Below are 57,085 nucleotides of genomic sequence, written 5' to 3' on the forward strand. Positions count from 1 at the left end.
CGGATATCGGCCTGTCGCGGACTCCGCCGACAGCATCACTGCGTCTGCGCCGTCATAGATGGCGGTCGCAACGTCGGAGACTTCCGCACGTGTCGGCGTAGGGGCGGCGACCATCGAGTCGAGCATTTGCGTGGCGACGATCACCGGCTTCACCGCGAGACGGCAGGCCCGCACCAGCTCCTTCTGGCGCCCCGGCACGTCCTCATGCGGGATTTCGACGCCGAGATCGCCCCGCGCAACCATGATGGCGTCGCACAACTGGATGATATCGTCGATCCGTTCGAGCGCTGCCGGTTTCTCGATCTTGGCCATCAGACCGGCGCGGTCCCCAATGAGGCCTCTCGCCTCGATGATGTCCGAGGGCTTCTGCACGAACGACAGAGCAACCCAATCCACGCCAAGTTTCAGGCCGAACTCCAGATCGAGGCGATCCTTCGCGGTCAGCGGTGAAAGATCGAGGACCGTCCCCGGCAGATTGACGCCCTTGTGATTCGAGATCGTGCCGCCGACGATCACCTTGGCTTCGATGAAATCGTCACCGAGCCCGGTAACGCGAACGCGGACCCTGCCGTCGTCGATCAGAAGGTCATGGCCAGGGGCAACGGCGGCAAAGATCTCCCGATGCGGGAGGGGGATTGCGGTTCGGTCGCCATCCGATCCGGACAGAACGAACCGAATGGTCTCTCCGGCCACTGCGGCGATCTTTCCATCGCGCAAGGTGCCGACGCGGATCTTCGGACCCTGGAGGTCCATCAGGATGCCGATCGGCCGGCCGACTTCCTGTTCCAGCTTTCGGATCGCCGCGTGAATGCGTGCGTGATCGCTCTGCGTTCCGTGACTGAAGTTCAGGCGGAATGTATCGACGCCAGCCAGCAGCAGCGCCTCGAGCATCTCGGGGGAACTGCTGGCGGGACCGACGGTTGCGACGATCTTGGCGCGTCGATGACGGCGCATGGGTCACCTCATTGCTGGTTTGATTTCCGGCTTGCCGGCTGCAATCAGCACGGCGCGGATATCGTTGACATTGGTAAGCGTTGGCCCGGTGCGCACGAGGTCTCCAAGGCGGTCGAAGAACGTATAGCTGTCATGGGCAGCCAGATACGCCCGTGCGTCAAGCAGATTCGCGGCGGCGCGCCGCAGCGTATCCGGACCGATCAAAGCGCCAGCCGCATCTTCCGTTCCATCAATTCCATCGCTGTCCCCCGCAATGGCCCAGATATCGGACGCGCCGGACAGGGCGACGGCAAGCCCCAGCAGGAATTCGGTGTTGCGGCCGCCACGTCCCGCCGGCCCGCGCCCGATCGTAACCGTCGTTTCTCCTCCGGACAGCAGCACCGTGGGGGCGGGGCCTGGCTGCGCGTGCCTCGCGACTGATAGGGCGACGCCGGCCATCACGGTTCCGAGTTCCCGAGCCTCGCCCTCGATCGCGTCTCCGAGGATGATCGGCGTCAGGCCTTCGTCCCGGGCGGCGTTGGCCGCAGCGTCAAGCGCATGGAATGGAGCGGCAAGGATGCGGACATCAGCATCGATCTCGCCGGGTTTGGGCGTCTCGTCAGCCTGTTCAAGCACAAGCCGCGCCGCTTCCGGCAGGTCGATGGCAAACCGGCCAACGATCTCCAGCGCATCGGCTTTTGTGCTGCTGTCCGGCAGCGAGGGACCGGAGGCAATCGCGGCGGGATCGTCGCCGGGAATGTCTGAGATCACGAGGGTCGTGACGCGGGCGGGGCGGGCGGCCAGCGCCAGCCGCCCGCCCTTGATCGCGGACAGATGTTTGCGGACAACGTTCATCTCGGCAATTGTCGCGCCGCTTGCAAGGAGTGCCCGGTTGACCGCCTGCTTGTCGGCGAGTGTCATCGGAGGTGCCGGAAGGGTCATCAGCGCCGAGCCACCGCCCGACATCAGGGCGATGACGAGATCGTCTGCCGAAAGCCCCTCGACGGCGCGCAGCATGCGAAGGGCAGCGGCCTTGCTCGTGTCATCCGGCACGGGGTGAGACGCTTCGAGCACTTCGATGCGGCCGGCCGGAACCGAATGGCCGTGGCGCGTGACGACGACACCCGAAAGCTCGACGTCAGGCCATGCCGCGTCGAGGCCCGCCGCCATGGCCGCCGACGCCTTACCCGCGCCGACGACGATGCATCTGCCCTTCGGCTTTGCCGGCAGGGCGCTGGCGATCGTGATCCTCGGATCGGCGCTCGCGATGGCGGCGCCGAAGATTCGCCGCAGGGCGGCCCGAGCCCGCACATCCGTCCATTTGTCGTTCAATCGCTTGCGCTCCGACCGATAGGTCTCTTGTTATGGCGCCTTCTCGAGACGGTCGTAAGACACGGGTGCCTCCAGTCGGCCGCCTTCACCGGGAAAGACCTTTGCGCGAGCGACTGCGGCGCTTGCCGTCGCTTCACTGCCGAGAATGAACGCGCGCCGCATCGGCTTGATCAACAACAAGGCAATGAGGGCCGCGGTGGCATTGAGTGCAACCGCGACGATGAACACGGCCTGCCAGCCGAGCTGGGAAGAGATGATGCTCGCGAGCGGCACGAGCAGCGCCGCCGTGCCCTTCGCCGTGTAGAGCATGCCGTTGTTGGTGGTTGCGTATTTGGCGCCGAACGTGTCGCCCGACGTCGCGGGAAACAGGCTGTAGATTTCGCCGAAGACGCCGAAATAGATCGCCGTGGCCAGCACGAAGACAACCGGAATGTGACCGTAGGTGGACAGCGTCAGCAACATCAACGCCGCAGTCGCGAACGCGATGAACATCGTGTGCTCGCGGCCGATATTGTCGGAGACCCAGCCGAAGAGCGGACGGCCGAAACCATCGAAGACGCGATCGAGCGAGATGGCAAAGGTCAGTGCCGCCATCTGGAAGCCCGCCAGGGTGACCGGCGTGTCCGCGATCTTGAAGTCATGGGCGATGGGCCCGATTTGCGCGGCGGTCATCAACCCGCCGGAAGCCACCATGACGAACACCAGGTACATGACCCAGAAGATCGGGGTGCGCAGCACTTGGGGCGGGGTGTAGTCGATCGCGCTCTGCGGCAGATTGAGCCGCTTCCTCCTGGGCGCCTCGACGCCATCCGGCGGGCGGACGAACCAGGCCAGCAGGATGACGATGAGGCCTTGCCCGATCCCGAAGGTCAGGAAGGTGCTCTGGTAGCCGCTGGCGGCAATCATGTTGGCAATCGGTACGACGGTGAGGGCCGCACCGGCGCCAAACCCGGCGGCGGTTGCTCCTGCGGCCAGGCCGCGGCGGTCCGGAAACCATTTCAGCGCATTGCCGACGCAGGTGCCGTAGACGGCGCCGGCGCCAATGCCCGCGACGATTGCTGCCGCATAAAGCGTGACGAGAGATGAGGCGTATGAGTTCATGACCCAGGCCAACCCGATCATCAGCCCGCCGAACGTGATGACGATGCGGGGGCCGTATTTGTCCACGAACCAGGCCTCAACCGGCACGAGCCATGTCTCCGTCATCACGAAAATCGTGAAGGCGAGCTGGATGGCTGGACGACCCCAGTGAAACTTCGCGTCGATCGGGTCAACGAACAGCGTCCACCCATATTGCAGGTTGGCGATCATCGCCATGCAGACGATGCCGATCGCCAGCTGCAGCCAACGGAAGCCGCCGGGCGATGATGCCGGTTTCGTGGAGATCATGTGCGCTCCTGAGGCAGATAATCGTCGTTTGGGCCGGCTGCGTCGGGCTGTCGCCCGCCGCCGCCTACTGACGGAATTCGTTGGTCAGCTCGCCGATTCCGTCGATCGCGACGGTGACCGTGTTGACGGGCTCCTTCATCACCCCGACGCCTATCGATGTCCCGCAGCAGATCAGGTCGCCCGGCAACAGCGTCATGTCGTGCGAGATCTTGCTGACCAGCGTCTGTGCGCTGAAGATCATGTCCGCGATCGGGTAGTTCTGGCGCTCGACGCCGTTCAGGATGGTGCGCACCACAAGGCGTGCGGGGTCGAGACCTGAGGCAATGACGGGACCGAAGGGTCCATATCCATCGAAGCCCTTGGCCCGTGCCCATTGCGGGAAGGTCGGGTCGCGATTGAGGATGTCTGCCGCGGTGACGTCGTTGGTGCAGGTGTAGCCGAAGATGAAGGCGTCGGCCTGCTCGGGCGCGACCGCGGTGCAGCTTTTGCCGATGACGATGCCAAGCTCGCCTTCGTAGGTCGTCTTGCCATCATAGCCCAAGGGGCGCCTGATGACGGCGCCAGGCGTGGTGACGCTGGTTGGCGCCTTCAACAGGTACAACGGTTCGGCAGGCTCAGGTGATTTCAGCTTCTCCGCAAGCGCGTGAAAATTGTTCCAGAGCGCGATGATCTTGCTCGGTTGCGTCGGGGCGAGCAGCTCGACGTCTTCCAGCGCCAGCGTTTGTCCAGTCGGTCGCGGGTCGCCGAACATGTCCCCTTCGTGCACGGAGATGCCGGACGGGGTGAGTTGCCCGAAGCCGATTTTGGCATGGCGGCGGAAGCGGACCCAGCGCGTAACATTGGCCATCGGGATCACGCCACCGCCAGCGTTTCTGCTGCTGCGGCGCCGGCCGCCCCGTCATAGAGGCCGGCCAACCTGGTGCGCTGTGCGACCAGGGCCAGCACCGCATCGAGGGCGGGCGTCGCGATATCAGTCATCCGGCCCATCTCCTGCACCACGGTGATCAGCGGATCGATCTCGACCGGACGTCCACGTTCGAGATCCTGCAGCATCGAGGTCTTGTGCGCGCCGACCTTGCGCGCACCTTCGATGCGGCGTTCGACATCGACCCGAAACTTGACGCCGAGGCTTTCCGCGATCGCCTGGGCCTCCAGCATGATCGCCCGGGACAGCGCGCGCGTGCCGGGATTGCTGCAGATCACGTCGAGGGTCGCGTGGGTGAGGGCGCTGATCGGGTTGAAACAGACGTTGCCCCACAGCTTGAGCCAGATCTCGTCACGGATACGGTCGAGGACCGGCGCTTTCATGCCCGCGGCCACGAACAGCTCGGAAAGTTTCTGGACGTCGGACGTGATCTCGCCGGAGGGCTCGCCCAGCGGAAAGTTGTTGCCGTAGACGTGGCGGATCACGCCGGGCGCCTCGATTTCGGTGGCGGGGTACACCACGCAGCCGATGGCGCGTTCGGGGCCCAACTCGTTCCACTGCCGACCGCCAGGATCGATGCTCTCGAGCGTCGATCCTTCGTGCCGACCACCGTGCTTGTGGAAATACCAATAGGGAATGCCGTTGACGGCAGTGACGATGCGTGTGCGCTGACCCAGCAGGGGCTGCATGGGTTCGATGACGCCGGTGATCGAATGCGCCTTGAGGCAAATGATGACGTAATCCTGCTCGCCGAGTTCGGCGGGGTTATCGGTACAGCGAGGATGCACGACGCGCTCCTCGCCGCCGATCAGGAGCTTGAGGCCGTTCTGCCGCATTGCGGCGAGATGCGCGCCCCGCGCGACCAGGCTGACATCGGCACCAGCGCGCATCAATTCGACACCGAGATAGCCGCCGATCGCACCGGCGCCGTAGATGCAGATTCTCATGAGATCCTCGCAAGCAGAATGGGGACACAGCAGGAGCCGCAGCGGCTCGAACCGAGTAGCGTGGCAATGGACTTGGGTAACCTGTCAGGCCGCGCAGGCGGCTTCCTCGTAAGCAAGGGTGATGTCCCGCATGCTCACGACGCCGACGAGCCGGCCGTTGTCGATGACGGGGATATGGCGGATCCCGTGACGGGCCATGAGGCGCTCGACATCCGTGAGCGCATCTTGCGAGTTGCAGGACACCAGCGGTCGCGGCGAAATGAACTGCGCGACTTTCATGGCAAGACCATTGGTGCCGCGCTCGGCGATCACAGCAACGACGTCGCGCTCGCTGAACATTCCGACCACCGCGGCGTCCTTGCTGCGCGAGGCGCTTCTGACCACGAGGGCGCCGACATTGCTCGCGTACATCAGGTTCGCCGCAATGCTCACGGTTTCGTTCGAGCCGATCGCCACCAGGTGCGGACTGTTGTTGCGAAGGATGTCCCCGACGTACATGGCAGCGTGCTCCCGGTTGCGTGATTAGGTCGTTTCGAAATAATCGTGGTATACATTATCCCAGAAGTCAAACAAAAGAATCGGCGAGTTTTGTAATAGAAATGGCAAAAATACTGACCTATTCGAGAGTTCGATCAGCTTGACTCTTGGGTATTTTGGCATGCCATATGCCAATCCAAGCACTCGTTCTGCATGGGCAATTTCGTTCTGAACCGCAACCGGTTAGGGTCAGGTCGTGATGAAAAGAGAGCCGATCCGGCGCAAGCCGTCCGATCCCGATCTTCGCGCGCAGCCGGAGCAGGACGTACGCGACGGTGGTGTTCAGTCCGTCGATCGCGCCATGCAAATCCTGGAGACACTTGCGGAGGATGATGAAGGCTATCGGCTGACCGACCTGGCGATCCGTACCGGCCTGTCGCCCTCGACCGTTCATCGTCTGCTGACCACGCTCGAGAACCGCAGGTTCGTGCAATTCGACCGCGAGGAGTCCAAGTGGCACATCGGCGCGCAAAGCTTCGTGGTCGGCTCTACCTTCGTGCGCCGGCGGAATTTTGCCGCGCAGGCGCTGCCTTATCTGCGCAAGCTGCGCGACCAGACCAGGGAAACGGCCAATCTTGCGGTGGTCGATGACGAATCCATCATCGTCGTGTCCCGCATCGAGAGCCGCGAGATCATGCGCTCGCTGACCAAGGTCGGCGGGCGCGTCGCGATGATCGCTTCCGGAGTGGGCAAGGCGGTGCTGGCTACTTATTCCGATGCCGACGTCAACGCGATCATTCGCCGTCAGGGCATGCCGCGGCTGACGGAAAAATCGATCGTACGGCCCGGCGAGTTGTTCAAGGAATTGGAGAGCGTGCGGCGTCAGGGTTATGCGGTGGATGATGAAGAGGCGCGCCTCGGCCTGCGCTGCGTGGCTGCGGTCGTCTTCAACGACTGCAACGAGCCATATGCCGCGATCTCGGTATCGGGCATGGCGGACAGGCTGACGAACGAACGCTTGCCGGAGATCGGTACGATCGTGCACCAGATCGCGGCCGAACTCACAGCCGAACTTCGCGGGAACCGCACGCAGCAAGCGCAGGCGTAAGGCGGGCCGCAATTTCGTCCTTAACGATTTCCACTTCTTCGCTGGCGCTAATCGATTGAAGAGGCGCAAGAAATCGCGAGCCTTGCCACAGCGCGGAAATTCCAATCGATTGCGTTGAGATCGATGCTCGCGGGCCTGATGATCCTGCTCAGGCCAACTCATAGCGAAGCGGGATCATCACATGAAGATGCGAGCGGTGGATGCAGCGGTCCGCATACTGGAACGCGAGGGGATCACTTGCGCTTTTGGCGTTCCCGGCGCGGCGATCAATCCGCTTTACTCCGCACTGAAGCGCAACGGCTCGATCAGTCATATTCTGGCGCGGCACGTCGAAGGCGCCTCGCATATGGCGGAAGGCTATACCAGGGCGCAGGCGGGTAATATCGGCGTTTGCATCGGCACATCGGGCCCCGCCGGCACCGACATGATCACCGGGCTCTATTCGGCGATAGCGGATTCGATTCCGATCCTCTGCATCACGGGTCAGGCGCCGCGGGCGCGGCTCTACAAAGAGGATTTCCAGGCCGTCGACATCGAGTCGATCGCAAAGCCGGTGACGAAATGGGCCGTCACCGTGCGCGAGCCGGCGCTGGTGCCCCGCGTGTTCAGCCAGGCTTTCCATGTCATGCGGTCGGGGCGGCCGGGACCGGTGCTGATCGATCTTCCGCTCGATGTGCAATTGGCCGAGATCGAGTTCGACGACGAGACCTATTCACCGCTGCCGGTCTACAAGCCGACGGCGACGCGCAAGCAGATCGAGAAGGCGCTCGACATGCTGAACGCCGCGGAGCGGCCGCTGATCGTGGCGGGCGGCGGCGTGATCAACGCCGATGCTTCCGAGCTGCTGGTCGCCTTCGCCGAAGCTGTCAACGTTCCCGTGGTTCCGACGCTGATGGCGTGGGGCGCCATTCCTGACGATCACGCGCTGATGGCAGGCATGGTCGGCTTGCAGACCAGCCATCGCTATGCCAACGCCACGATGCTCGAATCCGACTTCGTGCTCGGCATCGGAAATCGCTGGGCCAACCGCCATACCGGTTCGATCGAGACCTACACGAAGGGTCGCAAATTCGTCCATGTCGACATCGAGCCGACGCAGATCGGACGGGTCTTCAATCCGGATCTCGGTATCGTCTCGGACGCCAAGGCCGCGCTGGAAATGTTCGTGAGCGTCGCCAGGGAGTGGCGGAAGTCCGGGAGGCTGCGCGATCGGCAGGCCTGGCCCGCCGCCTGCCGCGACCGCAAGCGTTCGATGCTGCGCAGGAGCCACTTCGACAACATCCCGATCAAGCCGCAGCGCGTGTACGAGGAAATGAACAAGGCCTTCGGCCGCGACACCTGCTACGTGACCGTGATTGGATTGTCGCAGATCGCCGGCGCCCAGTTCCTCAACGTCTACAATCCACGCAACTGGATCAACGCTGGCCAAGCCGGCCCTCTCGGCTGGACGCTGCCGGCCGCGCTTGGCGTGCGCGCCGCCGATCGCGATCGCGACATTGTCGCGCTGTCGGGTGACTACGACTTCCAGTTCCTGATTGAGGAGCTCGCCGTCGGGGCGCAATTCAATCTGCCCTACATCCACGTCGTCGTGAACAATTCATATCTCGGCCTGATCCGGCAGGCGCAGCGCGGCTTCGACATGGACTATCACGTCCAGCTCTCGTTCGAGAACATCAACGCGCCCGAGATCGGCGGTTACGGCGTCGACCATGTGGCCGTTGCGGAAGGGTTGGGCTGCAAGGCGATCCGGGTCACCGATCCGAACGACGCGCAGGCGGCGTTCGCGACCGCGCGCGAGCTGATGGCGAAGCATCGCGTGCCCGTGGTGGTGGAGTTCATTCTCGAGCGGGTGACCAATATCGCGATGGGAACGGAGATCGACAACATCGTCGAATTCGAGGAGGTGCTCGATCTCCCGCTCGATGACGTGCCGAGCGCGTCACGATCCGGCACGCTGTTGCCGGCCTGACGACATCTTTCAACGCTACAAGCGGAGATACGACCCGTGCCTCAATTTGCCGCCAACCTCACCATGCTCTTCAACGAGCTGCCGTTCCTCGATCGGTTCGCGGCCGCCAAGGCCGCCGGCTTCAACGCAGTCGAGTATCTTTTTCCTTATGACTTCGAAAAGGGCGCGTTGCGGGAGGAATTGGCGCGCTGTGGGCTGACCCAGGTGCTGCACAATCTTCCGGCCGGCAACTGGGCCGCCGGCGAGCGGGGCATCGCGATCCTGCGCAATCGGGTCGATGAATTTCGCGACGGCGTGGTGCGTGCAATCGACTATGCCAAGGCGCTGGATTGCCGGCAGCTGAACTGCCTGGTGGGCATCGCTCCGGCCGATACGGATAGGGCAGAACTGCAGGACGTCCTCGTGTCCAACCTGCGCTTCGCTGCCGGCGCGCTCGGCCAGCACGGCATCAAGCTCCTGGTCGAACCGATCAACACGCTCGATATTCCCGGCTTCTTCCTGAACCGTACGGAACAGGCGGTGCAGCTCATTTCCGAGGTGGGCTCGTCCAATCTGTTCATCCAGTACGATATCTATCACATGCAGATCATGGAGGGTGATATCGCGCGGACCCTGCAGAAGCATCTCGGCCGGATCGCGCATGTCCAGCTCGCCGACAATCCGGGGCGTTATGAGCCGGGAACCGGCGAGATCAACTACTCCTATCTGTTCAAGCATCTCGACAGCATCGGGTATCGGGGCTGGATCGGATGCGAATACAAGCCGCGGACGACCACGCTCGAGAGCCTCGGCTGGCACGCCGCGCAGACTTTCGTGACCTAGAGCTTGTTCCGTTCCGATTGAATCGGGACGGAGCTCTGGAATTTTGTTTTGACGCGTTTTCTTCACGCGAGCCGAGATTAGCTCGCCGGAAAACGCCTTCATCCGCCTGACAGGAGCAACGACAATGAAAGACATCGGATTCATCGGACTTGGCACCATGGGACGTCCGATGGCAGGCCACCTCCTGGCTGCCGGCTATCGCCTGTTCCTGCACGACGTCGTCCCCCTTGCGCCCGAGCTGATTGCAGCCGGCGGCATCGCTTGCGAGTCCGCCAAGCAGGTGGCCCAGGAAGCCGACGCCGTGATCATCATGGTGCCGGACACTCCGCATGTCGAAGCCGTGCTGTTCGGTCAAGGCGGCGTCGCGGAGGGCATCTCCAAAGGCATGATCGTGGCGGATATGAGCTCGATCTCTCCGCTGGCGACGAAGGAGTTTGCACGCAAGATCGATGCGCTCGGGGCCGACTATCTCGACGCGCCGGTCTCCGGCGGCGAAGTTGGCGCAAAGGCGGCCAGCCTGACCATCATGGTTGGCGGGCGCGAGCGGGCGTTCAATGCGATGAAGCCCCTGTTTGAAACGATGGGGAAGAATGTCACGCATGTCGGCGGCAACGGCGACGGCCAGACCACCAAGGTTGCGAACCAGATCATCGTGGCGCTGACCATCGAGGCAGTGAGCGAGGCGTTGCTGTTCGCCTCCAAGGCGGGGGCCGACCCCGCGCTGGTGCGCCAGGCGTTGATGGGTGGCTTCGCGTCGTCGCGAATCCTCGAAGTACACGGCGATCGCATGCTGAAGCGCAATTTCGATCCGGGATTCCGCATTGAGCTGCATCAGAAGGATCTCAACCTCGCGTTGGAAGGTGCGCGCGCGCTTGGCTTGTCGCTGCCAGGCACTGCCGCAGCCCAGCAGCTGTTCAACGCCTGTACGGCCCTCGGCGGCAAAAGCTGGGACCATTCCGCTATTCTGAGAGCGCTGGAAGTCATGGCTGGCCACGAGGTCGCGGCTGCCTGAGCGCCGCGGAGGGGAATGGACGAAAATATCGCGGGCTCGGTCGGTGCGCGGGAGGCGGTAGCGCTTACCCGCCACGGATCAGGCGCCTGGCGCCCAAGTCGGTCGTTCGGGGTTCGGATCGCTTGCTGGGCATTTTCCGGTGTCCCTAGAGCGCCCCGTGAGGACGAACAAGGTTGTCCGTCCACACCTCGGCAATGTGAGACAGTGCCAGATCCGGCTTGCGCTCGAGCAGAAGTTCGAGCACGCGCGGCGGCGTCAGGGGTAATTCCTGCACCCGCTTTCCTGTCGCGTTGGCAACGGCGCAGGCGACGGCGGCGCCAACATTGAGGATCGGCACCTCGCCGGCGCCCTTGGTGCCGAGCGGCCCCATCGACGGCGCGCCCTCATAGAGGCTGATCTCCACCGGTACGACGTCGAGCGCAAGCGGTACGCGGTAGGTCTCAAAGCCGCTTTGACTGACACGGCCATTGCTGCCGATCGTCACCTCCTCGTGCAGGGCGTAGCCCAGACCCTGCACGACGCCACCCTGGATTTGGCCATGGATTGCGCGTGGATTCAGCGCACGCCCGACGTCCTGGACCACGCGATAGCTTAGCACCTCGACATGCCCGGTCTCGGGATCGACGGCGACCTCGCAGTCGTGGACGGCGAAGACGGGGATGTCGATCGCGTCGATGAAATGACCGGCAACGCAACCGGGCATCGCCGGCACCCCGGCGCCGGTGAAGGCGCCGGTGCCGGCGACCGGTCCGCCCAGCGCTTGAGCCCGGGTCGCGACCTCAGCGACGGTGCGGCCGGAGCCCGGCGCGCCCGCGATCTCGATCCGACCATCGCGCATGACGAGATCGCCGGGTGCGGCTTCGATCATCTCGGAGGCGATCCTCAAGAGCTTCGTGCGGACCTCCTGTGCCGCCGACAGGCTGGCTGCGCCGAGCGAGACGGTGGTGCGGCCGCCACCGACGCCGACATCGTAACCGGCCGCATCGGTATCGGCGGCGCGGACGATCACTTGCTCGGGCGCGATGCCGAGCGTGCTGGCAACGATCTGCGGCAGGCTCTGCATCATCGAGCCGGATCCGATCTCGACACCCGACGTGACCAGGGTCGCCGTGCCGTCGGCGTTCATGTTCACCGTCGCGGCCGACGGGCCGACGAAGACGAACCAGGTGCCGACGGTGGTCGCACGTCCAAGGAGCTTGCCGTCGGTGCGCGCCGGCAGCGGCGCTGCCGCATCGCGCAACGTATCCATCCGGTCGAGCATCGGGCCGAGCACATCGCCCTCGAATACCTGGCCGGTGGCGCCGAGATCCTTGTCGCCGAGCACATTGCGACGCCGGAAGAGAAGTGGATCCATTCCGATCCGCGCTGCGATCTCGTCGGTGTGCCGCTCGAGCGCAAAGGTGTTGTAGACCCCGTTGCAGCAGCGGAACGCACCGTTCGGCGCCGTGTTGGTATAGACCGCGCGCGAGACCATGCGCACGCTGCCAAGCCTGTAGTTTCCGCCGAGCGTGTGGGCGGTCATGGTGGTCAGGAAGATCTGTTCGCCGCCATAGGCGCCGCAGTCCATCAGTACGACCGCCTCGCGGCCCACGATTTCTCCCTCGCGCGTCACCGCCGAGCGGATGCGGATATCGGCGTTCTCGCGGAACAGGCAGGTCAGCATCTCGTCCTCGCGGAAATTGACGAGGCGCACCGGCCGGCCGCTGGCGCGGGCGAGGAGGGCGGCGAAGGGCTCAACCGCCAGATCGAACTTGAGACCGAAGCCGCCGCCGACCGGCGGCACGGTGACGCGCACCTGCGACGCCGGCACGCCCAACACGCGCGCGGTTGCATTGCGGACGCTCCAGGGAACCTGCGTCGACGTCTCGATATGGAAGCGCCCGTCCTCATAGCTTGCGACGACCGCGCGCGGCTCGAAGGCCACGTGGTTCTGCCGGCCGACGCGATAGAGACTCTCGACGATCTCGACGTCAGGCCGCGCAAAGGCGGCGTCGACGTCGCCGCGAACGACGGTCGCCTCCCAGGCGACATTGCCGGCACGCGCGCCGCCTTCGAGCAGCACCTCATAGCTGCACCAGTCCGGATGAACCAGCCGCGCATCTGGTGCCAGCGCATCCGCCATGGTCAATATTGCGGGGAGTTGCTCGATCTCCACGTCGATCGCCGCGAGCGCGGCCTGCGCCTGCGCCAACGTGACGGCTGCGACCGTGGCAAGCGGTTCGCCGCCGTAGCGAATGGCATCGCGGGCGAACAGCGGGTGATCGGCGATGCCGATGCCGATCATGCCGGGCGCGTCCGCCGCCGTCACGATCGCACGTACGCCCGGCATGCGGGCAGCCCTCGACGTGTCGAGGCGAATGATCCGGCCCGAGGGCACGCCGGCACGCAGCACCGCGGCGTGCAGCATGCCCGGCAGATATCGATCGATGGTGTAGCGCGTACGGCCACGCAGCTTGTCGGCGGCGTCCCGCCGGCGCAAATCCATCGTCGCGGAAACGTCGGACATGCTTGCGCCTCCCGATTATGCGTTGGCCAAGGCGAGCAGCGTCGCCTCGACGATGCGTTCGTATCCCGTGCAGCGGCAGATGTTCCCGGTCAGTGCCGCCCGGATATCGTCACGGGTGGCGTCAGGCCGGGTCGTCAAGAGATGCGTCAGGCTCACCACCATGCCGGGAAAGCACATGCCGCATTGGACCGCATCGCTGGCCTCGAGGGCCGCCTGGATGCGGTTCAGTTCGCCGTGAGGCGCGAGGCCTTCGACGGTGCGGATCTCGCGGCCATCGGCGAGCGCGGCGGGCAACAGGCACGATGGCGTCGGCTCGCCGTCGACCAGCACCATGCAGGCTCCGCAAAAGCCCTCGCGACAGACCGGTTTCGCGCCGGTCAGATGCATCTCCTCGCGCAGAATGTCGATCAGCGGCGTGGCTGGATCGGTCGCGGAGGAAAGATGATCGCCGTTCACGGTCAAGTTGAATCCCATGTCGATCCCCACCAATTCAGGAGCCAAGCGCTGCGATCGCAGCGCGGCGGACGAGACCGGGTAGCACGCTGACCCGATACCAGGCCGGGGCATCAACGCTGTCGCGGCCGACGAACTCGTCCGCCAACGCGGCCGCGGTCTGCGCGGCCTCCGCCGCATCGAGCGGACGTCCGATGAGCGCGGCCTCGAGCCGCTCCCAGCGGCGCGCCACCGGCTCGACTGAACCGACCGCGACGCATGCCGCCTGGATACGGCCCGCTGCATCGATGCTGACCGACAGGCTGACAATGGCGACCGGGTAGTCACCCGATTTGCGCAGCGGCAGGCGAGCATGGGCGCTTTTGCGCGCCGCCCGCGGCAAGATGATCCGCGTCACCAGATGACCGGGGGGAAGGGACGATCGGATCTTCAGGAAATGCGCCAGGCCGATGCGCTCGCGGCTGCCGCGTGCGGACATTTCGACTTGGGCATCGAGGCAGAGCAGCGCCGGCACGCAATCCGCTGCGGCGAATTCCGCCGTCGCAAGGTTGCCGCCGATCGTCGCCATCGCGCGGATCGCGGGATTGGCGGAGCGGCCGGCGGCGTCGACCAGGACCGCGAATTCCGGAAGATCGGCCAGGGCCGCCGCGAGTGCCGCATGCGTAACCGCCGCGCCGATCTCGATTGCATCGCTGTCGATACGGACCGTGGTCAGCTCGGCGATCTTGCCGATCGCGACATAGTGTGGCTTCAACCGTTCGTGGCGGATCGGCGACCGCATGATCCATGTGCCGCCCGCAAAGGCAGCGCCGGCCGCGCCGAATTCGCTCAGTGCGTCGAGTGCGGAAGCGAGCGAGGGCGCGACGTAGATCGACGCAGGTGCCTCGTGCGTCTCGCTAGCGACGCTCTGCATGGGAGAACCCGTCGTCATTGGCGCCGCTCCAGTCGCAGGCGATCGAGCAGAACGCCGACGATGACGATCGCGCCGAGCACGACCATCTGGACGTATCCGTCGATCCGGGTGAGGTTCATGCCGTTGGACAGAATGGTGATGAACAGGGCGCCGAGCACTGCGGTGCCGACTCCACCGCGCCCGCCCGCCAGGCTCGTTCCGCCGACCACGGCGCCGGCAATCGCCTGCAGTGAAAGCGCTCCGCCGAGGTTCGGCTCGCCCGATCCGGTCCGCGCCGTCATCATGATCGCGCCGAGCGCCGCAAGCCCGGAGCACAGGATATAGGTCGCGATCAGGGTGCGCTTGACCGGCAGGCCGGCGACCGCCGCTGCGCGCGGGTTGGTGCCGATGAGGTAAAGCGAACGGCCGAACACCGTCCGCGTCAGGGTCCAATGGAGCACGGCGCCGACCCCGACCGTGATCGCGATGGCCGCCGGGATACCGAAGACGCTGCCGCCGTAGAATATCTGCGAGAACGGCGCCGGCACGCCTTGCACGGGCCGTCCGGACGACAGCGTGGTCGCAACTCCGATCGCGATATTGTAGCTGCCGAGCGTTGCGACGAAGGGGTTGACCCCGAGCAGCGCAATAACCACGCCGTTGAAGAGGCCGCACGCGGTGCCGAGCAGGAAACCGGCAGCGAGCCCGGCGAGCAGCACGGCGCCTGTACCATGGCCCGACGCCGTGGCGCCGGCCATCGCCAGCGCGGTGCCGACGCTCACCATCGATACGGTCGGGCCGAGGGCGAGGTCGAAGCCGCGCGTCAGGATCACCACGGTCTGGGCCATCGCGAACAAGGCCAGATAGCTGGTCTGCTGCGCGATGTTGAGCAGGTTGGCCGGCGACAACACGCCGCGGTCGACCGCCGCGAAGCCGAGCAACAGGGCCACCAATGCGACCGGCAGCACGGCGCTCCAGAGCCATCGACCCGGCGCCAATTTCGGGCGATCCGCGTTCTTGGAGGCGACGGACAATTCGAGGTCAGACACGAGCCTTGCTCCGTCGGCTGAGTTCGTCCAGTGCCACGGCTGCGACCATGATGACGCCGAGGAAGACCGGCTGCAGCCGGGAGTCGACGTGCAGGAGGTTGAGCGCATTGCCCAGGATGGTCAGGAACAGGGCGCTGATGGCGACGATTTCGATGCGCCCGACGCCGCCGCGCAAGCTGACGCCGCCGATCACGGCGGCCGCGATTGATTGCAGCATCATCCGGTCGCCGCCGAAGCTGGCCTGGCCGGAGCCGACCTGCGCGGTCAGCAGGATGCCGGTCAGTGCCGCGAGCATGCTCGAGACAACGTAGGTGCCGACGACGTGGCGCTGGATCGATACGCCCGACACGATGGCCGCATCGACATTGCCGCCGATTGCGTAGACGTAACGGCCGAACAGTGTGCGCCGCTGCGCAAACACCATCACGATGATGATGACCAGCGCGACGTGGACGGCGGTCGGCAGGCCGAGCGCCTGGGCGCGCCCAAAGCCCTTCACGAAGATGTCGGGCATGCCGTAAACCGGGATTCCGTTGGTGATCATCAGGCCGACGCCCGCAGTCGCCGACATCGTGCCCAGGGTCACCACGAAGCCGGATACCTTGAGCTTCGCCACGCAGAAGCCGTTGACGAGCCCGACCACGGCCCCGGAGCCGAGTCCGGCCGCTATCCCACTGGCAATGATGAGGGCGTTGTTGCCGGGAAACGCGGTGGCTGCGGCGGCCATGGTCTTGGCGGTGACGACGCTCGCAAGCGCCACGACGGCGCCGACTGAAAGATCGAAGCCGCCCGCGATGATGACCAGCGCCTGACCGCAGGCGACGATCGCGAGCAGCGACGCGTTGCGCAGGATGTTGAGGATGTTGATGATGCCGTAGAACTGCGGATCGACCGCCGACATGCCGGCGACGAGCAGGACCAGCAGGGCCGGCAGGAACCCGACACGGCCTGCGATCGATCGCAGACCGATCGCGCCTTGCGGGTTTGCGGTGACCAGCGCGGTGTTCACGCGACCTCCGCGGCGAGATGGTCGCGGAAGAAGCTCGACAGCACGTTCTGCTCGGTCTTCTCGGCGCCCTTCAGTTCGGCGGCGATGCGGCCGTGATGCATGACGTAGAGCCGGTTCGACAGCGCCAGAACCTCCGGCAATTCCGACGACACCACGATCACGGCGGCGCCGGCCTCGACCAGGCGCTTCATGAACTGGTAGACCTCGAGCTTGGCGCCGACGTCGATCCCGACGCTCGGCTCGTCGAACAGGAACACGGTCAGCTCACGCGTGAGCGCGCGTGCCAGCATCACTTTTTGACGGTTGCCGCCGGACAGCGCGCCGGCGCTCTTTTCGATGTTCGGCGGCCTCAGCTGCAACCGCTCCATGATGTCCGCGATCGTGGCGCGTTCGACGGCCTGCCGCAGCATGCCGAAGCGCGCGAACGCGGGCAGGTCGAGCACCGTCATCGATGCGTTCTCGCGGATCGGACGGGACAGCGCGAGCCCTTCGGCAACCCGGTTGGCAGGAAAATAGGCGATGCCGCGCTTGAGGCTTTGCTTGGGGGTCGGGAATTCGTAAGGCAGACCGTCGATACGGATCACGCCTGATGCCTTGGGCTCGATGCCGTAGACCGCGCGGATCAGCTCCGATTTGCCGCAGCCGACGAGACCTGCGATGCCGGTGATCTCGCCGGCGCGGGCATGGAAATTCACCTCCTGAACGCTGCCGTCCGCGAGCGTCAGGTTTTCGATGTCGACCATCATTTTGTCAGGCCGGTGGGCGATGGCCGGGAACAGCAGGTCGATCCTGCGGCCGGTCATCAGTTCCACCAGCTCGCCGTCGGTCGAGCCGGCGGCGTCGAGGGTTTGGATGTGGCGTCCGTCGCGCAGCACCGTCACACGGTCGGCAAGGGCGCGGATTTCGCGCATGCGATGCGAGACATAGATCAGCCCGACATTCTGGCTCTTCAGGCGCGCGATCAGCTCGAACAGCCGTCCGGTCTCGCGCTCCGTCAACGAGGCGGTCGGCTCGTCAAGGATCAAAAGGCGCACGCGGCCGAGCAGCGCCTTGGCGATTTCGGCCATCTGCTGGTGCGCGCGGGAAAGGTTGTCGATCCGTTGCGCCGGATCGAGATCGAAGCCGAGCTCGTCGATCAGCGCCCCGGCGCGCTTGCGCATCTCGCGTGAGCGCAGCACGCCGCCGTGCGTGACCTCGCGGCCAAGGAACAGGTTCTCTTCCACCGTGAGGCTCGGGATAAGCGAGAACTCCTGAAAGACCGGGCTGATGCCGATCGTGCGGGCCCGCTGCGGCGTGAGATGATGGATCTCCTCATCGCCAAAATGGAACGTGCCTTCGTCCGGCGGAAACGTTCCCGAGACGACATTGATCAGGGTCGATTTGCCGGCGCCGTTCTCGCCGAACAGGACGTGAAGTTCGCCGGCACGAACGTCGAGGTCGACCCGGTCGAGCGCGCGAACGCCTGTGAAGCGCTTCGATATCCCCCGCAATCGAAGCAGAGGCTCGGCAGGCTTCGGGGCGATCTCGACATCCATCCGCGTCTCCGTTGGGCCGTGAGCAAGACGGGCAGGAGCAGGTGCTCCCACCCGGCACCATTCGCAAGCGGCTTACTTGGCCTTGACCGAATAGACCGGTGTCCAGCTTGCCGGCGCCAGCACGAGGTCCATCTGCAATTTCGGTACCGTGGTCTTGTCGATGACCGCGGCGATCGGCTGGACAAGGCTCATGACCGGCTTCTTCTCGATGAGACGCACCGCCTGATCGATCGCGACGGCGCCTTCGCCGACCGGATACTGGGTTGCGAAGGCGAGGATGTCGCCGCGGTTGAGCGCGTCGAGCATGGCCTGGTTTTCGTAAGACGATACGATCTTCAGGTCGCTTCGGCCGGCCTCGGCAACGGCGCCGATCGCAGCTTCAGCGGTAGGGGCGGTGCCCCAGATCACGTTCATAGCGGGATAGGCCTGCAAGGCGTCCTGAATGAGCTGAAGCTGCACGGCGACGCCGGAGTCGCCGAATTTCTCGGCCAGAATCTTGGCGTTCGGGTTCTTGGCAACGGCCTTCTTGAAGCCTTCGTTGAACGACTCCGCCCAGCCAGAGCCGGCCGGACCGGGGAACGTCACGATGTTGAGTTTGTCGGCAGGCTTGGATTGCGCCAGCAGGCCGGCGCCGGTGACTTCGCCCATGGCGACGAAGTCGACGTAGTTGGCCGCGGGCAACGCGTTCGGCGGCAGCGGGTTGGTGACGCCGACGACCGGCACGCCCTTGGCCTTGGCTTCCTCGAACTTCTTGCTGAGGCCTGCGCCGGAGATGGCGCCGACGATGATGGCGTCCGGTCCGCTCGCCATGCAGTCATCGAATTGCGACAGCTGTTTCGGCAGGTTCTCGTAACCTCCGGCCTCGTAGAGGTTCATGTTGACGTTCATCGCCTCGGCCTGTTTGACGATGCCATAGGCAACAGCGACCCAGAAGCTGTCCTTCATGTGCGGAAACAGCACGCAGAGCCTGTAGGGCTTCTCGGCCTTCGGCAGCGGCGTGTACTCGGCCGGCTTCGGTGTGCCGGACGACGCGTCGTAGACCTTCATCGGAAACCACGGCGTCTCGGCCGCGGCCGGCGCGACCGCGGCGGCAAGGGTGAGGCTTGCGGCAAGGCCGAGCGCGCGGCGGATCGGCCAAACTCGATTGGGGGAAAGGCACGTCGTACTCGTCATAGCACAATCCTCATGGCTCGAATGAAAGTGGAGGGGCGATGTCGGATCCAGTTTTTCGTGAACGCTCTGTGCCGCCGGCGGCAGCGCGGCCCGGCGATGGCTATCAACCCGCTTTCCATGTTGCGACCGAGCGCCGCTCGAACACTTCGCGGAACTGGCGCGTGGATTCGGGAAGCAAGGCGCCGGTGCCCCAATCGAGGATCACCGCGTGCATGCGGATCGCGTCGAGCGCGTCGATTGCCCCGCTGCGATAGCGTTGCGCCACCAGCTCCGGATCGAGCCGGACATTGGCAACGCGCTCGGAGCGGATCTTCGCGCGGAGCGCCTCGGTCGCGACCTTGTCGACCTCGTAGTTGCAGAGCTCGGCGTCGATGGCGTGCACCACGACGCCATAGTCCTTGGCGGCGCGCTCGACCGAAACATAGTCGTCCTTGATATCCTCGACGACGAAGTTCGGATCGCGCTCAAGCGGATCGCCAAACCCGCCGCCGCCGGCGGTCGGCCGCGAGAAAGTGTCGCCTTCGCCGATCGGGACGTCCGAGAAGATCGAGCCGAGCCGTTCCTCGGACGTGCTGCCGGCGCGCTTCAGGGTCAGGCCGTGCGGCATCGACGGCAGGCCGCCCTCGATACCCCACACGATCGCACGCTCGCGGTCGCAGATATAGGAAATCACGGTTTTTTCGGCCTGAAGCATCCGCGACGTCTTCACCACGCCGGCGCCGCCGCGCCACTTGCCGGGGCCGGGAGAGTCCTTGAGGATCTCGCATTCCGTGGTCAGGATCGGGTTGGCGCGCTCCTGGCCTTCGACCGGCTGCGACATCAGGCCGGTGCCGAAGCAGGCGGTCGTGACATTGCTGCCGTCCTTGCCGTTGCGCCCGCCCCAGCCGCCGGGCAGCCAGTCATAGAACATGAAGATCGGCTTGTCGGAGCTACGGGCATCGAGCCCGCCGGTGAGCAGATATTCGAGATTGAACGCGCAAGCGAGCGCGCGCTCCGGCATCAGCTTCGACCACATTTCGTAGATCGAGTTCATGATCTTCTCGAACGGCATCAGAAAGCCGGTGACCGCGATCGGCCATTTGGCATCGACGATCGAGCCTTCGGGGGCGATGATCTCGAAGCAGCGGTAGAAACCGGAATTGAGCGGCAGGTCGGGGAAGAATGTCTTCATGCCGGCGGCGACGGCGGAAAAGGTCGCGCCGAACGCCGAATTGTAGATCGAGCCGATGGTCGGATGGCTGCCGGTGAAGTCGTAGATCGCGCGGTCGCCCTTGATTGTCATCTTGATGCGGATCGGGATCATGCCTTCGCCGCCGGCCGGATCGCGGTCGATGAAATCGACCGTCTCCCATTCGCCGTCAGGAAGCGCTGCGATGCGTTGGCGTGCCGAGCGTTCGACATAATCCTGCACGGCGGCAAGCCCGGTCTCGACGGTATCACGGCCATATTTGCCGACCAGGCGCAGGATCTCGCGTTCGCAGACGGCCGTCGCTTCGGCCTGTGCCTGGATATCGCCGATGATCGAGGCCGGATCGCGCGTATTCGAGGCGATCAGATGCGCGACGTCCTTGCGCAGGCCGTTCTTGTCGAACAGCCGGACCGGCGTGATGCGCAGGCCCTCGCGGAACATCTCGCGGGCGGCGACGTCGAACGATCCCGGCACGCTGCCGCCGACGTCGGACCAATGTCCGTTGGACTGGCTGAAGGCGATGATCTTGCCGTCGGCGAAGATCGGACGGATCAGGCGGACGTCCGAGAAGTGCGTGCCGCCGGCATAGGGATCGTTGATGGCGAAGACGTCGCCCTCATGCATGTCGCCTTCGAAATGGCGCATGACATCCTTGCAGGTGAAATGCAGCGTGCCGACGTGGACGGCGATATCCTGGTTGCCCTGCGCCGCGCATTCGCCGTTGGCGTCATGCAGCGCGCTCGAGAAATCGCGATTGTAGATGACGAAGGAGTAGCAGGTCCTCAAGACCTGCTCGCCCATCTGGTCGACGCTGGTGATGAAGGAGTTCTTCAGAACCTCGAAGGTCACGGGGTCGAGCGGGAGAGCTCCGGCCATGTTCACTCCTTCACGCGGATGATGATGTTGAGATATTTGTCGACCTCGGCGCTGGCGCCGGGCGGTACGACGGTGGTGGCATCGACCTGCTCGATGATCGCGGGGCCTTGAAAGGAGAAGCCGCAGGGCAGGTCGTCGCGCCGATAGACGGGTGTATCGAGCCCGCTGCCCTCGAACCAGACCCTGCGGCGGCTGACCGGCTCGGGGCTAGCGCCGGTCGGCTCGTGAACGGCAAACTCGGCCTTGGGGACCACCCCCACTGCCTTCAGATTGAGACGGAAGAAGCTGACCGGTGCGCTGTCGCGGCGGAAATTGTATTCGCGCTGATGCTCGGCATGGAAGCTCTGCACCAGATCGGCGATCGCGCCGATCGGCCGCGGCGCGTTGACGGCAAGCGAACGCCACTGGCCGCGATACATCATGTCGATCGAGCGCTGCAGCACGATGTCCTGCTGCGCGACGCCCTCATGGGTCAACCGCGCGAGCGCGGCTTTCTCGAGCTCGGCGAACTGCGCCTCGATCTCGGTGGCGTCGGCCTCGGCGGCGTCGGCCATGCAGCTTTGCGAAAAATCGTGCTGCATGTCGACGAGCAGGCAACCGAGCGCTGAGGTCACGCCAGGATTGGGCGGTACGATCACGACGGGAATCGCCAGCTCACGTGCGACGTCGACCCCGTGCAGGGCACCGGCGCCGCCAAACGCCACCAGCGCAAAATCGCGTGGATCGTAGCCGCGACTGATCGAGATCAGCCGCACCGCATCCGACATGTTGGCGTTGGCGACCTTGACGATTGCATCTGCGGCTTCATGCAGGCCGAGGCCGAACGGCTTGGCAACGCCGCCCTCGACCGCTTGCCGCGCCAGCTCGGGGTTGAGCTTGACCTTGCCACCGGCGAGATCGGTGCCAAGCCGGCCGAGCGTCACATTGGCATCGGTGTTGGTCGGTTGCGTATTGCCGTTGCCATAGCAGGCCGGTCCCGGATAGGCGCCGGCCGATTGCGGGCCGTTGCGCAGCGAGCCGGCCGGATCGGTCCAGGCCAGCGAGCCGCCGCCGGCACCGATGGTGAGCACCTCGATCGATGCGAAGCGGATCGGATAGCCGAACTCGATATGCCAGTCCTTGGTGATCCGCGACTGCCCCTCATAGGCCAGCGACACGTCGGTCGACGTGCCGCCCATGTCGAGGCCGATCGAATGGGGGAAACCGCAAAGACCGGCGATATGGCGGCTGGCGATGGCGCCGGCGGCGATGCCGGAGCCGGCAAGGCGCGCCGCAAAATCCTTCACGCTCGCCGGCGTCATCACGCCGCCGCCGGTGTGCAGCAGCAGAAGGTCGCGGGTGTAGCCCTCGTCTGAGAGGCGCTCGCCGAGCCGGCTCGTGTAGTTGACGACGACCGGGCTCACCACGGCATTGGCGACCGTCGTCGAGAACCGCTCGTGCTCGAAGATTTCGGGAAGCACCTGCGAGGAGATCGAAACCGGAATGTCGGGCATCTCGGCCAGCAGAATATCGCGCATCGCGCGCTCATTGGCGCCGTTGAGATAGGCGTTCATGAAGCACACCGCGACTGCGGCGACGCCGCGACGCTTGAGGATACGCGCGACGCTGCGCGCGGCTTCGACGTCGAGCGGCTCGATCACCGTGCCGGCAGCATCGACGCGTTCGGGCACGGTGAGGCGGTCGCGCCGTGGCACATAGGGCCGGACCACGTCCTTGTAGGTGTCCCAGAGGTCCTCCTTGTTGGCGCGCCGGATCTCGATGACGTCGCGGAACCCCTTGGTCGTGACCACCGCGGTGCGCGGCAGGCGGCGCGTGATCAGCGCGTTGGTGGCAATAGTGGTGCCGTGCGAGAACAACGCCACCTTCGACAGGTCGATGCCGGCCTTGGATACGCCGCCCATGATCCCTTCGATCGGGTCGCGCGTGGAGGAGGTCTTCTCGATGCGCACGAGACCGGTCGTCTCGTCCATGATGCAGATGTCGGTGAAGGTGCCTCCGACGTCGACGGCCACACGAAGGTTCTGCGCCATGCCTCTTCCTTTCGAACGAGCGTTTCGCCGATCTTAGGCAGAGCGGCGGCTTCCGTTCTTGACGCTGAGCGCAGGAAGATTTGTGCGAGAGAGCGAACCGTGCCGGTGCCCATACATGCCCAGACCGGCGGCGGTGTGCCTAAGAATCGATCAGCAGGACAGTCTTCAGGAGTTGGCTGTGCGCGAAATGGCGCGTGCCTCGCTCGGGGTGCATCCGAACCGGCCGCGATAGTTGCGGCTGAACTGCGCCTGGTCGGCAAAGCCCCATTGATAGGCGATTTCCGAAATGCTCTTGCGGCAGTTCGCATCGCGCAGCAGGGCGTCGCACATTGAAAGGCGCTGGTTGCGGATGTAGGCGCAGACGGTCAGACCTTCGCCCTCGAAAATCTGGTGCAAATAGCGCAGCGAGATGCCGCAGCCGTCGGCAATCATCTGCGGCGTGAGCCGCATATCGTCGAGGCGGGCACGGATGAACTGCTCGCAACGCAGCAAATGGCCGTTGCGCACGGAGGACGAGTGACCGGTCAACACACGGTCGTCGGATTCAATGGCCATCGCAAGCAGCTCGATCAGGTGCTTGCCCATCATCGTGCGCGCCGTCTCGTCCATTTCCTCGATCCGTTCACCGGACAGGCGCAGCGTGTCGACGAACAGCGCGCCGACGCTGCGGCTGGCGTCGAATTGCAGCGTCGCGAGGCGCTCGGGCCGGGAAATGCGGGCGCGCAGCACTGCGCTCGGGATCTTCAGACACCACAGCGCCGTCGGATCCTGATGGCTGAACTCGTAGGGTAGGTGGCTGCGTTCGATCAGGAACGCGCCCGGCCGGCATTGCACCACTTTGCCGTCCTGCTCGAAACGGATTTCGGCGAGCTCGGGCACCGTGATCAGGAAGGATTCCTCCCGCTCGCTCAGGAGATGCCGCTCATGCCGCTTGTACAGCAGGCCGTTGGCAATGTTGCGGGACACTGAGACAGGGCCCATCGACCAGGCGCCGAGGCGCGCGTTGAAGTCGCGCGTGCTCGGGAAGCGCAGGTCGAGCGAGTAATAGGTCTTCGAGACGACCTCCTGCCAGTACTGGCGGCGGGTCTGCGACGGAATGTCGTTGGTCGTGTACGTGACTTGCATGTCTCACTCCCGCCGCCGGCTGTGCCTCCGGTCGTCGTGTCCCCGGACAAAGTTTGGCGAGGACAGCCGGACGGCGTCAAGTCGAATAAAACGGAAACTGATATTCTAGATTCCGATGGCCTCCTCGGCCTGGTGCCGGTGATCGACGCTGACGGGGGGCCGGGCCGGCCCGACGCCGGCAACCGCAAAGCGCATGAAATCGCGGAAAGCCATCGCAGCCTCCGATGGCTTGGTGTCGCGACGCCAGGCAAGACCGATGTCCATGCTGGGCACCTCGTCCTCGATGACGCGGGTCTCGATCCGCTGCCCCTCCAGCGACCAGGGCCGGTAGATCAGGTCGGACAGAATGGCGATCCCCATGCCGCCGGCGACCATGGAGCGGACGGCTTCGACTGAGGAGGTGCGGAACACCGTCTTCGGTTCGAGTGAAGCGTTGTTCCAATAGCGCATCGAGGTGTGCTTGGCCTCGTCGACCGTGAGCATGACGTACGGATAGGTCGCGATGTCAGCGAGGTGGACCCGCTCGGCACGGGTCAGGGGATGCTCGGGCGCAAGCCACAGCCGGCGCGGCGATCGCAGCAAGGTCTCGCTGGTGAGCATGGCGTTGTCGCGCAGGTTCGAGACCAGCATCACCGCGAGGTCGAGCGCACCATCGACGAGCGCGCGTTCGAGCACGTCGCGCGGCGCCTCAAACAGCTCGATCGTGATTCCGGGGAAACTCGCCTTGAAGCGCATCTGATGACGCGGCAGGAAGTAGCCCGACACGGTGTAGGTGACGCCGACGCGGATCGTCCCGAACAGGGGGCCGGCGGACATCTGCGTGTCGCGCACCGCTTCGGCGACGGCGGCGAGGATTTGACGACCTTGGGAGAGGAAGCGGCTGCCCTCCATGGTGACGGTTACGCCGTTCGGCGCGCGCTCCAGCAAGCGGGCGCAGACGGTGGCCTCGAGCTGCTGGATCGCCGCGGTGACCGCAGATTGCGAGACGTTGAGATCGATGGCCGCCTGGCTGATCCGCCCGGTCTCGGCGGCGGCGACGAAGTAGCGGATCTGTTTCAGAGAAACGGACATCGCGGTTGTTCCGATGTTTGCATAACTCATGAGCAGTGTTTCTCAGCCCGAATGTGTCCGCTGCAACTCTCGTGCCGCCCGACGGACAGCACGCCGTGGCACCGACCTCAGATGTGCGAGCGCGCAACCGACAGCCACAGGTTTTGGCTTGACCATGCGCGATCGCGTCGGCGCCGGCGGCCGAGGTCCGTTGGCAGATGCGGCGAGCTCCTGGCGATTAAGCCATGGCGCTGCGAAGCTTGCCCAGCAGCTCGGTCCGGCTCTTGCGTGCCGCAAGCGCCTGATCCATGTCGACCTTGACGAACTTCACCGGCGTGTTGGGTTGCAGCTGGCCGATCAGATCCATGTCTGCGGCGATCACGGTGCCGACCATGAAGTAGCCGCCGCCGGATACGGCGTCGCGATGCAGCACGATCGGCTCGGTGCCGCCGGGAACCTGGATCGAGCCGTAGGGATAGCAGGCATCGGTGATGTTGGACGGATCGGAGCCGGCGCCGAACGGAGGTTCGCGCGGAACGAATTCGAGCGGCTTGCCGCCCTTGAAACGGTAGCCGATGCGGTCCGCTTCCGGCGCGACCTTCCAGGTGTCGGAGAAGAAGCCGCTGCCGGCGGCCTCGGTGATGCGGTGCCAATAGAGGCCGGGCATGGCGCGCAGCTCTGTCGGCATTCCCGCCGGTTGCCCGCGCAAATCGTTGGCGACGGTGCGGCCGTCCTTGACCGGCACGCTGGCATGGCCGACCGGCAATTCGTCGCCGGCCTCGAGCTTGCGGCCCTTGAAGCCGCCGAGCGCGCCGAGTGCGTACGTCGATCGCGAGCCGAGCACCACGGGCACATCGATGCCACCGGCGACCGCGATGTAGCCGCGCGCGCCTCGCTTGAGGAAGTCGAAGGAGAGAATCTGGCCGCGCTTCACCTTGAAGCTGGTCCAGATCTCGCGCGGGTCGCCGTCGAGTTTCGGCGGCAGCTCCGCGCCGGTGACGGCGACCGTGGCGTCCTCGGTGAATTCGAGCTCGGGCCCCATGAACACCGCTTCAAGCACCGCTGCGCCTGCATCATTGCCGACGAGCAGATTTGCAGCGACCAGCGCGTGACGGTCCATGCCGCCGGAGAGCGGGATGCCGATGTGATAGTAGCCGGGACGTCCGAGGTCCTGGACGGTGGTCGCAAGACCCGGCTTCAAAACCCTAACGGCCATGGAGAACTCCATCGAGCTTGCTGTTGTAGCCATCAATGTCGCGGTTGAACTCGGTCAGCGAGAACGAGACGTCGCGGATCACGGGCGCGAATCGGCCGGCGTCGACGTCGGCGACCGCAGCGTCATAGGCTGCCCGGTCGATCGGTTTCCATTTCACGATGTCGCCCGGTTTGAACAGGCACATGAAGTCACGCAAATAGCTGATGGTCTGGTTGGGATCATAGATCGGCATCGGCGTGATGCCGAACATCTGGTAACCGCCGGCGCCGCGCACCGAATAAATGCAGCTGAAACAGCCGCCATGCCCGACGGTGAGCTTCGGCGTATCCGTGCGCGGGCGCAGATATTTCGGGGCCTGAAGCTGCCGCTTGCGCTCGACCATCTGGTAGAGGAAGGGCAGGCCGGCGACGAAGCCGACCATCGAGACGAACCAGGGCGCGCTGGAATGCGCCTTGATGAAGGCATCGACGCTGTCGAGGCCGTTGATCCGCGCGGCGTATTCGAGGTCGGTGCCGTCAGGATCCTGGTGACGCTCGCGGAAGCGCATCAAGGTCTCATGGGTCCAGGGATCGTTGTAGAGCACGGGAATCTCGATGATCCGCGTCTTGATCACCGGTTCCGATTTCTCGGATGCGGAATCCAGCCGCTTCAGCTCGGCGAGGAGATCGTCCGGCTTGATCTGATCCGGATCGAACTTGACCTGATAGGACGCGTTCGCCGGGCAGATCTCGGTAACGCCCTTGATCCTGGCATCGCGCACCGCATTCGTGATGAACAGGCTCTTGAAAAAGGCCTCGAGCGACATCGCTTCGCCGACCTCGGCGAAAATGTGCTCATCGCCGCCGAAGGAAAATCGAGTTTGCATGCTAGCGGCCTCCTGTTGCTGACGGGGCGGATTCTATCGCCATCATGAGGCGACCTTCGCGGCTGATGGCGGCTGAGCGGTGGCAAGGGCGGCGGCATGGGACTCAAGCCATGGTTCGAGCCATGCCGTATGGAAGCGTCCAGCCTGGACGTCGGCGTCGCGCGCCAGCGCCTGGTGCAGGGGCTTGGTCGTGAAAATGCCTTCGACGCTGAGCTCGGCAAGCGCGCGCTCGAGTTTCTTCATGGCGCTCGGCCGATCCTTGTCGTGCACGATCAGCTTGCCGAGCAGGCTGTCGTAGAAGGGAGGCACCGTGTAGCCCTGATAGAGCATGCTGTCGAAGCGAACGCCGTCGCCGACGGGCAGGCTGAGCGCGCTCACCGTGCCCGGGTTCGGCAGGAAGTTTCTGGCGGGATCCTCGGCGTTGATACGGACCTCGATCGAATGGCCGCTGACGCGCATCTCGTTCTGGCTGATGCGTAAGCGTTCGCCGCCGGCGATCTGGATCATCTCGCGGACGAGGTCGATGCCCGTGATCATCTCCGTGACCGGATGCTCGACCTGGATGCGGGTGTTCATCTCCAGGAAGTAGAATTCGCCGGTGGCGTCGTCGTAGAGATATTCGAGCGTCCCGGCGCCGCGATAATTGACCGCTTTGGCGAGTGCCACGGCCGAGGTGCAGAGCCGCTCCCGCGCGGCCTGGGTGAGCGAGGGCGAGGGGGCTTCTTCCCAGACCTTCTGGCGGCGGCGCTGCAACGAGCATTCGCGCTCGAAGCAATGGATCACGTCGTGTCCGTCGCCGAGCACCTGCACCTCGATATGCCGCGCGCCTTCGATCAGCTTTTCGACGTAAAGCCCGCCGTCGCCAAAGGCCGCGAGCGCCTCGGCCTGTGCCTGCGGCATCAGATGTTGAAACTCCTCTGGCGACCGCGCGATGCGGATGCCGCGTCCGCCACCTCCGGCGGCGGCCTTGATCATCACGGGGAAACCGGTTTTCTCGACCAGTGCGAAGGCCGCTTCCGCCGACTCCAGCCGCCCCTGGCTGCCGGGGACGGTCGGCACGCCGGCCGCGGCGGCGGCCTCGCGTGCCGCGACCTTGTCGCCCATCAGCCGGATCGATTCCGCGGTCGGGCCGACAAAGATCAATCCCGCCGCTTCGACAGCGGCGGCGAACTCGGCGTTCTCCGCCAGGAAGCCGTAGCCGGGATGGATGGCGTCGGCACCGGTGCTCCGTGCCGCGGTGAGGATGGCCGCCTGGTTGAGATAGGATTTCGACGCCTGCGGCGGACCGATATCGACCGCTTCGTCGGCGAGCCTGACTGCAAGCGAGTCCTGGTCGGCTTTGCTGTAGACCTGCACGGTCGCAATGCCGAGATCGCGCGCTGCGCGGATGATGCGCACCGCGATCTCGCCGCGATTGGCTATGAGGAGCTTCTTGATCGCCATGGCTGGTCGAAGAGCCCTAAACGTCGATTTCGGCGATCGGCTGGCCGGCCATCACGGCATCTTCATTCTCGGCCAGGAAGCGGACGATCTTGCCGGCGATGCCGGCTTTCACCTCGTTGAACGATTTCATCACCTCGATAAGCCCGATCGTGTCGCTCTCGGCGACGGCGTCGCCGTCGTTCTTGTAGACCGGCTTGTCGGGCGCGGGCTTGCGATAAAAGATGCCTGGGAGCGGCGAGAAGATCTGCTGCGTTGCCATTGTTTCCTCTTGAAAGTCTTTGGTTCGTTGCCGCGACGGTTCAGCGCGCGGTGAGATAGGGGCGCACCGCCTCGCGGACGGCCTCGGCGATGGCGACGGCGTTTGGCGTGTCGGAGTGGATGCAGATCGAATCGGAGCCGACCACGATGTCGTTTCCGGCCACCGTGCGCGTCTTGCCTTCATTGACCGCCCTTGCGCATCGGGTGGCGGCGTCGGCCGGATCCTTCGCCTCGTGCTCGCGGGTGATGATCAGGCTGCCGTCGGCATTGTAGTCGAGGTCGGCATAGTATTCGGCGACGAAGGCATGACCGCGCCGCTCGTAGACCTTCTGGTGCAGCGTTCCCTTCATGCCGAGCAGCGGCACCTTGTAGACGTCAGCGGCATCAGCCACGGCTTCGGCGATCTCCTCGCTACGTGATGCCATGCCGTAAAGTGCGCCGTGCGGCTTGATGTGATTGAGCGCCATGCCTTCGGCATCCAGGAAGGCCTTGAGTGCGCCGATCTGATAGAGCAGGCAATTGGCCAGCTCCTCGCGGTCGATCTTCATCTCCCGGCGACCAAATCCCTGCAGATCGGGCAGCGACGGGTGCGCCCCGACCTTGACGCCGAATTGCTTGGCGAGCTGCACGGTCTTGCGCATGTGATTGAAGTCGGAGGCATGAAAGCCGCAGGCGACGTTCGCGACGTCGATATGAGGCATCAATGCCTTGTCGTCGCCCATCTTGTAGAGGCCGTAGGCCTCGCCCATGTCGCAGTTGATCACGACCATCTCCTGATTTCCTTCCAACTGGCTTTGCATATGACCGGCGAAGGCCGCCCCGGGGTATGACTGGCGCACCCAGGGCGGCGCATTGCCGGGTTACTTGGACACCAGATAGTCGAGCGGGATCTTTTCCGAGATCGTCCACTGGTCGATCACCTGCGGCTTGCCGGCCTCGGTGTCGACGATCAGGTAGCGACCCTGGTTCTGGTGGTGGATGTCCTTGGTGAAGGTGCGCGGCCCGAACAGCGTGGACTCGTTGTTCATCTTCTCGAGCTCGGCCACGACGGCCGCCGCATCGGTCGATTTGGCGCGTTCGACCGCCTTGGCCCAGACGTCGATCAGGACGTAACCCGGATAGACGTACTGGCTGGAGGGGTCACCGCCGGTGACCTCCTTGTACTTCTTGTTGAACTCGTTGACCTTCGGATTCGGATCATCGCCATAGACCGAGCCCTGCACCGGGACGTAGAAGTTCGAGAGATCAGGAACGGCGTTCATCCAGTAGCTGCCGTCGACACCCGACCCGTTGAGGATCATCGACTTGATGCCGGCGGCACGGATCTGCTTGATGGCGGAGACAGCGCCCGGCATCATCGTGCAGAGCATGATGGCGTCAGGCTCCTTCGGCAGGCTCTTGATGCGCGTGATCTGCGAGGCGATCGAGGCATCGTCGTTCTTGAAGGTGTCGCTGCCGACCAGCTTGGCCTCCTTCAGGCGCGGCAGCATCCAGTCGAAGCCGTCGCAGATGCCCTTGTTGTAGACGGTCCAGCTGTCGAGCAGCCGATAGAAGCTGCGTGCGTTCTTCTTGGTGTAAGCCCATTCCGACATGGTCGCTCCCTGCACCGGTGCCAGCACCGAGGCCGAGAACGAGAACGGGCCGACGCCGGGGATGCCGGCCTTGATCGATTCGGCGCAGAGGAAGAAGGAGACCTTGCCGGCGGCCTGCGCCTGCAGCGCCGCGGGCGCGCCGAAATCGTAGTCGCAGGAGACGATGACGAGGTCGGCACCCTGGTCGAGCACCGCAAGGCCGGCTTTGGCACCCTCCGCCTGATCGGTCTTGGTGTCGGCAAAGACTGGCTTGATCTTCTTGCCGAGCAGGCCGCCGGCCTTGTTGATCTCCTCGATCCGGATCAGCGCCGCGTCCTGCGCCGGCTTGTCATAGGCCTGCATGAATCCGGATGCAGCGGTCGCAAATCCAACAACGATCTCGTTGGCTGCCCGGGCCGGCGTGAACCAGAGCGCGGATGCTCCGGCCAAGATGCTGAGTAATGTCGTAAAGCGCATAACCCCACTCCTCCAATTGTACAAACGAGCGTCAGTGCAGTTCCTTCAGCGCGGTCTGGACCGGTGGCGTCAGGCGGCGCTGCAACGGCCATCGACGCCAGGAGAATTCCTGGTTGCGGGTCAGTCCCGTCGGCAAGTACATCAGGATCGCGATGGTGATGATGCCGATCGCGATCTCCTGGACACCGTTCGGCAGCCCGACGGTGTGACCGCCGAGGCTGATGCCCTTCTCGAGATTGCGGAACAGCTCGATCAGCACGGATATCGCGACTACGCCGGAGACGGCTCCGCTGAGGCTGTACATGCCGCCGACCACCAGCATCGACAGCGTGATGAACGTCGTCCGCAGATAGAATGCGCCGGGATTGACGATGCTCAGGAAATGCGCGTACAGCGCGCCGGCGAGCCCGATGATGAAGGCGCTGACGACGAAGGCGATCAGCCGTTCTCGAACGATATCGATGCCGGAGGCGCTGGCCGCGACGGCTTCGTCTCGCGTGGCGCGAAGTGCTAGTCCGGAGCGCGAGATCGAGTAGAGATAGGCGATCGCGATGGCCACCGCGCCGCCGATCCATCCGGTCCAGACATTCATGGTGGGCGGAATGCCGACGATCGAACCCTGTCCGCCCGTCACCGAATCCCAGTTCGAATAGATATTGTTGATGACGCCGAGCAGGCCGAAGGTCGCAATCGAGGCGGCGATGCCCGACAGGCGCATGATGACGCGCCCGACGATCAGCGCGAACAGTGCCGCAAACAGTCCGGATATCGGTGTCGCCACCCACATCGGCAGTTGCGCGTGGAGCAGCCACGCCGGCAGGCCCTTGAGCGTGATCGACTTCATCACCGGCGGAATCGTGAGCCAGGCGGTCATGTAGGCGCCGAGGCACATGAAGCTGATATGCCCGAACGACAGCAGGCCCGAATTGCCGACGAAGACGTAGAGCCCGACCACCACCATGATGTTGATGAACATCTCGACCACGGTGCGGTTGAAGGCCCGGCTGCCGAATTGATAGGAGAGGGCGGCCATGATGAGCAGCGCCACGATCAGCACGATCGGCGTGATGATCGTTTGCCGGATGACGGACGGCCGCTGCGACATCGATCAGACCCTCTGCTTGGCGGATTTCGGTGCGAACAGGCCCTGCGGCCGCACCAGAAGGACGACGATAACGGCGCCGTAGACGAAGGCGTCGCGGAATACCCTGGCGTCGTGTGGCAGGGTCGCCTGGAACACGACGCTGGCCGCACCGATCAGGAAGCCGGCGGCAACGGCGCCGGGAATGCTGCCGAGGCCGCCGATCACGGTCGCGATGAACGCGATCAGCATCACGTTGGCGCCCATGCCGATGTCGGCGGTGCCGGAATTGGTCGCCAGGATCAGGCCGATCGCCGCCGCCAGCATGCCGCTGATGGCGAAGGCCAGCAGGATCACGCCGTTGGCGCGGACCCCGAGCATGCGCGCCATGGTGAAATTGTCGGCGGCCGCGCGCATCTCGAGCCCGTAGCGCGTGCGCTTGAGGAACAGGACGAGGACCACCAGCACGGCCAGCGTGATGATGATGGTCACGACCTGGAGCATCGGGATGTGAGCGCCCAGGAGTTCGACCGGCAGGCCGAGGCTCGGCCACAGCGTGATCGACTTCGGCCGGCTGGAAAACAGCATCAGCAGGAGATGCCGGATCACGAAGCCGAGCGCGAAGGAAGCGATCATCATCGTCGCCGGATTGGCATTGCGGAAGCGGCGGAAGACGACGATCTCCGACAGGATCGACAGCGCGGCCCCGATCAAGAGCAGCAGCGGGATCAACAGATAGAACGGCAGCTGCCCGGCAAAGACGATCGCCGCCGCATCGATCGACGGCCACAGCATGGCGAAGACGCAAAACGCGATGAAATCGCCGTGCGCGAAGTTGACGAGCCGCATCACGCCGAAGATCAGGGCGATGCCGAGCGCACCAAGGGCGTAGAGGCTGCCGAGGCTGAGGGCATCGAAGATGATCTGGAGCAGCTCGCGCATGTCAATGATCTCCGAAGCCGAAATAGGACTGCTTCAGACGATCATCCCTGACCATATCGGCCGCAGGGCCCTCGAGCACGATGCGGCCGCCGCGGATCAGGACCATCCGTCCGCCCGTCATCATGGCGCGTGTCGAACTCTGCTCGACGATCAGGAGGGTGAGCTTGCGCTGCGTCCGCAGCCGCACCAGGATCTCGTAGACCTGGTCGATGATCTTTGGCGCAAGGCCGAGCGACGGCTCGTCGATCGCCATGATGCGGGGCGCGGCCATCAAGGCGCGGCCAATGACAAGCATCTGCTGCTGGCCGCCGGAGAGCATGCCCGCCGGGGTGTGGCGGCGCTCGGCCAGCATCGGGAATTCCTCGTAGACCTGATCCAGATCGTCGACGATCTTCTTGCGGTCGGCGCGCATGCCGGTTCCGACCTTCAGATTCTCCTCGATCGTCAGCGCGCCAAAGACATTGCGTCCTTCCGGAACCAGGGAGAATCCACGCCGGGCGATGTCTTCGGGTGCGGCACCCGTGATCTTTGTGCCATCGATCATGATGGACCCGGAGCCCGGTGGCACGACGCCCGCGATGGCGTTGAGCAAGGTCGACTTGCCGGCGCCGTTCGGGCCGGTCACGAACAGGATTTCGCCTTCATCGATCTTCAGCGTCAGGCCGCGGAGAGCCGTCAGGCGCCCGTAGCTGACGGTGATGTCGTCGACGGCAAGCAGCGTCATGACGCGACGGCCTCTTCGGCGGCGACCGGCGGAAGCGGCTCGTCGCGCTGCGTACCCATATAGGCGTGCCGCACCGCATCGCTGTCACGGATCTGAGCGGGCGGGCCGGCTTCGATGACTTCGCCGGAATCGAGGACGTAGATCCGCTCGCAGAGCTCGAGCACGAGGCCGATATTGTGCTCGATCAGCAGCACCCCGACATTGAGCTCGCCGGCGATCCGCCGGATGATGGCGGCAAGTTCGTGGCTTTCATGCTCCGACATTCCAGCCGCCGGTTCATCGAGCAGCAGATAGCGCGGTGTGCACATGATGGCGCGGCCGATCGCGACGCGGCGCTCGTCGGTATAGGGCAGGGCACCGGCGATCGTGTTGGACAGATGCGAAATGCCGAGCCAGGCCATGACGCGCTCGGCTTCACCGATCGCCTCCGGACGGGATTGGCCCAGGCCGACGCCGGTCACCTCAAGGTTGTCCATCACCGGCAGGTCGCGGAAAAGTCGGCCCGACTGGAAGGTTCGCGCCACGCCTTTGCGGCGCAGCTTGTGCGCTGCAATGCCACTCAGCGTCTCGCCCTCCAGTTCCACGGTTCCGGCGCCAACCGGCTGGAAACCTGTCAGCACATTAATAAGAGTGGTCTTGCCGGCTCCATTCGGACCGATCAGCCCGACGATACGTCCCCGCGGTACGGTCAAGGTCACGTTGGACAGCGCCTTCAGGCCTTCGAATTGGACGCTGATATCGCGAGCGACCAATTCCAAACCATCGGACATGACCTCAATGCCTCTCACTCGCGAACCGACGGATTGATTTTTCCGTTCCCCCGGGGGATTGTAAAATTCGAAATATCGTTCGCTGATATCGGAAATTTTTATGTCTCTGACGTTCCGTCAGGTTCGGCATTTCATCGCAACCGCCGAGACCGGGCGCGTTTCGGCCGCCGCGGCGGCGCTCAGCGTGACGCAGTCTGCGGTCACCGCGTCCATCAAGGCGCTCGAGGCCGAGCTCGGTCACAAGCTGTTCGACCGTCATTCGAACGGCGTGACGCTGACCTTTGACGGACGGGAGTTCTTGCAGCGTGCCCGCGCCATCGAGGCTAGTGTATCGGATGCCATACGTGGGCCGCATCGTTGGGGAATGCAGGTCGACGGCACCGTCGATGTCGCCGTCAGCTACACCATCGCCGGCTATTTCCTGCCGCCCTTGTTGTCGCGCTTCTGGCGATCATTCCCGGGCATCACGGTGCGTCTCCACGAGTTTCCGCGCGACGCGATCGAGCAGAGCTTGATCAGCGGTAGCGTCGATGCGGCCATCATGCTGGTTGCAAACTTGCATGACCGGCACTCCATTCGCTCGCGGCTCTTGTTGCGCTCGCCGCGTCGCTTGTGGACCTGCGTCAATCATCCGCTGCTGCGCAAGGACAGCATCAAGCTGGCGGACCTGGCAAGCGAGCCCTATCTGATGTTGACCGTCGATGAAGCCGAACGCTCCGCGATGCGTTACTGGCAGCATACGGCGCATGTGCCGAACGTCATCTTCCGGACCCTGTCGGTCGAAGCGGTTCGCAGCATGGTCGCAACCGGCATGGGAATTACGATCCTGTCCGACATGGTCTACCGTCCCTGGTCGCTGGAAGGACATCGCATCGATCTCAAGACGCTCGATGACGATGTCCACACCATGGATGTCGGGCTTGCCTGGAAGGACAAGGCGAAGCTTTCTCCGGCGGCTCGCGCGTTCTGCGAGTTCGTTGCTCATTCCTATCCCGGATCCGAGCCGATCCAATTTGAATAGCGGACTTGCCCCTGCCAGGGGCAGGCTTGCGCAGCGTCTTTCCTTGGCCGGAGCCTGGTCAAACTGCTGATGATGGATTGGACTGAAGGTTGCCGACACGTGCCTCTGCCCCAACGTCGAACAGGGCAAAGGCGGCGCAGGATGTCAGGGGTTACCTGTAGGCTTGGACATCGCTGAACGCGCGCGTCTCAGGGCAGTGGCGGCGACAACGCCTGCGCAACAGCCGGCGCCTTTGACGAATATGTCTTTTATGTAGCCATGCCTGCCGGCGAGCAGCTTTTGAATCAGTTCGAAGCCGACAATGACGGCGAGAAGCGCCAGCAGGATTGGCAGGACATGCTTCGGATAGGCGAACGAAAAGACGGCACCGACAACGAAGAGCGCGGCAAAGCGATCGGCGTTTGGCGATATCAACGTGTGGGGACGAAATGCCAGCGTTGTATCGGTGACGATGAAGAGGCCCAGGATCAAACCCCAAGCCAAATATCGGAATACGGTTTGGGGCATTTCTGAGCTCAACGGGCCATGTTGGGCGCGACATTGAGCGGTGCGCCGCCGATCGAAACGGGACCCGAGGACCTGGCTGCCCGAGGCGGCGGCTTTCTCGGCTGCGGGGCGGGTGGCGCGATCGGGGCACGTGGCACCTCGGCCGCAACAGGTGGCGGCGGCGCTGCCGGCGGCGGCAGATGCTGCAACTCGTCGACCTTCGAGGTCAGGGCCGCCAGCTGGTCGGTAATGGCCTTCAATTGCGCCTGCCCGTCGGCTACCGACCGATCGAGTGCGGCGAGGTCTTCCTCGAGCTTCTGCTGGGCCGCGAGGAGAGTTGGCAATGCCTCCTTGTCGCTCGTCGTCATCGCCTCGCCGGACGATTCGTGGCTTATGGCGGGGACCAATGCCGCGACTTCGGGCCAAGCGTAGACGCCGCCGGCGCCGACAAGGGCGAGGACGACGATCAGAAGGAACCACGGCCAGCGGCGGCGACCGGCGGGCAGGGGGCTTTTCGGCGCATGGCCGTGCCACGCCAGGTCGGAATCGTTGTCCATCAATGCTTCCTAGGCGCCTCTGGCATTCGTTGCAATCGATACGGAGTTCGACCATGTTACCGGGTAATGCTCCATTTGCCCGTTTCCCCCTCAGCGCCTACCCGTACTTCCCAACTCCTCGAAGAACTCGTCGCGCAAGCACCTGACGGCCCCGTCGACCTTGAATGGCTCCTCAGCCATCTGGACAGGCGCTCGTTCGGGCTGCTCCTGCTGTTGCTGGGGCTACTCGTGATCGTCCCTGGCGTGGCCACGGTTGCGACGCTGGCCCTCCTGTTTCCGGCGGTCGAGATGATGTTGGGGCACAGTGCTCCATCTTTTCCCCGCTTTCTGTCGAAGCGGCCGTTCGACTTCAAGCGATTCAAGCGGTTTACCGTCAGGGCGGGTCCGCTGCTGCGCGCGATCGAGAACATCAGCCGGCCGCGCTGGAACGCGCGCCATGACGTGACGGACCGGCTTGTTGGGTTGGTCGTGTTCCTGTTGGGTCTGCTGGCGGGCTGGCCCCTGCCTCTGGTCAACGTCATTCCCGGGATTGTGGTCGTCCTGATCGCGATCGCTTACCTGCAGGAAGATGGTCTGCTGTTGGCTGTGGCAATGGCGGCCGCGGTGATGTCTCTGCTTGGCCTTGGATGGACGCTCTGGACGTCGGCCGCGGCCGTGATCAGCTGGATCGCGGTCTGAAATACCGCGGCAAGCCGCGGGGTAGATGCGCTACAGGACCGCTGAAGTTTAAGACATTGGTTATCACTTTGCTTTCATTTTCACCGCCTCATTCAACAAAGAGGCACCATGTCTGACATCACCATTCCCGGCGGAAAAATTCGTTCCTTCATCGAGCGGATCGAGAATCTGGACGCTGAACTGCAGGAACTGAACGAGCAGAAGAAGGAAGTGTTTTCGGAAGCCAAGGGTGAGGGTTTCGACGTGAAGATCCTCAAGGAGATCGTCAAGCTGCGAAAGCAGGATCAGGATGAGCGCGACGAGCGCGAATCGCTGCTCGATCTCTACATGCGCGCCATGGAAACGGCACCGGCGGACAAGGCTGCTGCTAAAGCGGCGTGAGACGCCCGGTGCGTTCCCCGCGATCGAGATCCGGGGGGCGCGCGATCTCTCGGCGGACGAACTTCCCAAGCTCGTCCGCCCCGTCCCATCAACCATTCGCGCGGCGTTGGTCGCACCTTCCGCTCATGGTTGCGTGTTCCGATCGGATCGGAGTAGCGCTCGATCAGGGTTGATGCGGCGATGCGCAGCGGAGCGCTGGAACCGGCAATCCAGGGTCATCGCGACGCTTTGGCACCCCGCGCCGTTTCGACCATGGTTCGAAAGGTGATCGAGTATCTGGGGGCCTCGACCGGCGGAATGCTGTGCTCCCATATCTGCCGTGCATCACCGGCCATCAGGTAGAGTGATCGGGGCGCCGCATCGAGCGTGAACCGCTTCCATCCGTTTTCCGTCCGGCGACGAAAGCGGAACTTGCACGCGGATCCCAGGGACAGTCCAAAGATCCGGTCGAAATGCGGCTTGTCGCGGTGCCAGCCGATACCGACGCCGCGATCATATTCGGTGCACAGGATCTGCCCGATCTCGGTCGACGCGCCGCCGAAGGATTGGATCGCGGCGACGATGCCGTTTAACCAGGAGGGGATCGGCTCGGCACATTCCAGTCGGCGCGACGCATAGTCGTACCGGTAACCGAACGAAGCCACGCGGCGCTTGCCTTCGAACTGTCCGAACTGGAAGGGGGCAAGCGGAAGTGCCCGGATGTGGCGGATGAGTTCGCCCTCGGCCGCTTTGGAAATGAAATCCGGCGCGTAGTGCAGACCCGCCGGTTCTGCGGCGGGCGCATCGAACATCGACAGTTGTTCGGACAATCTGGTGCCGTCAGTGTTTGCGAACCTGTCACGAATATGGGCGCGTCGAGACAGAATTTAAACCGGCCGTCAGCTCGCTCGTGCTTCCACCTGGCGCGGCTTCGATGGGCGAAAGGCGGCGTCAATGCTCGGTCCCGGCATTCTCTTTCGCCACGATCTTCAGGCCTTGGCCAGGAGCGATTGCCGCAACGTCGTCGGCTTCGTTCCGTCGCCGCGGGTGATGGCGCTATAAGGACCAGTTGACCTTAGGGACAGGCTCCCAGGCCAAATGTATCCAATATCGCAGTGTCGACTTCAAAAAGACCGATCGAACTCGGAAACGCGCTTCAATTGCGGTTCATTAGCTGATGCATATATCAACATAATTACAGATACTTATGGGATTTCAGGCGCGAATATATCCTTGGGTCAAGCCAGTTGCTGTCCAAATCTTGGATACGGACGTTGACTTCTGGATACATTCTGTTCAATTTCCGCCCACAATAAAATCAATCCTGGGAGGACCCGGTGACCGGCAGTTCGGGCGCGCGCGGGGCGAAATTGACGCAGACGACGGCCGTGCTGGTGATGTGCGCGGTCCTGATCGTCATTTTTTCGATCTTCCTGAAGGGCTTCCTGACGCTGGGCAATCTGTTCGCGCTGGCGCGCAACATTTCGATACTCGGCATTCTCGCGCTCGGCATGGCGGTGGTCGTGATCGGGCGAGGACTGGATCTGTCGCAAGTCGCCTCCTTTGCCGCCTCCACCGCGATCGCGATCATCCTGATGAATTCGGGCTACGCGACGCCGGTCGCGCTGCTGATCGGCTTCGTGATGGCGATCGTCATCGGCATCCTGAACGGGTTTCTGATCTCGGTGATCGAGATGCCGCCACTGCTGACGACGCTGGCGTCGAGCCTTGCGGTGCTGGGAATCGTACGCACCACGGCCGTGCAGCACTATGTCGTCTATCTTTCCAAGGGGCATGACGAATTCCTGCGGCTCGGCGGCAACATCTGGGGCGGCGTTCCGATCTCGATCCTGATCTTCGCGGCCACCGCGGTCGTGGTGCATCTCTTCCTGTCGCGCACCGTGATCGGGCGCTTCGTCTATGCCCATGGCGACAATCCCGACGCCGCGCGTCAGACCGGTCTGCCGACCCGCCCGCTGACCATGATCGAGTACGCGCTGTGCGCCGCGATCGGGTATGTCGGCGGTGTCGTGATGGTCGCGCAGACGGCGCTGATGCATCTCCAGGTCGCGGAATCCACGATCATTTTCGACGTCATCATGGTTGTGGTGCTCGGCGGCGTCAGCCTCGTCGGCGGCCGCGGCAACGTGATGAGCGTCATCGCCGGAACGCTGCTGATCGGCGTGCTGCTGAACGGCATGACCATCATGGACATGGACGTGCAGACCCAGAACATCGTCAAGGGAGTCGTGCTGCTGATCGCGATCCTGCTCGATTCCCGGCTGCATCCGCGCGACGAGGAGACGTCGAAGCAGGGCGACTAAAGCTCTGCATCAACCAACGGGCCGCAACAGTCGGCCGACATAACAGGGGAGGAATTGACATGACGAAAGCTGTGCACAGAAGGGCGTTTGCCGGCATCGGACTGGCCGCGATGGTGGCAACCGCCGCGCTGGTGGCGGCGCCATCACAGGCGGCCGGGCCGCGCGACCAGCTGCGCGAGAAATTCGACAAGTCGCTCAAGGGCAAGACGGTGGCCTGGTCGCCGGTCTGGATGGGCGTTCTGGAATCCGAATGGACGCGCGTGATGAAGGATCGCTTCGACGATTACGGCATCAAGCTCGTCACCCGCGACGCCAACATGAAGTCCGACATCCAGCTTCAGACCGTCAGCGACTATATCAACGACAAGCCCGACGTGATCGTGGTGCAGAATCCGAACGTCACGCTGCTCGCCAAGGAGCTGAAGCGTGCGATGGATGCGGGCATCTATGTCGTGCAGGTCAACATGGCATCGAATACCCTGACCGACGCCTATGTCGGCGTCGATGCCAAGGATCTCGGCACCAAGATCGCGCGCGAGGTCATCAATCAGTGTGGCGGCGGCAAGGGCTCCGGCGAGGTTGCGATCCTCGAAGGCGAGGCGACCGCAGCCTATTCGCTCGACATGAAGAATGGCGCGATGGAGGTGTTCAAGACCGACCCGTCGATCAAGGTCGTGTCGTCGCAGCCGACCAGCTGGGACGCCAACAAGGCCGGCGACATCACGACCACGGTTTTGCAGCAGCATCCCAAGCTGTGCGGGATCCTCAGTGTCTGGGGACCGCAAACCGCGGGCGCGGCGCAGGCGATCAAGGCGGCCAACATGGGCGACAAGGTGAAGGTGTTCGTCGCCAGCGACGGTCAGCCTGCGGATTGCGATCTGCTCGAGCAAGGCGCGTTCTCCGCGAACCTGTCGTATCGCGCCGACGTGCAGGGCCAGACCATCGCCGACGCGGTGATTGCGCTGTTGCAGAGCGGCGACAAGCCGGGCGCGAAGAACATCGCCTATTACACGACCCCCGCCTGGGTGAAGTCGAAGGACGATCGCATGTACTGCTTCAGCATCCCGAAGGGCGCGAAGTAAGTCGTTCCGGCGCCCGCGCCCACTGCGGCGCGGGCAGGCCGGAGCTGTCGATCCAAATCCCCTGCGTCGTCCCGCCGTTCGGCCGCTGCTGCGCCGAGCCCGCCGGAGTCTGTTGATGAAGAGCCTGCAACGAGCCTGGCACCGCCATTCGCCCCAGTTGTTCCTGGGCGAACTGCTTGAGAAGCGGTGGATGGAGCCGATCATTCCATTCACGCTGACGATCGCGGTTTTCCTGGCCTTCGCGATCATGATCCCGCGCTACCTGACGGCGGGCAGCCTGCAGGAATTGATGCGGAATTTCGCGGAGCAGGGCATGGTCGCGGTCGCGATGGCCTTCTCCGTGCTGTCGGGCGGCATCGACCTGTCGGTCGGCGCTGTGTTCGCGATGTCGAACTTCCTCGCGCTCTATCTGTATCTCATCCTCGGGCTGCCGCTGCCCGTGACCATCGTGCTTGTCGTCCTGTTCGGCGCGGCGATGGGCGCGATCAACGGCGGCCTGATCGCCTACGGCAAGACCCGGCCGTTCCTGACGACGCTGGTCGTCCTTATCATCGTCCGCGCCGCCTACAACAAGGTGACGGTCGCGTTCACGAACGAGCTCGCCAGCATCGACAGCGGGTCCAGTACGTGGGACTTCATGGGATCGGGGAGGGTTCTCGGCATTCCCTTCAACATGCTGGTGTTGATCCTGCTTGCCGTCGGAACGCACTTCTTCCTCACCCGTATCAAGCCCGGCGTCCACATCATGGCGGTCGGGTCGAGCCGCAAGGCGGCCCGCCACGCCGGCGTCAACGTCAAGCGCGTGCTGTTCTCGGCCTATGTGATGTCGGGCGCGATCGCGGCGCTGGCGGGAATCCTCTATGCCGCGCGGCAGAGCAGCTCGGGCACCGACACCGGCGTCGGCTGGGAGATCAACGCGCTGGCCGCGGTGGTTCTCGGCGGCATCAGCCTAGCCGGCGGCCGCGGCACCATCGCGCGTGCCGTCATGGGCGCGGCGATCATCTTCATGCTCACCAGCGGCATGGTCCGGCTCGGCATCTCCGGCAACCTGACCACCGCCATCATCGGCATCATCCTGCTGCTCGCGGTCGGCTTCAACGTGAAGTGGGTCAAGAACAAGGGCAAGGTGCTGCAAAAGGTCTACGTCACCCCAAGCTGGGTTGATTTCGAGCCGCCGCCGTCGGTCGAGCGGGGCAGCGGCACGCCGTTCGCGGAGAATGATCGCCTGAAGAATGCGGAAGCGATCGCGCTCAACATGATCGAGGGCCCGGAAGACATCATCCTTGACCGCAAGGACAACCTCTACACCGTCAACCGCAACGGCTCGATCATCCGCTTTCTTGCGCCTGATTATACCGTCCGCGAGGAATTCGCGCGCATCGGCGGCCGGCCCCTCGGGTTGGCGTTCGATCGGGATCAGAACCTCCTCGTCTGCATCGCTGGGATGGGCGTTTACGGTGTGAAGCCCGATCGTTCGGTCTTCAAGGTCACCGACCGCACCACGCGCACGCGCACGCGTCTCAAGGACGATTCGCGGCTCTATCTCGCTGACGATCTCGACGTCGCGCCCGACGGCAAGATCTATTTCAGCGAGGCCTCGACCCGCTACGAGCTGACCGACTGGGCGCTCGACGGCTTTGAGGGGCGCGGCAACGGCCGGCTGATCTGCCACGATCCGAAAACCGGGATCACCAGGACGGTCCTCAAGAACCTGACGTTTCCCAACGGCATCTGCATTTCGCATGACGGTCAGTCGGTGCTGTGGGCCAGCACCTGGCTGTGCCAGATCAACCGCTTCTGGATCGCCGGCCCGAAGGCGGGCACCAGCGAAATCCTGATCGACAACCTTCCGGGCTATTGCGACAACATCAACCGCGCCTCCGACGGCAAGTACTGGCTCGCCTTCGTCGGCCTGCGCACGCCGGTTTATGACCTTGCGATGCGCAACCCTGTCTTCCGCACCCGCATGGTCAAGCAGATCCCGCCGGACGAGTGGCTGTGCCCCGGCATCAACTACGGCTGCGTGGTCAAGTTCGACGACAATGGCGTGGTGACGGAATCGCTCTGGGATCCGGGCGGGCTTTCGCATCCGACCATCACCTCGGTCCGCGAGCACAAGGGCCATCTCTATATCGGCGGTCTGGAGAACAACCGCATCGGCCGCATCCGCCTGCAGGACGCCGACCCGACCTGGGAAGCGCACAAGTCCTATTGGGGAGGGGCCTGAGCCATGTCTCTGCTTGGCGATATCATCGATCGCGTGCTGTCCCCGAACCGGGAAATTCACGGCATTCCGGTGCTCGACGGCGCCTTCTCCCCGAACCAGCGGCTCGATCAGGCCCGCCAGCTCGGCGACGAGATCGAGCGACCGGACGACATCGCGCTCGGGCAGGACGGCGCGCTCTACGTCTCGACCGGCAACCGCGTCCTGCGTTGCACGGGGGACGACTTCAAAACGCGCACGGCGTTCGCGATGCTCGACGGCCCGGTCGGCGGGCTCGCCTGCACGCCGGACGGCCGGCTGCTCGCCTGCGTCTCGGGCGGGGGGTTGGTGGCGCTTTCGCCAACGGGCGAGACCATCGGCAAGCTCGAAAGCGTCGGTGGCGAGAAGATTGCCTGTCCGTTGTCGGTGGCGGTCGCGCCGGACGGGGCGATCTACCTGACCGACGGCTCGCGAAACAATCGGCCGGAGCATTGGCTGACCGACCTGATGCAGAACCGCGCCCCGTCGGGCCGGCTCATCGTCTGCAATTCCTCGCTCGGCAGTGCGAGCGTGCGTGCGGACAAGCTCGCATGGCCGCTCGGCTTGGTCGTATCCGGTGACGGCAAGGAGGTCTGGGTCGCCGAATCCTGGGCCCACCGCCTGACCGCTTTTTCACGCGCGGGTGACGACAAGCGCGTGATCGTCAAGAATCATACCGGCTATCCGGCGCGTCTTGCCCGAGGTGCGAACGGTGAGGTCTGGATGGCCTTCCTCGCGCTGCGCACACAATTGACCGAATTCGTGCTGCGCGAGCGGGCATTCTGCGAAGAGATGATGCGGACGGTACCACCAGAGCTTTGGATCGGGCCGGCGCTGGATGGCCGCCTCAATCCGCGCGAACCGACCCAGATCGGCCGCATCAAGAAACTCGGCATCCAGAAGCCGTGGGCGCCGCCGCGTTCCTATGGCCTCGTCGCCCGGCTCGACGCCAGGGGCGCGGCGACGGAGACGCTGCACAGCCGCGTCGATGGTCGGGTTCATGGAATAACCGCCGTCCGCCCGATCGGCTCGCGTGTGCTGGCGGTGTCCAAGGGACGCGATTGCCTCGTCGAACTGCCGCCTGGCCGCGGCATGCAGGAAGGATGAACGCCATGCCGGCCGAACAACAGGCAGGGACCCCGCTGCTGCAGATCGTCAATGGCAGCAAGGTCTATGGCGGTCTGCACGCGATCGATGGTGTCAATTTCGATCTGCGGCCCGGCGAAATCCACGCGTTGCTGGGGGAAAACGGTGCGGGGAAATCGACGCTCTGCAAGGCGATTGCCGGTGCGATCGTGCTGACCTCCGGCGACTACCGGATCCAGGGGCGCAAGGTTTCGTTCGCCTCGCCAAAGGAAGCGCTCGAGGGTGGGGTCGCGATGGTCTACCAGGAATCCAGCCTGGTCCCCTCCATGACGGTGGCGCAGAACCTTGAACTCGGCATGGAGAAGTGGGTCACGGTCTACAGCAAGATCAACATCGCGGCGACCCAGTCATTGCAATCGATGAACTTCAACGTCGACCCGCTGGTGCTGGTGGAGAATCTCGGAACGGCCAAGCGGCAGATGGTCGAGATCGTGCGTGCGGTTCGCCACAACGCCCAGGTCTTCATCTTCGATGAGCCGACCGCATCGCTGACCCCTGAAGAGACCCAACATCTGTTCCACCTTCTCAACACCCTGAAAGAGAAGGGCGCCGGGATCATCTTCATCTCGCATGCACTGGAAGAGGCATTGAACATCGCGGATCGCATCACCGTGCTTCGCGACGGCAAGCTGGTCGCGACCGTGCCGGCGAAGGACGTCACGCGTGACGCGCTGGTGCGGATGATGGTTGGCCGTGAGGAAACGGCGGCGCAGTACGCGACCCACGGGGCTGATCCGGATGCGCCGAAGCCGCATGCCTCCCGCGGTGAGAAGGTGCTTTCGGTCGAGAACGTGACGATGGGCAGCATCGTCAAGAACATGTCGTTCTCGGTATTCAACGGAGAAGTCGTCGGGATCTTCGGGCTGGTCGGGGCAGGCCGCTCCGAGATCGCGCAGATCGTCAGCGGCGCGCGCAAACGCAACTTCCTGCGCGGCGGGATGATCTATCTGCGGGACAAGCCGGTCCGCTACCGGGTGCCGCGGCAGGCGGTGCGGGACGGAATCGCCTATATCACCGAGGATCGCAAGGTCGACGGCTTCTTCGAAACGATGACGGTGGATCAGAATATCTATCTTGGCTATCTGTCGTCGCCGCGCGTCAAGCGGTTCCTTTACTCTACGCGCGAGATGAAGCGGATCGCCGATCAATGGATCTCGGCGCTCTCGATCTCCGCATTGAAGCGGACGCTGAAAATTGTCGAATATTCCGGCGGCAACCAGCAGAAAGTGGTGGTGGGAAAGTCCCTGGCCCAGGAGCCCACGGTGGTCATCTTCGACGAACCGACGCGCGGTGTCGATGTGAGCGCCATTCCACAAATTCACGAGGCGATTCGCAGGCTGGCGCGCGAGAACAAGGCGGTTGTCGTTATTTCTTCCTATCTGCCGGAGATTCTGGCTATCTCGGATCGGATCCTGGTCGCTCGTGGCGGACGTATCGTCGAGGAAATGGCTCGGGCTGATGCGACCGAGGACAAGATCATGTACGCGGCCATTCATTGAAGGAGGGCCTTTCATGAGTCCTTATCAGCGGCCTCCCCATTGGAAGGACATGACGCGGGACGGCAATGAGGACGATCCGGAGTCCCGTCGCCTGATGAGCGAGAGGATCGCAAGCGAGATTCGCAGCGCGGTGCTGAGCGGCGAGATGCGGCCAGGCACGCGGATTCGGCAGGAGCTCCTTGCGGCCCATTTCGGAGCCAGCCGTATTCCCGTGCGCGAGGCGCTGAAGCAGCTCGAGAACGAGGGGCTCGTCGTGATGGCGCCGAACCGTGGCGCCTGGATTGCGGACGTCAATTCGGAAGAATCGATCGAGATCTACAAGATCCGTGAAGCGGTCGAGCCGCTCGCCATCGGCGAAAGCGTACCAAACCTCACCGACGAAGACATCGAGACGCTTGACCGCATTGTGCGCGAACTTGAGCAGGTCACCACGCTCGAGGAATACATCCAGCTTGATCGGGAGTTTCATCTACGCACCTATTCGCGGGCGCGGATGCCGCAACTGCTCGCGATGGTCGAACGCTTCTGGAACAGCACGCAGCATTTCCGGCGGCAATTTGTGAGCGAGACCTACGCCAAGGACGGGTTTCCGTTCTCCGATCCCCAGCATGTCCTGATCATGGACGCGATCCGGGCGCGCGATGTCGAGGCTGCGCAGGTGCTGGTGCGCCTCCACATCCGGCGCACGCGCGTTGTCATTCAAGCAAAAGAGAGTGGGGCGGCCCAACCGCCCCTTGCAAGCCGTGCCGCGCTACCGCATGCGCGTCTCGGCTCGGTCTATCGAGGAAAAAGTGCCAATGAGTAGTGGCGGCAAACGTCTTTTGCCACGGTTCCTGCTGCGCCAGTTGGCGGCGGCGGGCTATAGCGGCCGCCGGGCCGGACGGAGCCGTTGCGACAGTGGTGGCAAGCGGCGATGACGGTCGGCCTGGATTCGGTGTCGCGTGCGCGCGCTTACGAGGAAGCCGCGGGCCGGCTGCGCGCGCGGCTCGGGGAATCGTCGGTCGCTCCGCCCGATCCCGGAAGGCGGACGGCGCTCGATCTGTTTCGAGCCGCGCCGCGCGAGGCGCCGGCCGTGTTCTATTTCGATGCGACGCAGACCTATGCCGATGTCGATCGGCTCAGCGACCGGCTCGCTGCCCGCTTCGCGCAGAAAGGAGTCGGGCGCGGCGATCGGGTCGCCGTCATTCTTCAGAATGTGCCGCAGTTCGTCATCGTCAGCGTGGCGGCCTGGAAGGTCGGGGCCATCGTCGTCAGCCTCAACCCGATGTACCGCACGCCGGAGCTTCGCAAGCTGTTCGGGGATTGCGAACCGAGGGCGGTGATCTGCCATGACGACCAATGGGAGAACGTTTTCCCGGCCGCCGGTTCGGTCGATTCCGAGCTGGTGTTCTGGACCGGCGCGGGCGAATTCCAGATGCGTAACGATGTCCGGGTGCTGCCGGAGCCGGGCGCAGCGCCGCAGGACCATGCGCTTGCGACGGTTTTCGCCGAGAACGCAGCCGCTCCACCGGCACCGGTTCTGACGTCCGACGACATCGCCCTTCTCTTGTATACCTCCGGAACCACGGGCGTTCCAAAGGGCGCCATGCTCACGCATCGCAATCTGGTGGCGACCGCGTTGATCTGTTGCGATCATTTCGAATTGAACAGCATGTCGCGCATCTTCGGCGTCGCGCCGCTGTTCCACATCACCGGCTTTGAAATCCAGATGGTCGCGGCGTTTGCCGCGCGTGCGGCGATGGTGCTGACCTATCGCTTCCAGCCCCAGGTCGCGCTCGATGCCTTCCTTGAATGGCGGCCGACATTCATCGTCGGTGCCATCACCGCGTACATTGCGCTGATGAACCAGGCTGACGCGACGAGCCGGCATTTCGAAAGCTTCGTACATATCTATTCCGGCGGCGCGCCGATCGCGCCCTCGGTCATCGATGCCTTTGCGAGACGGTTCGGACGGGCGATCCGCAGTTCCTATGGAATGACCGAACTGACCTCTGCAAGCCATCTTGCGCCCAACGAAGGTCGGATTCCGGTCGATCCTGACTCTGGCGCGCTGTCGATCGGCAGGCCGACCTCGGGCGTCGATGCAATCGTCGTCGACGACCAGCGCCGCCCGCTCGGACCCGGCGCGCATGGCGAGGTGGTCGTGCGTGGCTCAGGCGTGATGGCCGGCTACTGGAGGAAGCCGACGGAAACCGATGAGGTGCTGACCAACGGCTGGCTGCATAGCGGCGACGTCGGCTTCTTCGACGAGAGCGGCTGGTTCTACCTCGTCGATCGCAAGAAGGACATGATCTCCGCCTCCGGCTTCAAGGTCTGGCCGCGCGAAGTCGAAGACGTGATCTATGGCTTTCCGGGCGTGCGCGAAGCTGCCGTCGTCGGAGCCGCCGATCCCTATCGCGGCGAGACGGTGGTCGCCTTCGTTTCCGCTCAGCCCGGCACCGTGATCGACGTCGCCGCGCTCTCGCGCTTTTGCCGCGAGCGACTGGCGGCCTACAAGTGCCCGGTCGACATTCGCGTGCTGGACGATCTGCCGAAGACGGAATCCGGAAAAATCACCCGAAACACGCTCAGGGACGGCCTGCGCGGCCGGTAAGGAGAATTTACGTGGATATCACCCAAAGCGACCGCAGCCAGCAACTGGCCGCGCGTCTCCAGCGCTTCATGATGGAGCACATCTACCCGAATGAGCGCCGTTACTATCAGGAGGCCGAGCGGCTCGGGCCCTGGGCTGTGCACCCGGTTGTCGAGGAACTGAAGCCGCTCGCACAACAGGCCGGCCTGTGGAACCTGTTTCTGCCCGCTCACGAGGACGGGCTGACCAATCTCGAATATGCCCCGCTATGCGAGATCATGGGACGTTCGCATCTTGCTCCCGAGGTCTTCAATTGCAGTGCCCCTGACACGGGCAACATGGAGACCATCCTGCGCTACGGTACGGAGGCGCAGAAGGAACGCTGGCTGAAGCCCTTGCTGGCCGGCGAGATCCGTTCTTCCTTTGCGATGACGGAGCCCGACGTTGCCTCGTCCGATGCGACCAATGTGGCCAGCTTGATCGTCCGTGATGGCGACGACTACGTGATCAATGGTCGCAAATGGTACACCACCGGCGCCACCGATCCGCGATGCAAGATCATCATCTTCATGGGACAGACCGATCCGCAGAATCCGGATCGTCACAAGCGTCAGTCGATGATCCTCGTGCCCAAGGAGACGTCCGGCGTGCATGTCGTCCGTTCGCTGCCCGTGCTCGGCTTCTACGGCGTACCGGATCGTGCATCCGAGGTGATATTCACCGATGTGCGCGTGCCGGCCGCCAACATGCTGCTCGGCGAGGGGCGTGGATTCGAGATCGCGCAGGGGCGGCTCGGACCCGGACGCATTCATCACTGCATGCGGCTGATCGGCCTCTCCGAGCGCGTGCTCGAGCGCATGTGCCGGCGCGCGCTGAAACGTGTCGCCTTCGGCAAGCCTCTTGCCGAGCAAACCGTGACGCTCGAGCGCGTGGCCGAAGCGCGCATGAAGATTGATCAGGCGCGGCTGCTGACGCTCAGAGCTGCCTACATGATGGACACGGTCGGCAACAAGGCGGCGCGGCAGGAAATCGCGATGATCAAGGTCGTCGCGCCGAACATGGCGCAGACCATCGTCGACTGGGCGATACAGGCGTTCGGGGGAGGCGGCACCAACAACGACCATTTCCTTTCGGCAGCACTCGCGACGACTCGCTTGTTGCGACTGGCCGACGGCCCCGACGAAGTTCATCGCAACCAGATCGGCAAGCTCGAATTGCGCCGATGGCTCAATGTCGATCCCGCACGAACCGGCGGTGGCGCGGATCCGTTGTCGCCAGATGAATCTGAATCCTGGTCCGAATGCGGCTTGTGGCCGCGCCCGAAAGATCTGCCATAGGCGCGTTGGGAAGGGGCTGGAGCCGGAGGGCATCGGCTCCGGCGATGATCAACAAAAGGAGAGATGTGAGCGGTCTCACAGGAGGACTGCGAGTTCTGCACTAGTCAGGGATCGGACTCGCTTAGAACCAACGGAGGTTCGCATGAAGCTCCTGATGATCGCCGGCCTGACCGCCCTCGCGCTTGTTGTGGCCGCGACGAATGTCCCGAGATCGCATCCATCGTCCGTGAGCCGCACGCCGGTGGCGGGGATGCCCACTGTGCAAGAACAAGACAAACTGCCGGTCGAAGATTTCGAAGATCGATCGCTGGTGTTTCCGAGGGGAGCACAGCAGTAGAGAGACGAGTGCCGCCGCATCTGAACGAGTCCAGATCAACAGGTCGGGAAATTCGTCCCGCGTCGAACAGTTCGACGCGTCGGATGGTTTGTCCGCGTGCACAACCGTCCCCTCGCGGGCTGTGTCTCAAAAGCTCATGAAGATCGGGTTGATCCCGGCGGGATCGCCGACATGTCCCGGGAATTGAAACGGCGCACGGTGGCGATCGACGATCAGGATCGCCAGGAGTAGCGCTAACACAGCGACGATGTAGATCAGCAGTGGCGACGCGTCCCGGGTGGCGGGATTACGATCCCGCGGCGGCAATACGCGAAAGTGCCAAAAGCGCGAGATGAACTGCAGATATGCTTTCGGATGAATTTGCATGTTCGACCTCGATTGTGAGGCGCCTTTGCCAAGACTGCGACCGCGTGGACCGTCTTTCAAGGCGCCGCTTGTCGCACCCGGAACTGAAGTATGAGCTTCCCTCGTTGATCGCCGGCCGGGCCCGATGGACGCCAAGGGAGCACTTTGGCCGGGCAGCAAAAACGGGCAGAATGGCCCGGGGGCTTCGCTGCGAGTGTCGCCGACGGCCATGGATTTGATTTTGCGTCTCGCCACGTTCCTTGTGACGGCATCGTTGCTTCTTGCGCTGCAACCCGCGCAGGCGCAATTGGCCGGACACGGCGGACCCGTCCGCGCGATCGCCGTCTCAGGCGATGGCAAGACGGTTCTGTCGGGCAGCTTCGACACCGCGGCGATCCGATGGTCGCTGGCAACCGAGTCTGCGGAGCAGGTCCTTCGCTTCCATTCGGGTGCGGTGAACGCAGTTGCCTTCCTCGGCGATGGAAGGATGGTAACGGCTGGCGCGGACGGTCAGATTGCTATCTGGACGTCGGGCCGGCCTCAGCCGGACCGGGTTTTTGCGGACCATACGGGACCCATCGTCGGGCTCGCCGTTTCGCCCGATGCATCGAGGCTCGCATCGGCCTCCTGGGACCAGACCGTGCGGATCTCGTCGTTGTCCGACGGGGGCACGCGGGTGCTGCAAGGCCACTCGCAAAGCGTGAATGGCGTGGCCTTTGCCGCCGACGGACAATCGCTGGTGAGCGTGGGCTACGATCTGACGGTGCGGATCTGGCGCCTGCCGGACGGCAGCGCCGAGATCGTCACGGTGCCGTCGCCCCTGAATGCCGTGGCGATCTCGCCTGATGGCGAAATCGTCACCGGCGCAGCGGACGGCAAGCTGCGCATGATGTCTGCCGATGGCAAGGCAAGCGGCGAGGTCATGGCCGGTGCCACGCCGATCGTCGCCTTGGCGGTCTCGCATGACGGCGCCTTGATCGCCGCGGCGGCAATTGACGGCACCGTGGCGATCGTCGACCGCAAGGCGCGCAGCGTGCTGCGCACGCTTGCCGGGCTGGGCGGGCCGGTTTGGTCGGTCGCATTCCTGCCCGATGACGTGACGCTCCTGACCGGCGGCGCCGACGGCAAGATCAGGCGCTGGAATGCACTGACCGGCGTGGCGATCGGATCGAACCTGATGGGCACGCCGGCGGATCCGCTCGCCGCTTATGCCGGCGATCACGGCGCCGAAATCTTCAGGGCCTGCGTTGCCTGCCACACATTGTCGGAGACGGAGCTGCAGCGTGCCGGTCCGACGCTTGCCGGACTGTTCGGTCGAAAGATCGCCTCGCTGCCTGGCTATCGCTTCTCCGACGCACTCAAGACGATGGACATCGTCTGGACGCCGGAGACCGTCTCAAAACTGTTCGAGATCGGGCCGAACGCCTATACGCCCGGCACGAAGATGCCGGAGCAGCACATCGGCTCGGCCGAGGATCGCCGCGCGCTCACGGACTTCCTGGCGCGCGCGACGTCGAAATAGCTCGATTTGGCGGCAGCCGCCTTGCGGCGTCCTCAAGCGAAGGCGTCAAGCCGCGATATGAGGCTCTAATACCCCGGCCATTGCTCCACCGGGATCTTCGTCAGCTCCGGGTTCTCCTTGAGCATGTGGGCGATATTAATGCTGGGATGTTCCTTGAGCGCCGCCACGACGCACTGGTTGACGTATTTGCGGCGTGACAGCCACTTGATCTTCTTGCCCTTCGCCTCGGCCTTGCAGGCGACGACCGCCTGCTTGAGTGCCACCTTTTCCGCTCTGGTAAGGGCGGCCTCGGCGGCTGTGCCGCCAAGGACCGTGGTGACAAGGCACGTCGACAGAACCATCATGGATCGAGGCATGCGGCTAGTCCTTGTTCTCGCGTTGACGCAGATAGTCATCCGTCGTCCGTGGTGGCGCGCGTTCCGGCACGTCCTGGATCGGATCGAACTGTTGTTCGCTCATGACAATGACCCGGCAATCGGCGCACATCCGCAAGGTCTCGGTCCGGCGGTCCCCGGCAGGGTACATCCAGTGCCGTCCCTCGAGTTTGGTCGCGATCCGATCGATCGTGCTCTTGACGCCGAAGGGCGTGCCACAGCGAACGCACAGGGCCGGTTCTTCTTCCTTGATCACCCGCGCCGGCGCGCGTCTCGCCCGGAAGTCGATCTGCGGGGTGAGCTTGATGACTTTTTCAGGACAGGTGCTCTGACACAAACCGCACTGCACGCAGGCGTCTTCCACGAATTTGAGGACGGGGCGGTCCGGATCGGCGCGGAGCGCGCCGGTTGGGCAGGCCGAAACACAGGACAGGCACAGCGTGCAACCGCCGACATCGACGGTGATCGCACCGATAGGTGCACCCTCGGGCAAGGCGATCACGTCAACCGGCTTGGGCGCGAGGCGATGCAGCTCGCTCAAGCCGAAGCGAAGCAGATCGCCGCGCTTGCCGACCGTCAGGAAAGTCGCGGGATTGTCGAGGCCGGCGAGGGGACCAATCCCCGTCAGTTGCTCGGCCAGGGTGTCGGGATCGTCGGTTTCGATCGTGCTCACGCGGCGGCCGTCAAATCCGAGTCCGGAAAGAATGGTCTCGGCCATCCGGATCGTCTGCAAGGATCCGGTCACGTCGTGTCGTGGCTTGGCGCGCAGTAGGAGCCGCACGGCAGCCGCGCCATAGGCGAAGGCGCCGATGATGGCTTCCAGGCCGATCTGCGTCAGCTCGTTGACGGCGAGGGGGAGCACATTGGCCGGCAATCCGTCGCCATGGCGGGCGAGCGCATCGATCAGCGGCGTGCCGTGCTGGCTGTCGTGCAGCAGCAGGACCGGATGCGTTCCGCCGGCCTCGCGATAGGCGCGCAACATGGCGCGGAGGATCTGCAACTGGGTATCGGCGGGTGGCAGCGCGTAGGATGCCGCTCCCGTGGGGCAGGCGGCCGCGCATTGCCCACAACCCGCGCACACCTCCGCATTGACTGCGACATGGTCGCCGTCCGGCGTGATCGCGCCGGTCGGGCACAAATCGAGGCAGCGATGGCATCCGGTCAGCTTCGAGCGCGAATGCGCGCAGAGGCTGGGTGTGAAGTCGACATATCTCGGCTTGTCGAAGCTTCCGACGAGATCGCGGGCCGCAAGCACCGCTCGCAGCATGGCCGCGGGATCCCTCGGATCCGCACGGAGATAGCCGTCCCGCAGATCGTGTGCCGGGAACAGAGGCGGCTCGCCGGAGAGGTCGAGCACGAGGTCACAGCGCGAGATCGCGCCGTTGCGCGGGGCTTCGAACTCGAAGCGGGCGCGCGAGGACGGGCGTGGCTGCGCGTAGTCGTCGATCGTGAGCTCGAAGCCGCCAAAATGCCCGCGCGCGATGCGGATCGTGCCCTTCACGATCGGGAACACCGCCGCGGCAGGCGGCACGACGTCTGCCGGCTTCCTGAGCATGACCGTGACGTCGAGATGGTCCGCCAGCAGCCGGCCGGCCTCGATCGCGGTCTCGTCGCGCCCATAGATCAGGATGATGCCGTCGCTCGACAATGTGACCAGCGGATAGTCGGGCGCGGGAATCGCCGCCGCCGCAAGCAGCGCCGCCATCTTCGGGCCCGCATTCGCGCCGTCGCGCGACCAGCCTGCCGTCTCGCGGATGTTGACGAAGCTGATCGGGCCAGGGCGTTCGCCCATCTCATTGGCGAACTGGCCGGCCTGCTGCGTGCAGGCGACGGTCAGCGGGCCGTCGACTTTTGCGGCGGCGCGGAAATCTTCGAGCTCCGCGCCGCAGAGATGACGATGGCTCCTGATCTCGCAGTTGGGGCAGCCCCGCTGGATCGCGGCCACGTCAAGGCGCATCGTGTCTTCACACGAGCAGATCAGGACGGTCTTCGCTGGCTGCTCCAGGTCGATCCCTCCGCGGGTGCGGCGCCGTCTTGCGGACTCGCGCCATTCCTTCACCTCGTATAGATATTCACTATCGGAAGGAAAAGGAAAGTGGAGGACGGCCCTTGCGGTCGACCCCGACCAGCCGCGTCTCCGTGGCGGAAGCGATCCATCTGCCGCCGCCATTCACGCTCGTCCGGTTGCGTGAGAGCGGAGATGCCTTTGCTCACGCTTGCCGCATTGCACCTAAAAGCGGTGCCGGCACGCTGGTGTGCGTCGGGCGGTTCGATCTTGCCGAATTCGCCGTGGTGCTCGAGCCGGGCGAGCCTTTGGGCACCGCGCGGCGCGTCTTCTATGCAGGCATGGTCGCGCTCACCGACGCTCTGCGCGCCTATGCGCCGCCGCACAAGACGGTCGCGATCGGCTGGCCCGACGCCGTCGCGATCGACGGTGGGCTGGTCGGCGGCGGACGGATGGGATGGCCGAGATCGGCGCGCGAGGACGAGCCGCCTGCCTGGCTGGTATTCGGTGCCATGATCCGGACGGTCGCAATGGCCGATCAGGGACCGGGCATCCATCCGCTCGCCTCCGCGCTGGATGAGGAGGGGTTTGGCGAAGCGGGAGCCGTGCAGGTGACCGAGAGCTTTGCGCGGCACCTGATGCGGGCGATCGATAGCTGGCAGACGGATGGCTTTGGCAGCCTCGCGCGCGATTATCTCAGCCGGGTTCCCCGCGAGCGGCGAACCGTGCTGCGGATCGATGACGGCGGCGATCTCCTCACGCGCCGCGTCGGTGCCGACGGGATTGAACGCAGCGTACTCGTCAAGGCGCTCGGAACGCCGTCCTGGTTCGATCCGAAGCTCGGAGGGCCGCGACTGTGAAACTGCTCCGCAGCATCGCGCTCGATCCCTCCGACACCTTCGTATTCGATGTGGCGGCCGAGCCGGGCGAATGGGCCGTCTCCGGTGCCTTCCGCTTCTGCGATCAGGATCCGACGAAGCTGACCGGCAAGGCGCGCGTCGCGTTCCGCAGTGGCTTCCTCGGGGTGCAATCCTGGGGCTGGTCGACGCTGGTACAGATTGTGCCTGCGACCGAGAACGATTGCAGCGCGCTGATCGACCGCCTCGCGAGGCAACTGATCGATCGTTTCGGTGCGCCGGATCTGGCGACCGCGCGGACGGCCGCGGAAGAGGAAGTCGCCTTCGCGCGGTCGCTCTGCAACCATCCGGTCAGCTCGCTCATCGCCGTTCACCGTTCGGTGAGTGATGACGGGGTTCGGGAATCGTTCCGCAGGCTGCAACTGCGCCAGGGTCAGGGACACAGCAAGGCGTTCTCGTTCATGGAAGTCGAGGACGATGTCGAGCCCGACGCTGATCTCAAGCTTGCCGATATGCGCGGGGAGTCGCAGCACCGATGAATGATTTCTGGATCGCGTGCGGCCACCATCTGCTCGATCGCGACGAGAACGGCGGGCTTTGCGTCACCGACGAGTTCCTGAAGGCCTATTTTGTTCGTCCGGAGCTGATTCCGCCGGATGAAGCATGCCCGGTCGAGCGCCGGCTGCACCGCGCGCTGCTCGCTTCTCCCCGCAGGCCGGTCGGCGCGGAAGAGATTGAAGCGATTGTCGATGCGGATGCCCGGGAGAACTGGCGGCTCGTGCTTGCCTTCCGCGATCTCCTTGTGCGGCATCCGACGTTGGAGCAGGCCTATCTTGCAACCGTCCGGTCCGGGACGAACGATCTGCCGCCGCTGTTCGTCAATCAGCTCATCCACGTGATCCTGCGCAATGCGCTCGATGGCTGCGACGATCCGTTCGTGCTGCGCGCAGCCGAGCTGTTCTTCCGCCCGCAGCGCATCCTGCCGCAGGAGCAGGCCCTGCTGCTCGGCGATGAAGAGGTCGTCGGTGGACCAAATCCGACCCCGGTGCTCTCGCTGATGTCGATGCTGGGGGCGGTGACCGATACCGAGCTCGATGTCTTGCGCGAGGACAATGCCGGCGATTACTGGCGCCGGAGCGACCATTTCGACATGGCATTCGACCTCACCGCAGGCGGCCGCGGGCCGGCAGCGC

The 57,085-nt window shown here is 64.2% G+C and carries 53 protein-coding genes (2 of these 53 only partly in view); 20 read left to right on the forward strand and 33 right to left on the reverse strand.

Annotation, left to right across the window (positions count from 1 at the left end):
- From pyk to AC1VNY_RS13635, 6 genes are all read right to left on the reverse strand, one after another.
- A protein-coding gene (gene pyk, locus AC1VNY_RS13610) for a pyruvate kinase (RefSeq protein WP_482405511.1) crosses the window boundary here: on the reverse strand, positions 1 to 954 show its 5' portion. 462 nt of this gene lie to the left of the window's left edge; 954 of the gene's 1,416 nt are visible here — the first part of the coding sequence; its start codon is at positions 952 to 954; the stop codon falls past the left edge of the window.
- Between the two features lie 3 nt (positions 955 to 957).
- Positions 958 to 2,265, reverse strand: a complete 1,308-nt coding sequence (locus AC1VNY_RS13615; RefSeq protein WP_482405512.1) for a glycerate kinase type-2 family protein — start codon at positions 2,263 to 2,265, stop codon at positions 958 to 960.
- 30 nt (positions 2,266 to 2,295) lie between these two features.
- On the reverse strand, positions 2,296 to 3,654 hold the full coding sequence (gene oxlT, locus AC1VNY_RS13620) for an oxalate/formate MFS antiporter (RefSeq protein ID WP_482405513.1): 1,359 nt from the start codon (positions 3,652 to 3,654) through the stop codon (positions 2,296 to 2,298).
- 64 nt (positions 3,655 to 3,718) lie between these two features.
- On the reverse strand, positions 3,719 to 4,501 hold the full coding sequence (locus AC1VNY_RS13625; RefSeq protein WP_482405514.1) for a fumarylacetoacetate hydrolase family protein: 783 nt from the start codon (positions 4,499 to 4,501) through the stop codon (positions 3,719 to 3,721).
- A gap of 5 nt (positions 4,502 to 4,506) precedes the next feature.
- Positions 4,507 to 5,526, reverse strand: a complete 1,020-nt coding sequence (locus tag AC1VNY_RS13630) for a 2-dehydropantoate 2-reductase (protein WP_482405515.1) — start codon at positions 5,524 to 5,526, stop codon at positions 4,507 to 4,509.
- 84 nt (positions 5,527 to 5,610) lie between these two features.
- Positions 5,611 to 6,024 (reverse strand): CBS domain-containing protein, encoded by a 414-nt coding sequence (locus AC1VNY_RS13635; protein WP_482405516.1) that lies wholly within the window; start codon positions 6,022 to 6,024, stop codon positions 5,611 to 5,613.
- 238 nt (positions 6,025 to 6,262) lie between these two features.
- Here AC1VNY_RS13635 and AC1VNY_RS13640 point away from each other — a divergent pair, with 238 nt between their 5' ends.
- From AC1VNY_RS13640 to AC1VNY_RS13655, 4 genes are all read left to right on the forward strand, one after another.
- A complete protein-coding gene (locus tag AC1VNY_RS13640) occupies positions 6,263 to 7,111 on the forward strand; it encodes an IclR family transcriptional regulator (protein ID WP_028345071.1) in 849 nt (282 codons plus the stop codon).
- A 181-nt stretch (positions 7,112 to 7,292) separates the two neighbouring features.
- A complete protein-coding gene (gene gcl / locus AC1VNY_RS13645; protein ID WP_482405517.1) occupies positions 7,293 to 9,080 on the forward strand; it encodes a glyoxylate carboligase in 1,788 nt (595 codons plus the stop codon).
- A gap of 36 nt (positions 9,081 to 9,116) precedes the next feature.
- The gene (gene hyi, locus AC1VNY_RS13650; RefSeq protein WP_137479294.1) at positions 9,117 to 9,902 is read left to right on the forward strand and encodes a hydroxypyruvate isomerase; all 786 of its coding nucleotides are present in this window, start codon (positions 9,117 to 9,119) and stop codon (positions 9,900 to 9,902) included.
- 124 nt (positions 9,903 to 10,026) lie between these two features.
- Positions 10,027 to 10,914: a 2-hydroxy-3-oxopropionate reductase gene (locus tag AC1VNY_RS13655; protein ID WP_482405518.1), complete on the forward strand. Its 888-nt coding sequence runs from the start codon at positions 10,027 to 10,029 to the stop codon at positions 10,912 to 10,914.
- A 145-nt stretch (positions 10,915 to 11,059) separates the two neighbouring features.
- Here AC1VNY_RS13655 and AC1VNY_RS13660 read toward each other — a convergent pair whose 3' ends face one another.
- From AC1VNY_RS13660 to AC1VNY_RS13760, 21 genes are all read right to left on the reverse strand, one after another.
- Positions 11,060 to 13,420: a xanthine dehydrogenase family protein molybdopterin-binding subunit gene (locus AC1VNY_RS13660; RefSeq protein ID WP_482405519.1), complete on the reverse strand. Its 2,361-nt coding sequence runs from the start codon at positions 13,418 to 13,420 to the stop codon at positions 11,060 to 11,062.
- A gap of 15 nt (positions 13,421 to 13,435) precedes the next feature.
- Entirely contained in the window at positions 13,436 to 13,894 is a 459-nt protein-coding gene (locus AC1VNY_RS13665) for a (2Fe-2S)-binding protein (RefSeq protein WP_028345066.1), read from the reverse strand.
- A gap of 16 nt (positions 13,895 to 13,910) precedes the next feature.
- Complete coding sequence (locus AC1VNY_RS13670; protein WP_482405520.1) at positions 13,911 to 14,804, reverse strand: FAD binding domain-containing protein; 894 nt, start codon at positions 14,802 to 14,804, stop codon at positions 13,911 to 13,913.
- Positions 14,801 to 15,814 (reverse strand): ABC transporter permease, encoded by a 1,014-nt coding sequence (locus tag AC1VNY_RS13675; protein ID WP_482405521.1) that lies wholly within the window; start codon positions 15,812 to 15,814, stop codon positions 14,801 to 14,803. The genes AC1VNY_RS13670 and AC1VNY_RS13675 overlap by 4 nt, the downstream gene beginning before the upstream one ends.
- Positions 15,807 to 16,823, reverse strand: a complete 1,017-nt coding sequence (locus tag AC1VNY_RS13680) for an ABC transporter permease (protein ID WP_209909430.1) — start codon at positions 16,821 to 16,823, stop codon at positions 15,807 to 15,809. Before AC1VNY_RS13680 ends, AC1VNY_RS13675 begins: the two co-directional genes overlap by 8 nt.
- A complete protein-coding gene (locus AC1VNY_RS13685; protein WP_482405522.1) occupies positions 16,820 to 18,358 on the reverse strand; it encodes a sugar ABC transporter ATP-binding protein in 1,539 nt (512 codons plus the stop codon). The genes AC1VNY_RS13680 and AC1VNY_RS13685 overlap by 4 nt, the downstream gene beginning before the upstream one ends.
- Positions 18,359 to 18,430: 72 nt before the next feature.
- Positions 18,431 to 19,531, reverse strand: coding sequence for a TMAO reductase system periplasmic protein TorT (gene torT / locus AC1VNY_RS13690; RefSeq protein WP_482405523.1), 1,101 nt, complete (start codon positions 19,529 to 19,531; stop codon positions 18,431 to 18,433).
- A gap of 103 nt (positions 19,532 to 19,634) precedes the next feature.
- Positions 19,635 to 21,596 carry a hydantoinase B/oxoprolinase family protein gene (locus AC1VNY_RS13695; RefSeq protein ID WP_482405524.1) on the reverse strand — a complete coding sequence of 654 codons (1,962 nt, stop codon included), beginning with the start codon at positions 21,594 to 21,596 and terminating at the stop codon, positions 19,635 to 19,637.
- 2 nt (positions 21,597 to 21,598) lie between these two features.
- Entirely contained in the window at positions 21,599 to 23,626 is a 2,028-nt protein-coding gene (locus AC1VNY_RS13700; RefSeq protein WP_482405525.1) for a hydantoinase/oxoprolinase family protein, read from the reverse strand.
- A 165-nt stretch (positions 23,627 to 23,791) separates the two neighbouring features.
- The gene (locus tag AC1VNY_RS13705; RefSeq protein ID WP_482405526.1) at positions 23,792 to 24,751 is read right to left on the reverse strand and encodes an AraC-like ligand-binding domain-containing protein; all 960 of its coding nucleotides are present in this window, start codon (positions 24,749 to 24,751) and stop codon (positions 23,792 to 23,794) included.
- 105 nt (positions 24,752 to 24,856) lie between these two features.
- Complete coding sequence (locus AC1VNY_RS13710; RefSeq protein WP_482405527.1) at positions 24,857 to 25,822, reverse strand: LysR family transcriptional regulator; 966 nt, start codon at positions 25,820 to 25,822, stop codon at positions 24,857 to 24,859.
- A gap of 217 nt (positions 25,823 to 26,039) precedes the next feature.
- On the reverse strand, positions 26,040 to 27,017 hold the full coding sequence (locus tag AC1VNY_RS13715; protein ID WP_482405528.1) for a 5-oxoprolinase subunit C family protein: 978 nt from the start codon (positions 27,015 to 27,017) through the stop codon (positions 26,040 to 26,042).
- Complete coding sequence (locus tag AC1VNY_RS13720; RefSeq protein WP_028345055.1) at positions 27,007 to 27,882, reverse strand: 5-oxoprolinase subunit B family protein; 876 nt, start codon at positions 27,880 to 27,882, stop codon at positions 27,007 to 27,009. Before AC1VNY_RS13720 ends, AC1VNY_RS13715 begins: the two co-directional genes overlap by 11 nt.
- 42 nt (positions 27,883 to 27,924) lie before the next feature.
- Positions 27,925 to 29,325 (reverse strand): acetyl-CoA carboxylase biotin carboxylase subunit, encoded by a 1,401-nt coding sequence (locus AC1VNY_RS13725; RefSeq protein ID WP_482405529.1) that lies wholly within the window; start codon positions 29,323 to 29,325, stop codon positions 27,925 to 27,927.
- A gap of 16 nt (positions 29,326 to 29,341) precedes the next feature.
- Positions 29,342 to 29,584: an acetyl-CoA carboxylase gene (locus AC1VNY_RS13730; protein WP_018270951.1), complete on the reverse strand. Its 243-nt coding sequence runs from the start codon at positions 29,582 to 29,584 to the stop codon at positions 29,342 to 29,344.
- A gap of 40 nt (positions 29,585 to 29,624) precedes the next feature.
- Entirely contained in the window at positions 29,625 to 30,353 is a 729-nt protein-coding gene (pxpA, locus tag AC1VNY_RS13735) for a 5-oxoprolinase subunit PxpA (protein ID WP_018270952.1), read from the reverse strand.
- Between the two features lie 90 nt (positions 30,354 to 30,443).
- Positions 30,444 to 31,631: an ABC transporter substrate-binding protein gene (locus tag AC1VNY_RS13740; protein WP_028345052.1), complete on the reverse strand. Its 1,188-nt coding sequence runs from the start codon at positions 31,629 to 31,631 to the stop codon at positions 30,444 to 30,446.
- 31 nt (positions 31,632 to 31,662) lie between these two features.
- Positions 31,663 to 32,736, reverse strand: a complete 1,074-nt coding sequence (locus AC1VNY_RS13745) for a branched-chain amino acid ABC transporter permease (RefSeq protein ID WP_482405530.1) — start codon at positions 32,734 to 32,736, stop codon at positions 31,663 to 31,665.
- A 3-nt stretch (positions 32,737 to 32,739) separates the two neighbouring features.
- Positions 32,740 to 33,654, reverse strand: coding sequence for a branched-chain amino acid ABC transporter permease (locus AC1VNY_RS13750; protein ID WP_038381946.1), 915 nt, complete (start codon positions 33,652 to 33,654; stop codon positions 32,740 to 32,742).
- Between the two features lies 1 nt (position 33,655).
- Entirely contained in the window at positions 33,656 to 34,378 is a 723-nt protein-coding gene (locus AC1VNY_RS13755) for an ABC transporter ATP-binding protein (RefSeq protein WP_482405531.1), read from the reverse strand.
- A complete protein-coding gene (locus AC1VNY_RS13760) occupies positions 34,375 to 35,148 on the reverse strand; it encodes an ABC transporter ATP-binding protein (RefSeq protein WP_038381944.1) in 774 nt (257 codons plus the stop codon). Before AC1VNY_RS13760 ends, AC1VNY_RS13755 begins: the two co-directional genes overlap by 4 nt.
- Before the next feature lie 100 nt (positions 35,149 to 35,248).
- On the opposite strand from AC1VNY_RS13760, the gene AC1VNY_RS13765 reads away from it, so the two are divergent.
- Positions 35,249 to 36,169, forward strand: coding sequence for a LysR substrate-binding domain-containing protein (locus tag AC1VNY_RS13765; RefSeq protein WP_375764385.1), 921 nt, complete (start codon positions 35,249 to 35,251; stop codon positions 36,167 to 36,169).
- Positions 36,170 to 36,313: 144 nt separating this feature from the next.
- Here AC1VNY_RS13765 and AC1VNY_RS13770 read toward each other — a convergent pair whose 3' ends face one another.
- The gene (locus tag AC1VNY_RS13770) at positions 36,314 to 36,676 is read right to left on the reverse strand and encodes a hypothetical protein (protein ID WP_375764386.1); all 363 of its coding nucleotides are present in this window, start codon (positions 36,674 to 36,676) and stop codon (positions 36,314 to 36,316) included.
- Positions 36,677 to 36,684: 8 nt separating this feature from the next.
- Complete coding sequence (locus AC1VNY_RS13775; RefSeq protein ID WP_482405532.1) at positions 36,685 to 37,212, reverse strand: hypothetical protein; 528 nt, start codon at positions 37,210 to 37,212, stop codon at positions 36,685 to 36,687.
- Between the two features lie 66 nt (positions 37,213 to 37,278).
- On the opposite strand from AC1VNY_RS13775, the gene AC1VNY_RS13780 reads away from it, so the two are divergent.
- A complete protein-coding gene (locus AC1VNY_RS13780) occupies positions 37,279 to 37,890 on the forward strand; it encodes an exopolysaccharide biosynthesis protein (RefSeq protein WP_038381942.1) in 612 nt (203 codons plus the stop codon).
- Between the two features lie 108 nt (positions 37,891 to 37,998).
- A complete protein-coding gene (locus AC1VNY_RS13785; protein ID WP_016842183.1) occupies positions 37,999 to 38,271 on the forward strand; it encodes a DUF2312 domain-containing protein in 273 nt (90 codons plus the stop codon).
- A gap of 215 nt (positions 38,272 to 38,486) precedes the next feature.
- Here AC1VNY_RS13785 and AC1VNY_RS13790 read toward each other — a convergent pair whose 3' ends face one another.
- The gene (locus AC1VNY_RS13790; protein WP_482405533.1) at positions 38,487 to 39,080 is read right to left on the reverse strand and encodes an alpha-ketoglutarate-dependent dioxygenase AlkB; all 594 of its coding nucleotides are present in this window, start codon (positions 39,078 to 39,080) and stop codon (positions 38,487 to 38,489) included.
- Positions 39,081 to 39,587: 507 nt separating this feature from the next.
- On the opposite strand from AC1VNY_RS13790, the gene AC1VNY_RS13795 reads away from it, so the two are divergent.
- From AC1VNY_RS13795 to AC1VNY_RS13835, 9 genes are all read left to right on the forward strand, one after another.
- The gene (locus tag AC1VNY_RS13795; RefSeq protein ID WP_051002594.1) at positions 39,588 to 40,574 is read left to right on the forward strand and encodes an ABC transporter permease; all 987 of its coding nucleotides are present in this window, start codon (positions 39,588 to 39,590) and stop codon (positions 40,572 to 40,574) included.
- Between the two features lie 59 nt (positions 40,575 to 40,633).
- On the forward strand, positions 40,634 to 41,656 hold the full coding sequence (locus AC1VNY_RS13800; protein WP_028334112.1) for a sugar ABC transporter substrate-binding protein: 1,023 nt from the start codon (positions 40,634 to 40,636) through the stop codon (positions 41,654 to 41,656).
- Between the two features lie 115 nt (positions 41,657 to 41,771).
- The gene (locus AC1VNY_RS13805) at positions 41,772 to 43,883 is read left to right on the forward strand and encodes an ABC transporter permease (protein ID WP_482405534.1); all 2,112 of its coding nucleotides are present in this window, start codon (positions 41,772 to 41,774) and stop codon (positions 43,881 to 43,883) included.
- 3 nt (positions 43,884 to 43,886) lie between these two features.
- On the forward strand, positions 43,887 to 45,005 hold the full coding sequence (locus tag AC1VNY_RS13810) for an SMP-30/gluconolactonase/LRE family protein (RefSeq protein ID WP_482405535.1): 1,119 nt from the start codon (positions 43,887 to 43,889) through the stop codon (positions 45,003 to 45,005).
- A complete protein-coding gene (locus AC1VNY_RS13815; protein WP_482405551.1) occupies positions 45,002 to 46,543 on the forward strand; it encodes a sugar ABC transporter ATP-binding protein in 1,542 nt (513 codons plus the stop codon). Before AC1VNY_RS13810 ends, AC1VNY_RS13815 begins: the two co-directional genes overlap by 4 nt.
- Positions 46,544 to 46,592: 49 nt before the next feature.
- Entirely contained in the window at positions 46,593 to 47,348 is a 756-nt protein-coding gene (locus AC1VNY_RS13820) for a GntR family transcriptional regulator (RefSeq protein ID WP_028345041.1), read from the forward strand.
- A gap of 108 nt (positions 47,349 to 47,456) precedes the next feature.
- Positions 47,457 to 49,136 (forward strand): AMP-binding protein, encoded by a 1,680-nt coding sequence (locus AC1VNY_RS13825; RefSeq protein WP_482405536.1) that lies wholly within the window; start codon positions 47,457 to 47,459, stop codon positions 49,134 to 49,136.
- A gap of 11 nt (positions 49,137 to 49,147) precedes the next feature.
- Positions 49,148 to 50,452: an acyl-CoA dehydrogenase family protein gene (locus AC1VNY_RS13830; protein ID WP_482405537.1), complete on the forward strand. Its 1,305-nt coding sequence runs from the start codon at positions 49,148 to 49,150 to the stop codon at positions 50,450 to 50,452.
- Positions 50,453 to 50,594: 142 nt separating this feature from the next.
- A complete protein-coding gene (locus AC1VNY_RS13835) occupies positions 50,595 to 50,789 on the forward strand; it encodes a hypothetical protein (RefSeq protein ID WP_482405538.1) in 195 nt (64 codons plus the stop codon).
- Between the two features lie 126 nt (positions 50,790 to 50,915).
- Here AC1VNY_RS13835 and AC1VNY_RS13840 read toward each other — a convergent pair whose 3' ends face one another.
- Positions 50,916 to 51,155, reverse strand: coding sequence for a hypothetical protein (locus AC1VNY_RS13840; RefSeq protein ID WP_028334120.1), 240 nt, complete (start codon positions 51,153 to 51,155; stop codon positions 50,916 to 50,918).
- Positions 51,156 to 51,363: 208 nt separating this feature from the next.
- Here AC1VNY_RS13840 and AC1VNY_RS13845 point away from each other — a divergent pair, with 208 nt between their 5' ends.
- Positions 51,364 to 52,656, forward strand: coding sequence for a hypothetical protein (locus AC1VNY_RS13845; protein ID WP_482405539.1), 1,293 nt, complete (start codon positions 51,364 to 51,366; stop codon positions 52,654 to 52,656).
- Between the two features lie 65 nt (positions 52,657 to 52,721).
- Here AC1VNY_RS13845 and AC1VNY_RS13850 read toward each other — a convergent pair whose 3' ends face one another.
- Positions 52,722 to 53,012 (reverse strand): hypothetical protein, encoded by a 291-nt coding sequence (locus tag AC1VNY_RS13850; RefSeq protein ID WP_482405540.1) that lies wholly within the window; start codon positions 53,010 to 53,012, stop codon positions 52,722 to 52,724.
- 4 nt (positions 53,013 to 53,016) lie between these two features.
- On the reverse strand, positions 53,017 to 54,987 hold the full coding sequence (locus tag AC1VNY_RS13855; RefSeq protein ID WP_482405541.1) for a 4Fe-4S binding protein: 1,971 nt from the start codon (positions 54,985 to 54,987) through the stop codon (positions 53,017 to 53,019).
- 152 nt (positions 54,988 to 55,139) lie between these two features.
- Here AC1VNY_RS13855 and AC1VNY_RS13860 point away from each other — a divergent pair, with 152 nt between their 5' ends.
- The 3 genes in view from AC1VNY_RS13860 to AC1VNY_RS13870 are tightly spaced (each overlapping or abutting the next) and all read left to right on the forward strand, a layout consistent with a single transcriptional unit that may run on beyond the window.
- Positions 55,140 to 55,895, forward strand: coding sequence for a biotin/lipoate--protein ligase family protein (locus AC1VNY_RS13860; RefSeq protein WP_482405542.1), 756 nt, complete (start codon positions 55,140 to 55,142; stop codon positions 55,893 to 55,895).
- Positions 55,892 to 56,431 (forward strand): DUF6505 family protein, encoded by a 540-nt coding sequence (locus AC1VNY_RS13865; protein ID WP_482405543.1) that lies wholly within the window; start codon positions 55,892 to 55,894, stop codon positions 56,429 to 56,431. The genes AC1VNY_RS13860 and AC1VNY_RS13865 overlap by 4 nt, the downstream gene beginning before the upstream one ends.
- A protein-coding gene (locus AC1VNY_RS13870) for a DUF6352 family protein (RefSeq protein ID WP_482405544.1) crosses the window boundary here: on the forward strand, positions 56,428 to 57,085 show its 5' portion. 350 nt of this gene lie beyond the right edge of the window; only the first 658 of its 1,008 coding nucleotides appear in the window; the start codon lies at positions 56,428 to 56,430; its stop codon lies beyond the right edge, outside the window. The genes AC1VNY_RS13865 and AC1VNY_RS13870 overlap by 4 nt, the downstream gene beginning before the upstream one ends.

The organism is Bradyrhizobium ferriligni (assembly GCF_056837965.1).

Bases quoted from the DNA above. Each gene is read 5' to 3' on its own strand.
- AC1VNY_RS13730 (WP_018270951.1), bottom strand. From the start codon at position 29,584: ATGGCAACGCAGCAGATCTTCTCGCCGCTCCCAGGCATCTTTTATCGC.
- AC1VNY_RS13725 (WP_482405529.1), bottom strand. From the start codon at position 29,325: ATGGCGATCAAGAAGCTCCTCATAGCCAATCGCGGCGAGATCGCGGTG.
- AC1VNY_RS13760 (WP_038381944.1), bottom strand. From the start codon at position 35,148: ATGTCCGATGGTTTGGAATTGGTCGCTCGCGATATCAGCGTCCAATTC.
- AC1VNY_RS13720 (WP_028345055.1), bottom strand. From the start codon at position 27,882: ATGCAAACTCGATTTTCCTTCGGCGGCGATGAGCACATTTTCGCCGAG.
- AC1VNY_RS13740 (WP_028345052.1), bottom strand. From the start codon at position 31,631: ATGCGCTTTACGACATTACTCAGCATCTTGGCCGGAGCATCCGCGCTC.
- AC1VNY_RS13845 (WP_482405539.1), top strand. From the start codon at position 51,364: ATGGATTTGATTTTGCGTCTCGCCACGTTCCTTGTGACGGCATCGTTG.
- torT (WP_482405523.1), bottom strand. From the start codon at position 19,531: ATGACGAGTACGACGTGCCTTTCCCCCAATCGAGTTTGGCCGATCCGC.
- AC1VNY_RS13820 (WP_028345041.1), top strand. From the start codon at position 46,593: ATGACGCGGGACGGCAATGAGGACGATCCGGAGTCCCGTCGCCTGATG.
- AC1VNY_RS13685 (WP_482405522.1), bottom strand. From the start codon at position 18,358: ATGGATGTCGAGATCGCCCCGAAGCCTGCCGAGCCTCTGCTTCGATTG.
- AC1VNY_RS13625 (WP_482405514.1), bottom strand. From the start codon at position 4,501: ATGGCCAATGTTACGCGCTGGGTCCGCTTCCGCCGCCATGCCAAAATC.
- AC1VNY_RS13850 (WP_482405540.1), bottom strand. From the start codon at position 53,012: ATGCCTCGATCCATGATGGTTCTGTCGACGTGCCTTGTCACCACGGTC.
- oxlT (WP_482405513.1), bottom strand. From the start codon at position 3,654: ATGATCTCCACGAAACCGGCATCATCGCCCGGCGGCTTCCGTTGGCTG.
- AC1VNY_RS13785 (WP_016842183.1), top strand. From the start codon at position 37,999: ATGTCTGACATCACCATTCCCGGCGGAAAAATTCGTTCCTTCATCGAG.
- AC1VNY_RS13825 (WP_482405536.1), top strand. From the start codon at position 47,457: ATGACGGTCGGCCTGGATTCGGTGTCGCGTGCGCGCGCTTACGAGGAA.
- AC1VNY_RS13660 (WP_482405519.1), bottom strand. From the start codon at position 13,420: ATGTCCGACGTTTCCGCGACGATGGATTTGCGCCGGCGGGACGCCGCC.
- AC1VNY_RS13770 (WP_375764386.1), bottom strand. From the start codon at position 36,676: ATGCCCCAAACCGTATTCCGATATTTGGCTTGGGGTTTGATCCTGGGC.
- AC1VNY_RS13800 (WP_028334112.1), top strand. From the start codon at position 40,634: ATGACGAAAGCTGTGCACAGAAGGGCGTTTGCCGGCATCGGACTGGCC.
- AC1VNY_RS13835 (WP_482405538.1), top strand. From the start codon at position 50,595: ATGAAGCTCCTGATGATCGCCGGCCTGACCGCCCTCGCGCTTGTTGTG.
- AC1VNY_RS13670 (WP_482405520.1), bottom strand. From the start codon at position 14,804: ATGACGACGGGTTCTCCCATGCAGAGCGTCGCTAGCGAGACGCACGAG.
- AC1VNY_RS13695 (WP_482405524.1), bottom strand. From the start codon at position 21,596: ATGGCCGGAGCTCTCCCGCTCGACCCCGTGACCTTCGAGGTTCTGAAG.
- AC1VNY_RS13745 (WP_482405530.1), bottom strand. From the start codon at position 32,736: ATGTCGCAGCGGCCGTCCGTCATCCGGCAAACGATCATCACGCCGATC.
- AC1VNY_RS13765 (WP_375764385.1), top strand. From the start codon at position 35,249: ATGTCTCTGACGTTCCGTCAGGTTCGGCATTTCATCGCAACCGCCGAG.
- AC1VNY_RS13810 (WP_482405535.1), top strand. From the start codon at position 43,887: ATGTCTCTGCTTGGCGATATCATCGATCGCGTGCTGTCCCCGAACCGG.
- AC1VNY_RS13840 (WP_028334120.1), bottom strand. From the start codon at position 51,155: ATGCAAATTCATCCGAAAGCATATCTGCAGTTCATCTCGCGCTTTTGG.
- AC1VNY_RS13775 (WP_482405532.1), bottom strand. From the start codon at position 37,212: ATGGACAACGATTCCGACCTGGCGTGGCACGGCCATGCGCCGAAAAGC.
- gcl (WP_482405517.1), top strand. From the start codon at position 7,293: ATGAAGATGCGAGCGGTGGATGCAGCGGTCCGCATACTGGAACGCGAG.
- AC1VNY_RS13750 (WP_038381946.1), bottom strand. From the start codon at position 33,654: ATGCGCGAGCTGCTCCAGATCATCTTCGATGCCCTCAGCCTCGGCAGC.
- AC1VNY_RS13655 (WP_482405518.1), top strand. From the start codon at position 10,027: ATGAAAGACATCGGATTCATCGGACTTGGCACCATGGGACGTCCGATG.
- AC1VNY_RS13635 (WP_482405516.1), bottom strand. From the start codon at position 6,024: ATGTACGTCGGGGACATCCTTCGCAACAACAGTCCGCACCTGGTGGCG.
- AC1VNY_RS13815 (WP_482405551.1), top strand. From the start codon at position 45,002: ATGAACGCCATGCCGGCCGAACAACAGGCAGGGACCCCGCTGCTGCAG.
- AC1VNY_RS13805 (WP_482405534.1), top strand. From the start codon at position 41,772: ATGAAGAGCCTGCAACGAGCCTGGCACCGCCATTCGCCCCAGTTGTTC.
- AC1VNY_RS13630 (WP_482405515.1), bottom strand. From the start codon at position 5,526: ATGAGAATCTGCATCTACGGCGCCGGTGCGATCGGCGGCTATCTCGGT.
- AC1VNY_RS13665 (WP_028345066.1), bottom strand. From the start codon at position 13,894: ATGGGATTCAACTTGACCGTGAACGGCGATCATCTTTCCTCCGCGACC.
- AC1VNY_RS13700 (WP_482405525.1), bottom strand. From the start codon at position 23,626: ATGGCGCAGAACCTTCGTGTGGCCGTCGACGTCGGAGGCACCTTCACC.
- AC1VNY_RS13710 (WP_482405527.1), bottom strand. From the start codon at position 25,822: ATGTCCGTTTCTCTGAAACAGATCCGCTACTTCGTCGCCGCCGCCGAG.
- AC1VNY_RS13755 (WP_482405531.1), bottom strand. From the start codon at position 34,378: ATGACGCTGCTTGCCGTCGACGACATCACCGTCAGCTACGGGCGCCTG.
- AC1VNY_RS13640 (WP_028345071.1), top strand. From the start codon at position 6,263: ATGAAAAGAGAGCCGATCCGGCGCAAGCCGTCCGATCCCGATCTTCGC.
- AC1VNY_RS13715 (WP_482405528.1), bottom strand. From the start codon at position 27,017: ATGGCCGTTAGGGTTTTGAAGCCGGGTCTTGCGACCACCGTCCAGGAC.
- AC1VNY_RS13780 (WP_038381942.1), top strand. From the start codon at position 37,279: ATGCTCCATTTGCCCGTTTCCCCCTCAGCGCCTACCCGTACTTCCCAA.
- AC1VNY_RS13705 (WP_482405526.1), bottom strand. From the start codon at position 24,751: ATGCAAGTCACGTACACGACCAACGACATTCCGTCGCAGACCCGCCGC.
- pxpA (WP_018270952.1), bottom strand. From the start codon at position 30,353: ATGGTCGTGATCAACTGCGACATGGGCGAGGCCTACGGCCTCTACAAG.
- AC1VNY_RS13855 (WP_482405541.1), bottom strand. From the start codon at position 54,987: ATGCGCCTTGACGTGGCCGCGATCCAGCGGGGCTGCCCCAACTGCGAG.